Below are 57304 nucleotides of genomic sequence, written 5' to 3'. Positions count from 1 at the left end.
AGAAATGCATCTTTGCGCAATTTGTCCATTTGTTTTCGCGTGAGGTCAATTTTACTGGGGCGAAATAAATTACCATGTGTCTGAATCAACAGGTATGTGCAGTATGTTGATTTATTTTTCATTATTGCTTGTAGTAATTTGCTCTTGAATGTAAACGCATGAGTCCTGTGTATCAGTAGATCCCATAGCAGTGGGTGATTGCCGAATGTTACGCTGTAGCATTCGGCTTTTTTAAAATGAAGTGGATCGCTTTCGTTTGACCATTCGGGAGAAGGCTCATTGTAGATGTTTGTCGGGAGGAGTGATGAACGATAAGCCGGCATTAAATTCTGTTGGTGCTGCATTATATCGATATGCCTATTTTATGACTCAGAGCCAAGACTTGTCAGAAAGTATGGTTTTTCTGGTTCAGGATCGAGCCAGAATGATGTTGTCACATACTCGGCATCAGATGCCCCTTGTCTGGTTGGTAAAAATGCTGAGGGAATATTGCCTTCATCTTCAGCTTGATGAGGGGGTTAATGCAGAGAGAAGAGGGGATGGTTATTTCACGGAGAGTGATCTGAATACACCAGTCAATCATCTGATTGAAAAAGTGAGGGATGAGATCATTCAATTACCCCTTTACCTGAGAGAACCGCTGGTATTGCAAATTGTTTTTGGCATGAGTATTCGAGATATCGCATGGTTATTGGGGGTGACGGCCTTGAATATTGAGAAGCGAGTATTTGATGCTAAAAGCATAATTTTCTATAAAAGCGTGGCAACTCATTAATTTAGGCATGTCGTGGGTATAGTGGTGCCTTATTTATTTTTATCGGAAATACCGTGCTATATATGCAGTGGCCGTTACGCGGAATGTCATTAGTTGTGCGTGATTAATCAAGATGTAGACAGGAATATTTGTATCATATGTAGCGTTGCTACATATGAGTAAACAGAGGAAGAGAAATGAAGAAAAGAACAATTGTAATGTCATCTCTGCTGCTGGCTATGTCTGCCGGTGCCCACGCCGCACTGCCTGCGACTCAAGCTGCCGAGACCCTGACCTGGAAAGGGCTGGTTCCTTTTTCCGTAGCCAGCGATGATATCGTTATTACCGGAGATTTGGGTGGCCCCATCCGTGCCGGTTTTTTGAACGTTAAAACCGATGGTACTTTTACTTCAACAGCGATCAATGTTGAAGCCCATGACAATACTGGTGTTGCTGCGGCTCCTGTCATTGGTGATCCTATTTCCGGCAACGTGAAGTGGGGGCTGGCTTCCTACGCGGTTGATGCTTCTACTACCGATATGAGCGGTGCCAATATGAAGTTTGTTGCTGATGGTCAGCCATTGGAAATTGGCTCCACGCTGAAGGAAGACTATGCACTGGCTGTCAATGTCTCCAATGATCAAGTCATTACCGATATTGCCCCAGGTGAGCGTATTCAGGTCAGTGCGGTGATTACTGCTGAGTTGGGTGGCGTTTTTCCTTAAATCTCTATCAAGATATTGTTAATAAAAAGCCGGACAAGGTTTCATCCTGTCCGGCTTCTTTTTATCAGTCGCTGATTTTTTGTATTCACAACAAGATCTGTGATGGCCAGTGTTAGATGTTTTCCGATAGGGAAGTGTTGGTTTTTTTCTTGTTAAAAACTTTCTAAAAGGCAATTTTATATACCAGGAGAGTATTATTGAGATATATTTGCCGTCATTGGTGCTATAAATTGCCATTCTGTTTATGGCATGACGTTGGTTCACTACGAGGTTCATCTAATATCATTATTCGGGGGCAACATGTCCGACAGTACCTTTGGGGACGGGCTATATTTCAACGTAATGAATTTATTGTAAAACATGATGTGGCTGTCGAACTTATCGATAGCCACATCAAGTCCTCGTTACTTATCTTCTTTTTTCAGCATATCTTTTTTGTCTTTTGACAAAACATCCTCTTTTTTATCATTAACATTTTTTACCTTCTCATCTATTTTAGTACCGTCAGTGACGGTATCCTTGATAGCTTCAGATGTGGAGCATCGACCATTCACACCGATAGTCGCATTCATCGCAGCCCCTTTGACTACCTTTTCTGCGTTACAATCAGGGTTAATAACACCAGCATGGGCTGTCATTGCGAAAAAAATGGATGCAATCGTGATAGCTTTCATCATATACCTCATAAAGTTGATTTGTTTTAAATAGTTATAAAATGATTATAGTCATGTTTGTAGTGTAAGGGCAAGCAGGTGAAAGTATAAAGCTTATCGCTAAGTTAGTAGTGTGTTTTTTTAAAGTCATGATGATGCATTTTGAAAAATGCATGAACACGATTCTGATGGTGTCTGCTGGATTTACTCTCTAAATAAATTCATCATCTGGATAGTAAAAGAAGATAAATCTCTTGCTATTGGTCATATCATGACGAGTGAGTCACTTATGTATAGAGTGCCGATTTGCTATCCCATTGAAGCCTAAATAACAGCCACCTTTATGGTGATGGTCAAAATGGAAATAATTTTCATATAAAATAAAGTGCATTCATACAGCTTACATTCAGCTTGTCACATGTTTTTTAAAATAAAAAATCATGCTCAGTGTATAACCATTTGAAATAATTAGTAAATTAACTATTAAATCTAATTTATGCGGTTTTGTTATGGGGATCTCATTTATACGCGCGTAATACATCTGTCATCTTATATTCATAAATTGACGCTAGTGTTTGTTATTGCCATTAGGCTACATATTTTAATCGGGTTGTATGACATGAAATATATGACAAGAAAACCGTTAATTCCCCTGCGATCATTAGTGATTATAGCTTCGGTTATATTTTTTGGCGGATGCAATGAGAATGGCAGCACACAGCCAGAAACCATTGAACCACCAATTATTATTGAGCCAAATGAGATACATTGTCCACCACAATAATAATGCTCGTTAAATATTTGTAAGGGGAGGTAATTAAATGAAAGATGATACAAATAATGGGCGCCGTGCGTTTCTGAAGTTGTCCGGTGTTAGCGCTGCATTGGCGGCTACTGCTAGTTTTATTCATCCATCAATAGCCAAAGCATTGAGTATTTCAGCTAATAATGCAAGCGGGACTATTATGGATGTAGAGCATATTATTGTCCTGACGCAGGAAAATAGAAGCTTTGATCATTATTTTGGTACCATGGCTGGTGTTCGTGGGTTTGGCGATCGCCACCCGATACCTACCGTGAATGGTAATGTCTGGTGGCAACGCTTTGAGCATGAAGGAGAAACACGCCTGCTCGTGCCTTATCATCTGGACAGTCGTATTGGCAATGCTCAGCGTGTAGATGGCACACCTCACTTATTTAATGATGCTCAGCAAGCATGGCATGAGGGGAGAATAGATGCATGGCCAACATATAAAAAGCAACAATCTATGGGCTATTATAATGAGGCAGAGGTCCAGTTTCAGTTTGCATTGGCAAATGCATTTACAATATGTGATGCATATCATTGCTCTTTCCATGGTGGAACCAATCCTAATCGCCTTTTTTTATGGACAGGAATAAATCATCATGCTGATGATTCAAATCCACCGGCCATCGACAACAGCTTTGATTCTCTTGGAAGTCCGAATGAAGGGTATCAGTGGGATACTTATCCAGAGCGGCTTGAAGAGGCGGGAATTAGGTGGAAGGTGTATCAAAATTTACCTGATAACTTCACAGATAATTCTCTTGCTGGATTTGTTAATTATCGTCAGGCAAACAAGCAGAGAGGAAATTTGGCAAATGGCGCCCCTTATCCTCGCTGGACTTTGGATGATGAGGGGATAAACCCATTATTGAAAGGAGTCAGCAACACTATGCCTGATTTAGGTTTTCTGGCATCTCTGCGTGAAGATATTGCAGCAGGAACCTTGCCGCAAGTATCCTGGATTGTCGCTCCGGCAAAATATTCTGAACATCCAGGACCGTCGAGTCCGGTGCAAGGTGGTTGGTATATGCAAGAAGTGCTTGATGCACTGACCGAACGGCCCGACGTGTGGAGCAAGACAGTATTGATCATTAATTTTGATGAAAATGATGGATTTTTCGACCACCTGCCGCCGCCGTCACCACCAACCATCCTTGATGGCAATATACAGGGTATCTGCAATCTGGACGCAAAAGATGAATATCATGATGATGGCCGTCCTTATGGTCCGGGTCCTAGGGTGCCGGCACTCGTTGTGTCACCGTGGAGTCGTGGCGGATGGGTCAACTCTCAAGTATTTGATCATACCTCAGTGTTGCGTTTCATTGAGGCTCGTTTTGGTGTGGTAGAAAAGAATATAAGTCCATATCGTCGAGCTATTTGTGGTGATATGCAGTCGACGCTCAATTTCAATAATCCCAATGATGAAACCATTCCCACTCTACCAATGATTGAAAAATCACAAGCCATTGCGTTGGTAAAACAGCAAGAAGCGATGGATCAGGTTTTACCACCAGCGGTAGAAGATCAGCGGCTCCCTATACAGACCATTGGTGTTCGACCTTCCAGAGCATTGCCCTACGAGTTGCATGTCAATGCCGAGCAGTTGACGGTTGACAGAATGATGCTGAAGATGAGTAACACTGGGTCACAAGGGATGATTATTCATGTTTATAACAAGCTTGAGCTGGATGCAGTACCTCGGCGCTATGTCATCAATAGCCAGGAAACACTCGAGGATGAGTGGCTGATCGATCCGGACAAGGGTTATGATCTTTGGTTGTTAGGTCCCAATGGTTACCATCGTGCGTTTGCGGGAACCGCCAGCCTTGATCATTATATGGAAGTCAGTGTTTGTTACGATCTGACTGAGCCCGCATTGCTACTGACACTCACCAATCATTCAGATAATTCGCTTACATTGATGCTGGATAATCGCGTATATCTTGGTAATCAATCCGAATTGACATTGACGCCACGGCAGGAACGAAAAGAGCGAATTGCTTGTACCAAACAGGCGGGATGGTATGACTTTACCATTCATTCTGATGCAGGCCTTATGCGTCGTTATGCCGGGCGTATCGAGACAGGTAAGCATAGTGTGTCTGATCCCATGATGGGGAATGTAAAATGATCTGTGTAGGTGTCATCATCACCAATCTGTTGAAAGGAACAGCATGATGCCCATATTAAACAATCTCATAAACCCGTTGCTCGAGGACTATTCCCACCCTGAATTAATACTCGGCGAAAGTAATTTGCTCAAGTTGTTGACCAAGCGTATTGTCGAACGTGTTTTTTGCTCAAGACATGCCAGCAGATATAGCCCCTGGCTGAGTTGAATCTACCGTTAAACATGCAATTAATTACTCGCTTCTAATTACCTGTTTCGTTCTCTGCTCGCAATAACGCAACCCCAAGTTTCGTGAGACTTGGGGTTGCGTTATTGCATACTGTAACCAGTACGTCGTGGCAGCCTAATCAGTTACTGCGGGTGGACAGGTCTACTCTGGCTCGGTCTGGCCTTTTTGGCGATAGCAATGTCCATGCATAGGCAATGGCCACAGCCTGTGTTAGGGGGGGGCCGCGCTTTTTTGCTAAAGCAGCAGGTTAGGTGAAGGCTGGCAGCAGCGCATGGCGCTCTTTAGCGTTCGTGGGCGTGGAATCCCTTGCGATAACGCTTGATGATACATGAGTGAAAAATAATTCTACTCACGTAGAGAGCGTTTATTGTTTTTACAATTATCAGATCAACCTTGCGTTGCTTTATTGCACTAAATTATATCTCCAACTTAATGTTGACTAATCTCGATGTGGCGAAAAAAAGTTAAGTTTTTAAATTAAAGTTTAAATAAAACTGAGTAAATTTATATTTTGTGCGCTAGGTCACGTTCAGTGGTCATCATTTTGGCAACCATGTCATGAGCATACTATGGTTATGAATTGATAGGGCAAAGTTTTAGTTGGTTTTATCTCCTAGGCCAGAAATGGCTTGGTTTTATCGGTTGATGGTATTTAAGGGAGTAGTGTTATGAAAGGGATGAATTTACTGGCCATTTCTATTATGTTTGCCTTGGCTGCAGGTGGCAGCCACACTGCTTTTGCTTCAGGTGGTGGCGTTGTGTTGGCGGACCCTGGTGCGATGGAAGGAAAACATTTTGACCCGAAGGGAAAGATGCCCTCTACATTCACCATTGAATTGCAGAAAGGATTGAGAAATAGCTTGCCCTTTGATGATAAACGTGATTTTGACGAGGCAAAAAAAGGCTTTGTAGCCGCACCACCTTATAAAAGCATAATGGCAGAAGCAGGGAATGTCGCGTGGGATATGGGTAGCTATGACTATCTATTACAAGGAAATAATTTTGACAGCATTAATCCTTCGCTACAGCGTCAAGCAATATTGAATATGGCCTATGGTCTGTATGAAGTATTACCAGGAAAAATATATCAAGTCCGTGGGTTCGATTTGGCAAATATTAGCTTTATTAAAAGTGACACTGGCTGGATTATATTTGACCCATTGACGGCTAAAGAGACTGCCAAGGCTGCACTGGATTTTATCAATGAGAAGTTGGGTAAGCGCCCGGTGGTTGCGGTAGTGTATTCCCACTCTCATGCAGATCACTACGGTGGGGTCCGCGGTGTTGTTGATGAAGCTGATGTAAAAAGCGGTAAAATTCCGGTGATTGCACCAGTTGGTTTCATGGAGCATGCCGTATCAGAAAACGTTTATGCTGGTAATGCAATGAACCGCCGTATGTTTTTTGCTTACGGTGTGTTGCTACCACGGAGCCCATTCGGTCATGTTGATCAAGCCATTGGCAAGAATACTGCTGCGGGTAATTTGGGATTGATCCAACCAACTCGTTATATTGAAAAGCCGTTTGAGGACCTCACCATTGATGGCGTTAAAATGGTGTTCCAAAATACACCAGGCACTGAAGCTCCATCGGAAATGAATACCTATTTCCCGCAGATGAAGGCATTTTGGGCCGCAGAGAATATCACAGGAACTGTGCATAACATCTACACTCTGCGCGGCGCGTTGATCCGCGATCCACTGGCTTGGTCAGAAGGTGTCAACACGGCTCTTTATCGCTTCGGGCAAGAAGCAGAGGTCATGTTTGCGGCCCATACATGGCCACGTTGGGGAAATGAGCGTATACAGGAGGTGATGCGTACCCAGCGTGATATTTATGCAAACCTCAACAACGAGGTGCTGTTTTACGCCAATAAAGGTGTCACCATCAATGAAATTCAGAATGTCTACAAGCCTCCCAAGAGTCTCCAGAATCAATGGGCTGCACACAGCTATCATGGTTCTGAAGAACACAATAGTCGTGCTGTGATTAACCGCTATATCGGTTATTGGGATGGTAATCCTGCAACCTTGATGCCTTTGTCTCCCAAAGATTCAGCTCCTTTGTATGTGGAAATGATGGGGGGCGCGGATAAGATCATTGCCAAGGGAAAACAACTCTATGACGAGGGTAAATATCTGCTTGCAACAGAAATCTTGAATAAATTGGTGTATGCAGAACCAGCGAATCGTGCAGGCAAGGATCTATTGGCTGATGTTTATGAGCAAATCGGTTATCAGAAAGAGAGTGTCGCGCTTCGTAACAGTTTCTTGGCGGCAGCTTATGAGTTGCGTAATGGCATGCCGACCGGAGCATCACCAAAAAGCAGTGGCCCAGATACTATTCGGGCCATGTCGACAGATCTATGGCTAAATTTCCTCGGCATTCGCCTGGATAGTAAAAAAGCGGATGGCATGAAGTTTACTATCAACTTATTGACCCCAGATAATGGTGAAAAATATGTGGTGGAGATGAGTAACTCAACACTGACCAATATCAAGGGTGAACAGGCTAAACATCCAGACCTGACCATCACCATTAACCGAGCCGATCTGGAAGTGATTATGATGGGCAAAGCCACATTCGATGACATGCTTGCCAATGGAAAGGCAAAGTTTGATGGAAGCCGCAAGCCTTATGATCAACTCAAAGATATTTTGGTACAATTTTCCCCTGATTTTGAATTGATACCTGGTACCAAAATCGATACGTCAGCACCCCGGTGACAAAAGAACCCTTTGCCCAAGACATGCCAGCAGATACATCCGGTGGCTAAGTCGGGCATACAATTAATTACTCGCTTCGTTTTTTGATAGCAGAACACACAGCCCCAAGTTTCGTGAGACTTGGGGCTGTGTTATTGCATCATGTAACCAGTATGTCGTGGCAGCCTAATCAGTCACTGCGGGTGGACAGGTCTACTCTGGCTCGGTCTGACCTTTTTGACGATAGCAATGTCCATGCATAGGCAATGACCACAGCCTTGGCAAGGACTGTGCTAGGGGGAAGGCGCACTTCTGCACTTCTGCTAGAACCGCAGATTAGAGGAAGGCTGACAATAGAGCATGGCGCTCGTTAGAGTTCATGCCCATGGTAGCCTTTGCGATAGCGGGTTTCGCAGCGTGGGCAGCGTTGCAGGGTCGGGTCTTGCTCCAGCTGTTCGATGGCCAGTTGCTCTTCACAATCGGAGCAGAGGCCATAGAGGCCGAGATCCATCTGGCAGAGTGCCGCGTCGATCCGCTTGAGGCGGGCCACGCTCTGCTCCAACTTCGGCAGATCCAGCCGGCTGGTCAGTTCCACCAGTTGATCCTGCTCGCAGTGACCGACCTGCTCGGCCCACTCGTCACGGCGGCAGGCTTTGAGCTGACCGATCAGCGTTTCTCGTACTTGGGCCCAGTCTGACAGCAGGCGATTACGCCAGACAGCCAACTGTGCTTGCGTCATTTCACACACATTATCCCCCACAGGACAGACGACAGATTCGGGGCAGTATAGGGATCCGATAACTCTATCAAGATGATATGCGTCAAGTTAAACGTGGTTAGCCGTGGCTTTTGGCTGCTTGCAGCAGGGCATCACGGATGGGAGCCGTCTCTTTGAGTACCCGCAGATCCTGAAATAACAGATCCGCTTCGGGATATTCCCGTTTGAGATAGCTAAACCACTGCTTGATGCGGCTGGGGTAGTAGTCAGCCTTCTCACTGGCCAGATCCTGCTCGGTGTAGCTCACCATCAGCTGCAGCACTTCGGCCCAGCTCATGTGCGCGCAGCCGGTTTTCATCACGTTGGCCAAATTGGGCAGGGAGATAGCGCCACGCCCGACCATCAGGGCATCGCAACCCGAGACCCTGGCACAGGCGAGGGCATCTTTATGATCCCAAATCTCGCCGTTGGCGGTGACGGGAATGGGCAGGGCGCGGCGGATGGCGTCTACATACTCCCAGTGAGCAGGAGCCTTGTACCCTTCACGCTTGGTGCGGGCATGGACGGCCAGCTCGTTGGCGCCCCCCTGAAAGACCGCCTGGGCGTTCTCCAGATAGAGTTCCTTGTCATCGTAACCGAGGCGGATCTTGGCGCTCACCGGCAGGTGGGCGGGCACCGCCTCGCGCACCGCCTTGACGATGCGATAGATGGTCTCGGGCTCTTTGAGCAGCACGGCGCCGCCCTTGCTTTTATTGACCGTGGGGGCGGGGCAGCCGAAGTTGAGATCAACGCCGGGGGAGCCGAGCTCGATGGCGCGCACGGCGTTTTCGGCCAGCCACTCGGGGTGCTGACCCAGCAGTTGAACCCGTACCGGGGTGCCTGCACGGGTCTTGCCATCCTGCTTGAGCTCGGGGCAGAGGCGGTAGAACACCTTGGCAGGCAGCAGCTGATCGACCACCCGAATAAACTCGCTCACGCAGAGATCGTACTCATTGACGGAGGTGAGTACCTCCCGCATCAGGTGATCCAGCACCCCCTGCATAGGGGCCAAAATTACGCGCATAACTGCTTCCGAAGACAAGGGTAAAAAAGAGCGCAGATTGTAGTGGGATTGATGCCCGCTGTCAGCTATCACCCAAATGCTGTTACGCTATGTGAAGACCCATAAAGCGAGGTTCGGCAGTGAAGCGTTGGTTTTTGATGGCTCTCGGGTGGTTGGCATTTGCCACCGGTATCGTTGGTATTGTGTTGCCGCTACTGCCGACCACCCCCTTTATGTTGCTGGCTGCCGCCCTGTTTGCCCGCTCATCCCCGCGTTTTCATCGCTGGTTGCTGACCCACCGCTGGTTCGGCCCGCCCATTGTCGATTGGCAGCAATATCGCGGCATTCGTCGCCATGCCAGACGGCGCGCCATTATCTTCATTTTGCTCACATTTTCGGTATCGCTGGCGGTGGTGCCGCTGCTGTGGGTCAAGGGACTGCTGGTGGTCATAATGGTGATCCTGCTCACCTGGTTAATGCGTCTGCCGGTGCTGGAGCCGGTTGCAATGGAGAAGTGAAGTCCCTAAGCTATTGCAGCAATAATGCTATGGAGTCGGCCTGTCATTTTTGCGTGACAGGCTTTTTTATTTCCCGCAGAAGGGAATTGAGAAAAATGGCCACCCCTGGGTCAAAAAAATAAGCGGTCAACACATGAATCCGGAAACCCTGAAGTTTATTGAAGCGAGCATCAAGACCATTCCCGACTATCCGAAGCCGGGCATTTTGTTTCGCGACATCACCAGCCTGATCGAGAATGCAGAGGCCTTCAAAGCCACCATCGATCTGCTGGCAGAGCATTACCGTGGTCAAGGGATCACCAAAATTGTCGGCACCGAGGCCCGTGGCTTCATTTTCGGTGCACCCGTCGCCTTCGCCATGGGACTGGGCTTCGTGCCGGTACGCAAACCGGGCAAGCTGCCGCGCGCAGTGATCGAGGAGTCCTATGCCCTCGAGTACGGTACCGACACCCTGCAACTGCACACCGATGCCATCGTGCCCGGTGACAAGGTGCTGGTGGTTGACGATCTGCTGGCGACCGGCGGTACCGTCGATGCGACCGTCAAGCTGATCCGCCGTGCCGGTGGTGACGTGGCTGACGCTGCGTTCATTATCTCCCTGCCGTCTCTGGGTGGTGATGCTCGTTTGACCGCTGCAGGCATCAAGGTGCTCTCACTGGTCGAATTGGCTGGCGAGTAATGCCTCTTCGGCCCGATCCTCTGCATCGGGCCTGCGTTGAACCGGTGCCCTTGCGGGCATCGGTTTGAAAATCAAGCGATCCCTCCGACCCTGACCGATAGCCGATACAGCCCGCTCGCCATTTGTGTTAGCATCCGGCCTCAATGCCCTGTCTTCCCTGCATGATGGATTTATGAGCTATCAGGTTCTGGCGCGTAAATGGCGCCCCCATACGTTTGAACAAGTGGTAGGCCAGCACCATGTGCTGACCGCCTTGACCAACGCCCTGGATCAGGGACGGCTGCATCACGCCTATCTGCTGAGCGGTACCCGCGGGGTCGGCAAAACCACCATCGCCCGCATTCTGGCCAAGAGCCTCAACTGCGAGCAGGGGATCAGCAGCCACCCGTGCGGCGTCTGCGATACCTGCCGCGAGATCGATCAGGGCAACTTTGTCGACCTGCTGGAGATTGACGCGGCGTCCCGCACCAAGGTGGAAGATACCCGCGAGCTGCTCGACAACGTGCAGTATCGCCCGGCCCGTGGCCGCTTCAAGGTTTACCTCATCGATGAAGTGCACATGTTGTCGCGCCACAGCTTCAACGCACTGCTGAAAACCCTGGAAGAGCCGCCCCCCTATGTGAAGTTTCTGCTGGCCACCACGGATCCGCAGAAGCTGCCGATCACCATCCTCTCGCGCTGCCTGCAGTTTCATCTGAAGAGTCTGGATCAGACCCAGATCGCCAAGCAGCTCGAATGGGTGCTGGATCAGGAGGGTCAGCCCTTCGAGCCACGCGCTCTGCTGGCACTGGCCAAGGCCGCCGACGGCAGTATGCGCGATGCCCTGAGCCTGACCGATCAGGCGCTGGCCCACGGCAATGGCAGCGTGCGCCTCGAGAGCGTGCTGGCGATGCTGGGGACGCTCGATCACCGCCACCTGCACCAGCTGCTGGAAGCTATTTTGCGGCAAGATGCCCCCGCGACCATGGCCAAGATCACCGAGATTGCCACCCTGGGCCCCGATTTTGATCAGCTTCATGCCGAGCTGGAAGGCTTGCTCCATCGCATCGCCATGGCCCAGCTGCTGCCTGCCAGCGTGCAAGAGCAGGGGGCGGATGCCGATTCCCTGCTGCAACTGGCCAAGGCGATGAGCCCGGAAGAGGTGCAGCTCTGCTACCAGATTGTGCTGGGGGGTCGTAAAGATCTGCCCTGGGCCCCCGATGGCCGTACCGCGCTGGAGATGACCTGCCTGCGGATGCTTGCCTTCTCGCCAAGGCGTGATGCCCTGCATCCGGCCAGCCTCACCGCACTGCCCCCGTCCATGACGAGCAGTGCGGCGAGCAGCGCAGCTCCGGTAGCCTCTTTGCCGGGAAAGCGCCCGGCCGCTGAATCGGCCGCACTGGCACCGATCAGCGGCGCCGTGCCCGCACCGCTAGCCAGTCCTCCCGTTGCCAACAGTGCTGCGCCAGCGGCTGATGCCGCCCTGCCTGCGATGGCGTCCGCGATGATGGATGAGATCGGCAACACCGCCGACAGCGAGGAGGCGGTACAAGCCGCCGAGCTGTTCAGCCAGCAGGATGAGCTGTTGCGCGAAGCCGCAGGCATGGGTTATCAACCAGAGCCCGCTCTGCCAAATGCGCTGCCCGATGTGCCTGCGCACTCTGCCGCACAAGCCGCAGATGATGGCGCGCCTGCTGCAGCCGATACGGACTATTCCCGTGGCGAGCCGCTGACCGCCTCCTTCGAGCCAGCGCTCGAACCGATAGCCGAACCGACAGTTGAGCCGACAGTCGAGCCGGTTGCCGCTACTGAAGCCGTTTCTGCGGTATCGAGCATGCAGAGTCTGCTTGGCAAGCGAAACATGCTGCGTAGCCGTCAGCGTGGTCAGGATGCCCCGGTGGCTCCCGCGCCGCGCGCGGTGCCGGTTGCGCCAGCGCGCCCTGTAGCGCCCGCCGCCGCACCGGTCGTCGCTCCACAACCTGCGCCGTTCAGCCAACCGGTCGGGCAGGGGATGGCGGCGATGGGTCACTATGATGATCTGCCGCCGCTGGATCTCTATGGCGACGGTGATGAGCCGCAGGGTGACAACGGGGAATACGAAGAGTACCTCAATCAGGGCTTTACGGAGCAGGCTCTGGCGATGAGCCATGTCCCCGTCAAGGCACCGGCCCAGCCAACCGATCTGCCTCCCTGGGATCTGGAGGGGCAGCCGAGCTATCGGCCCGGTGAGCGCGCCGCCGTGGCTCCTGTTGTTGCGTCAGCGCCGCAGTCTGTTGCTGCTGTGCCGGTAGCCGCTATGGTGAGCGCCCCGGTGGTGGAGAGCCTCCCTTCTCAACCGGTGCTGGAGACCATCGACTGGGATGAGATTGAGAGCGACGAGGAACCGCAAGAGGGTGAAGTGAGCCGTCTGATGCCCTCATCCCTGCTCAACAACTGTGGTGATGCCTGGTCCGAACTGATTGCTCATACCCAGGTGGGGGGGCGACTGCGCCAGCTTGCCATCAATTCGGTGATGAAACAGCAAGGGGATAAGGTGCTGCTGACCCTCAAGCCGGAGCAACGCCATCTGGTGAGCGACAAGGCGCGCGCTGATCTGGCCGAGATCATCGGCCCGGCACTGGGGCAACCGGTGCAGGTGGAGGTGACCCTCGGTGTGGTGCCAGATCAGGAGACCCCCCTTGAGATCGAACACCGCCTCTATATTGGGGTGCGTGAACAGGTAGCGCGGGATCTGGATCAGGATCCTAACGTACAGTTTTTAGTTCAGCGGTTTGGTGCCGTGCTCCACCACGAGAGCATCGAGCCCCTCAACCGCTAAATTCCGTGGCCGGGAGTTCGCTCCCGGTTGAAAAGCAGTTTGGCTGTCCCCATCTAGGACAGACAAGCCCACAGCCCGGCGCTGGATGCCGGATTTCAAGACGAGAGACGACATATGTTTGGTAAAGGTGGAATGGGGAACCTGATGAAACAGGCCCAACAGATGCAAGAGCGCATGCAGAAGGCGCAAGAGCAACTGGCTCAGATGGAAGTGACCGGTGAAGCTGGCGCAGGTATGGTCAAGGTCACCATGACCGGTAGCCACAGCGTCCGTCGTATCGAGATCGATCCTTCGCTGATGGAAGATGACAAGGAGCTGCTGGAAGATCTGGTTGCCGCCGCTTGCAACGATGCCGTGCGTCGTGTGGAAGAGCAGAACAAGACCAAGATGGGTGAATTGACCGGCGGCATGCAGTTGCCACCTGGCTTCAAGATGCCGTTCTAAGGCGCCTCTCTTCGCGCATTCTTGATCCCTTTGTGCAGGCCGTTCGGGCCAACTTGAGAGGGATGGCAGAGAGACAAAAAACGCAGTTGCTATCGCCCAGGCGATGCAGCTGCGTTTTTATTTGTGCCCCGTTATCTGTCTGACTGGCCTGTTTTTCCTCACATACCAGCGACCTTGCCGGAAAAACCTGTCCACTTCATGTTCTCTTCACATCGGGGTGGAGAATGGGTGACTCGTTCAAGGTGAAACAAAGGTGTGCTCGATAATGATGACCATGATGATGCGTATCGGGGCCGTGCTGGCCGCCATGGGCTTGGCCTGTTTTGTGGCTTTTGAGCTGATTGGCTCGACGGTGGATGAGAACGGCCTGCTGCATGAACCCTTCGCCCTGATCCCCATTGGTTTTCTGTTTGTGGCCGTGGGGGGCTTGCTGACGTTGCCGGGATTGATCCGCACTCTTGTGGGTCGCTGTCGCCACCGGGCGAGCAAATAGCGCCATGGCCCGCTGCACCTTGGGGAAGGCCGCCGCTATTTGTCGATACCCGCTATCGGATATCCCGGTTTGGCGTGGAGGGGCGGGATCGGCATAATGGCGGCTTGCCGTATTGAGGAGATTGTATGAAATATATCGGAGCCCACGTCAGTGCGGCCGGCGGGGTGGAGAATACCATCGCCCGCGCCCAGGCCATCGGGGCCAACGCGTTTGCCCTCTTTACCAAGAATCAGCGTCAGTGGCAGGCAGCCCCTTTGTCGGATGCCACCATCCGCGCCTTCAAGGCGGCCTGTGACAAGGCCGGTTTTCTGCCAGAGCAGATCCTGCCCCACGACAGCTATCTCATCAATCTGGGCCACCCGGATCCCGATGCTCTTGCCAAATCCCGTGACGCGTTTCTAGATGAGATGAAACGCTGCGAGCAGTTGGGGCTTTGCTATCTGAACTTCCACCCCGGTAGCCATCTCAAGCAAATTCCCGAAGCGGCCAGCCTCAAGCTGGTGAGCGAGTCGATCAACTGGGCGCTGGAGCGCAGTGCAGGGGTGACGGCGGTGATTGAGAACACCGCCGGGCAGGGGACCAACCTCGGCTGGTCGTTCGAGCACCTCGCCACCATCATCGAGGGGGTGGAGGACAAGAGCCGGGTCGGGATCTGTTTCGATACCTGCCACGCCTTTGCCGCTGGCTACGATCTGCGCACCGCCGAGAGCTGCGCCGCCGTGTTTGCCGAGTTCGACCGCACGGTGGGTTTCCAGTATCTCAAGGGGATGCATATCAACGGCGCCAAGTGCACCTTCGGCAGCCGGGTCGATCGCCACCACAGCCTGCGGGAGGGGAATCTGGGGGAGGCGGTATTCCACCACATCATGAATGATGATCGCTTCGATCGCATTCCGCTGATCCTCGAGACCATCGACGAGGCAATCTGGGGCGAGGAGATCAACTGGTTGCGCAGTCTGGCGAAGTGATAGTCAGCGAGCGAACCAAAGAGAGGGAGCCGTGGCTCCCTCTTTGATTTTTGCTGTTCAGCCGTTGGCGTGCGGCTCTGCCATCGACGAGTTGGCTGGGCGTTACTCCGCGCTGATCACCTCGGCATCGTTCACCTGAGCCCGGCAGAAGTTAATAAAGTGGCGCAGGGAGGCGGAGTGATACTTCTGCTTGTGCCAGATGAGGGAGAGCTGGCGCGGGAAGCGGCGCGTGAGGGGCAGGGCGACCAGCCGGCCATCTGCCAGGCGATCCGAGGCTGCAAGGCGGGAGATAAAGGAGATCCCCAGCCCCTTTTCCACTGCCAGCATCACCGCCTCCAGGGTATTGAGCTCCAGCCCCGCCTGCCAGTTGGGCAGCTCGGGCTGCACCTGCTGGATAAACTGCTCACGGCTACCCGATTGTGGTTCACGCAGTACCCAGGTTTCGCCCCCCAGTCGGGAGAGAGGGATCGCCACCTGATTGGCGAGGGGATGGCCGGGCTGGGCCACCACCAGCATCTCGTCTTGCAGCCAGTTCTCGCTGATGAGGTCGGGGTGGTGGTTTTCCCCTTCGATCAGTGCCAAATCCAGTTCGAAGTTGGCCAACGCATGGCAAAGCAGGTGGGTGTTGGTAATGGTCACCTTGGGGGGCAGCCCCAGCTCCTGCTTGCTGCTGGCGAGCAGAGTCGGCAGCAGATAGTTGCCAATGGTCTGACTGGCTCCCAGGCGCAGTTGACCACTTGGCTCGGCATCGGGGCTAAACAGGTTCTCGATATCCTGGATCCGGGTCAGCAGCTCTTCGGCTGCAGGCTGTAGCAGCCGCCCTTCGTTGTTGAGCTGCAATCTGGGGTGAATGCGGTCAAACAGCGGGGTGGCGAGCTGGCGCTCCAGCTCCTGCAACGACTGGGAGACGGCCCCTTTGCTCAGGAATAGCTCGTTGGCAGCAAGGCCGAGGTTGCCGTAGCGGGCAATGGTGGCGAACACTTTTAACTGCTGCAGGGTCAGTTTCATGGTGTTTGGTATTCCTGAATGATTGATTTAATTCATTTAGATATCGTAAACGATAAGGGGCCATTATCCTATCGCCATAGTCATCAATAGAAAGGTGTCATCATGATCGCAAGAACCCGTAAATCACTGGCTGCCGCCCCGACTCCCATGGCGGGTCTGGCCCTTGGCATCGCCAGTCTCGGTTGGTGTTGGGAGAATGCCGGTCACTTCGATGGCCGCATGCAACTGCTGGGCGCCGCTGTTGCGGCCGTGCTGCTGGTGATCCTGACCTTCAAGTTTTTGCTGCACCCCCGCCTGCTGTTGCAGGATCTTGCTCACCCTGTGGTGGGCAGTGTAGTGCCGACCTATGCCATGGGCACCATGGTGGTCTCAAAAGCGCTGGGGATGATTGCACCGCAAGCGGGCGAGGCCCTCTGGCTGTTTGCCGTGGCGGTTCACCTGCTGTTTCTGGCCACCTTTATCTGGCATCGCGCCAAAGAGTTTGAAATCCACCACATGGTGCCGAGCTGGTTCGTACCGCCGGTGGGGATCATAGTGGCTGATGTTGCCTTCCCGGGCGGTCAGTTTGCCGCGCTGGCCAACGGTCTGCTCTGGTTCGGGATCATCTGCTACGGCCTGATGTTGCCGCTGATGCTCTATCGCCTGATCTTCAGCCATGAAGTGCCGGATGCCGCCAAACCGACCATCGCCATTCTGGCGGCCCCTGCCAGCCTCTCTCTGGCCGGTTACCTGACCGTCAGTCTGGACCCCTCCTTGCTGCTGGTGGCTGTGCTGCTGGGGATCGCTCTGCTGATGACCGGTATTATCTATCTGGCCTTCATCAAACTGCTGCGTCTGCCCTTTTCACCGGGTTATGCCGCCTTTACCTTCCCGCTGGTGATTGGTGCCACCGCCCTGTTCAAAGTGGCCCATCTGGTTGAAGGCTTCGAGCAAGCTGCCCACTATGTGGAGCAGATCAGACTGTTGGCCCACTTCGAGCTGGGGGTCGCTACCGTCATCGTCGGTTATGTGGCACTGCGTTACCTGATGTTTTTTCTGCCGCAGCGAGACAGCGCAATGAACAACGGCATGGCAGGCCAGGGTGCTCACCGGTAAATCTGAAATGGTGAAACCGGGAAATGGTTAAGCAGTGCGCTCAGAGAGCGACGGGATAAGCGACCAGTCATATGATGGATGGACAAAGAGCCACCACCCTGGTTGTGTAACGAGCAAAATGCCCCACAGTGTGGGGCATTTTTTATGGTTTCTTGATGTGGCGCCGGTGTTGGGTCGCTTGCCATGGAATTAACTGGTATTACCTGTCAGGACGACTACAATACAGCACCACTTTTTTCGCTCGATCCTGAATCATGTCTGCCCAAGACCCCGTATTTGACTCCTCCTTTGAAGCCCGCTTTTTACATCCCCGTTACTGGTTTAGCTGGCTGGCCCTCGGCGTGCTGATGTTGCTGGCGTTTGTGCCGGTCCGGTTGCGTGACCGTCTGGCAGATATGCTGGCACCGCTGGTGTTTCGCCTTTCGAAAAAGCAGGTCTACATCGCCAGAACCAATCTGGAGATCTGCTTCCCACAGAAGAGTCCGGAGGAGCGGGATGCCATTGCGTTGACCTCGATCCGCGTTGGCCTCAAGAGTCTGCTGGGGTTTGGCGAGTTCACCATGCGTAGCCAGCGTTATCTGATGAGCCGGATGCAGGTGAGCGGTTGGGAACACATCGAGGTGGAGCGGGCAGCTGGTCGTCCGGTGATCCTGGTGGTGCCCCACACCTGGCCGGTGGATGCCGCCGGTTACTGCTTCACCCAGCGCGGGGTACCCATGTGCACCATGATGAAGCGGGCACGCAATCCGGTATTTGACTGGCACCTCAACCGGGCTCGGGCCAAGAACGGCTGCCGCGTTTATGAGCGCAGCGCCGGGATCAAAGCGGTGATCAAGACCATCCGTCGAGGCCGTAGTTTCTTCTACTTGCCGGATCAGGACCATGGCCGCGAGAAGAGCATCTTTGCTCCCTTCTTTGATTGCCAAAAAGCAACTTTGCCCGCCTTGCCCCGTCTGGTGCAGGTCAGCGGTGTCAAGGCGGTGCCATTGCTCGCTTGCTACGATGAAGAGCATCACTGCTACCGACTGGAGATTGATCCCCCGTTTGACAACTATCCCACCGATGATGTGATGGCAGATACTTGCCGGATGAATGACATGGTGCAGCAACAGCTGACTCGCCATCCGGGTCAGTACATGTGGTTCCTCAAGATCTTTGATACCCGTGAAGATCAAGAGGGGTCGGATGGCCGTTACGAAGAGGGTATCCGGCGGATCCGCCAGGGGTTGCCACCACAGGGCTAATCCGTGCACTCTGCTATCTGACATGGCCCCCAGCGGGCCATTTCTTATGATAACTAGTCTGATCAGTGCCTTGCAGCTCGGCGGCCAGCCTCCTCAGGGTAGAAAAAAATGTCAGAATAATTACAATATCCGTTTGTTTTTTGATGACGTGATGGCCGTTATGTCTGCATTCGATCCGCTATTTGATACCTCATTTCATATCCGCCTGCTGCATCCCAAATGGTGGGGCAGCTGGTGTGCCTTGGGCCTCTTGTCCCTGTTAGCGTTCACTCCAGCCCGCTTAAGGGATCGCTTTGCTGATCTGGTCTCACCGACTGTGCTGCGATTTTCGAAAAAGCAGGCCTATATCATCGATACCAATCTCAAGATCTGTTTTCCCGAGCTGGATGCGGCTGATCGGCAGGTATTGCTGCTCAAATCGATCCGGGTCGGTCTCAAGACCTTTATGGGCTTTGGCGAGCTGAGTTGGCGCAGCAAGGCGCGCCTGATCCGCCGCATCAAGGTGAGCGGTTGGGAGCATATACAAGCAGAGCAGGAGGCGGGTCGTCCCCTGATTCTGGTGGTACCTCACACCTGGGCGGTTGATATGATAGGCCGCTATTTTTCCATGATGGGCATAGAGATGTGCACCATGATGAAGAGCCCCAAGGATCAGGTGTTTGACTGGTACATCAACCGCGAACGGGCCAAGGGCGGCAAGGTGTACGAGCGCAGTGTCGGCATCAAGCCGGCGATCAAGGCGATCCGCCGTGGCGCCAGTTTTTTCTACCTGCCGGATCAGGATCATGGTCGCGAGGCGAGCGTCTTTGTGCCATTTTTTACGCGTCCGAAAGCGACCCTGCCTGCTTTGCCCAAACTGGTGAAGCTGACCGGTGCCAAAGCCGTACCTATTTTTGCCAGTTATGACGAGGATAAGGGGTGCTACCTGCTGGAGATAGAGCCGCCGTTTGACCCGTATCCCACCACGGATCTGCTGGCTGATATCAATGAAATGAATCGCATGGTGGAGCGACAGGTTACTCGCCATCCAGAGCAGTACATGTGGTTTTTGAAAATTTTCGAAACGCTGGAGCATCCGCACGGGGATAACGGTCTCTATGAAGAGGGGATCCAGCGGATCCGCCAGGGGCTTCCCCCTGAGCCGTGAGCCAGTGGCTGCAAGCTGATCGTGACGTGATCGATCGCGGGATGATGGCGGGTTGCACAGGTAGCTCGATGTGATGTTTTTTTAGGCGTGCGGGTGGACAAAAATAGGGCAAACAGGGGATAAAAGGGTGTCATATGAAAGGGATAGGCAGGTGAGCGTGCGCGGAGCTATCTTCCGGAGCGGAAATAGGGTAAAAGGGCGGCCATGAAAATTCCAAATCGAATCCAACCTCTGGTTGATGACGGCCTGGTCGATGAGGTCGTCAGCCGGTTGATGAGCGGCAAAGAAGCCGACGTCTATGTGGTGCGCTGCGGCGATGCGATCCGCTGCGCCAAAGTTTATAAAGAGGCCTCCAAGCGCAGCTTCAAGCAGGCAGTGGTCTATCAGGAGGGGCGCAAGGTACGCAACAGCCGCAGCGCCCGAGCCATGGAGAAGGGCTCCAAGTACGGTCGCAAGCAGCATGAAGAGGTGTGGCAGAACACCGAGGTCGATGCCCTGTTCAAGCTGGCCGCGGCCGGTGTACGGGTGCCACAGCCTTATGTCTGCCTCGACGGCGTTCTGCTGATGGAGCTCATCACCGATGAGGATGGCAATGTTGCGCCGCGCCTCAACGATGTGGCGCTCTCCCCCGAGCAGGCGGTTATCGATCACCACAAGGTGATCCGCTACGTGGTACGGATGCTCTGCGCCGGTCTTATCCATGGGGACCTCTCGGAGTTTAACGTGCTGGTGGACGAGCATGGCCCCGTCATCATCGACCTGCCTCAGGTGGTGGATGCTGCCGCCAACAACCAGGCCAAGGCGATGCTGGAGCGGGATGTCAACAACATGCGCAACTACTACGGCATGTATGCCCCCGAGCTGCTGAAAACCCGTTACGCCAAGGAGATGTGGGCGCTGTTTGAAGATGGCAATCTCACCCCTGAAACCGAGTTGACCGGCCTGTTTGAAGAGAGCACCGAAGCGGTCGATATCGATGCCGTGCTGCACGAAATCGAGAGCGCCGAAGAAGAGGCCTATGCCCGTCAGGCCCGGATGAACGCCGAACAGGAAGACAGCTACTAACAGCTTCTCTTCCCCATAAAAAGAGCGCCTTCGAGGCGCTTTTTTTATTGCTATATCGGCTGTGGTGGCAGCGGTCGGGTGATAGCGTTATTCCTGCAGCTGATCGCTTGTTGCTGTTGCCAATAGATCTGCGGCTGTCGGGCGGGGCAGGGGATCTATCCGGTACATTTCCAGCCAGCGGCGATCCCCCGGATGGTAGCGCCGCCCCAGCCATTCCCCGCCGGCTGCTGCAATCACCTTGCGGGAGGCCAGATTCTCTTCGCCACAGCTGATCAGCACCGGCGCGCTCAGCGCTTGTTGTATCCAGCACAGCAAGGCGGAGGCGGCCCCTTCGCCACGGCGTGAGGGGCGGGTCTCGTAACCGATATGGCCCAACCATTGCCGGGTTGCCTCATTGTCACCGTGACGCAGGCGCAAGGTGGCGAGGATCTCCTCTCCATCAAGGGCAAAATAAGTGGTGGTAGGCAGGTATCCGCTGGGCAGGTTGTGGCCTTCGGCGTGATCCAGCAGGCTCTGTAACCAGCCGTCCGGGTCAAATTGCGCCACCTGATAGAGCGGCATCCCCGCCTCGGCACACTCGACCACATATCGGTGATAGGCCGGGGCATCCGCCAGTCTGGCCGGGCGGCATTCGAAACGGGTCGGCTCTGGCTGGTCTGGCGCCTTGATGGGTGAGTCGGTCATTTAATTTGCTGCTACGACCGGTAGTGCCATCACAGTGGCCTGCCGCCCGAGATGGGCTAATAGACGGCGCACGTCGTCGAGGTGGATGATCAGGGTAGCGGTGTTGACCAGCGGGTGGCACTGTACCTGCTCGGCCTGCCAGATAGTTTCATCAACCACCAGCTCCACCGCCTTCTCTGTATCGCGCACCATGGCGAGCAGGGTCACCGAGCCTGGGGTGAGACCGAGCACCGCATCGAGCCGTTCCGGGGAGCCAAAGCTCAGCCGCTTCACTCCGAGCCGTGCCGCCAGCGCCTTGAGATCGACCCTGCTCTCCTCCGGACTCACCACCAGAAACAGCCGTTCACTTTTCGGGTCGCGCAAAAAGAGGTTCTTGGTCTTGGCGGCGGGCAGGTCGGGCAGCAGGCTGCTCGCCTCCTCGCAGGTGAAAACGGGGGCGTGGTCGATCCGCTGGTAGGGGATGGCCAGCTGATCCAGCAGGGAATAGATTGCCACAGAGACTCCTTTGGTCGACGAAGCACGGTAATAGCGCGGTCATAACCGGGTGGATGGGAATGACGACGGCATCAAGCTTACCAGTTTGACACCCGTCCCGCAGCCTGCGTGATGATTGCGAGCGGGCACTGTATGAACGTACAATAGTCCCATTCTCGGACAGCCCCTTTACGTTTCATGACTGCAACCCAGCCCATCGTACCCGCTACCTCGCCGCTCGACGGTTTTATCCTGACCCGCCACGGTCGGGACGTGCGCGGCCGCAACGGGCACGCCGCTACGACCGAAATCGTGATGTGGCTCTGGAGCGCGCAGGGGCCGGTGCGGGTGGTGGTGCCGGGGCAGGAGCCGGTGTTTTTCCTGCCGCAGAGCCATATGGCAGAAGCCGCCGAGCTGTTCAAAGGGGCCGGGGTGAGCGGGCGGTTTCGCCGCCTGCCGATGCACACCTTCGACGGCCGTCCTGTGGTGGGTTGCTATTTCGCCACCCTGAGCGCCTTTCACCGCGCCATCGAGCTGCTGCTTATTCGCGGACTGGAGCACTTCGAGGCGGATATCCGGCTGCCGGAGCGTTTTCTGATGGAGCGTTTCATCACCGCTGGCGTGCGCTTCGATGGCCGGGCGGTGAAGAAGGGGGGCAAGCAGGGCTACTGGGAGGTGAACGAGGCACGCTGCGCGCCGCAGGCGGTGACGCCGACCCTCTCCTGGGTGTCGCTCGACGTGGAGTGCGCCATGGACGGGGCGCTCTTCTCGGTCGGTCTTTACAGCGAACAGGATGCGCGGGTCATCATGATCGGCACCCCGGAAGCGGATGCCGGGAGCTGGGGCACTCAGGTCCAGTGGGTAGAGGACGAGAGCGCCCTGCTGAGTGCGCTGGAGAGCTGGTTCAGCCTGCATGACCCCGACTTGGTGATTGGCTGGAACGTGGTCAATTTTGACTTTCGTCTGCTGCTGCGCCGCGCCGAACTTAACAAGCGGCGGCTGCGGCTCGGGCGAGGGCGCGAGCTCTGCTTCTGGCGCTCGTCACGGGGCGATCCCCAGACCGGCAACGTCATCATTCCCGGGCGTATGGTGCTCGATGGCATCGACACCCTCAAAAGCGCCACCTGGCAGTTTGCCAGCTACAGCCTGGATGCGGTGGCGAGTGAATTGCTTGGCCGTGGCAAGGACATCGAGGATGTGGCCAATCGGGGGGAGAAGATCACCGAGCTGTTCCACTCGGACAAGGAGGCGCTGGCCCGCTACAACCTGGAAGATTGCAAACTGGTGTGGGAGATCTTCGACTACTGCCACCTCATCCCCTTTGCCATCGAGCGTGCTTCCCTTACCGGTCTGGAGCTGGACCGGGTAGGGGGCTCGGTGGCGGCCTTTACCAACCTCTATCTGCCGCGGCTCCATCGCGGTGGCTACGTGGCCCCCAATCTGCCGGCTGACGGGGGGCTGACGAGCCCCGGCGGCTATGTGATGGACTCCAAGCCCGGTCTCTATCGCCATGTGCTGGTGCTCGATTTCAAGAGCCTCTATCCCAGCATCATCCGCACCTTCTGCATCGACCCCATGGGGCTGGTGGAGGGGTTGCAACATCCCGACCACGCCATTCCCGGCTTTCGCGGCGCTCTGTTCTCCCGCGAGCGGCACTTCTTGCCGGATCTCATCGCCACCCTGTGGGCGGCGCGGGATCGGGCCAAGGCGGCCAGCAACAAGGCGCTCTCCCAGGCCATCAAGATCATCATGAACTCTTTTTATGGGGTGCTGGGCTCGGGGGGCTGCCGCTTCTACGATCCCAGGCTTGCCTCATCGATCACCCTGCGCGGTCACAGCATCATGCAGCAGACCCGCGAGTGGATTGAGGCGAAGGGATTCGAGGTGATCTATGGCGATACCGACTCCACCTTTGTCCATCTGGGCAGGGAGACCAGTCCGCAGCAGGCCGAGCAGATTGGCCGCGAGCTGGCTGCCATGATCAACGACAACTGGACGGCGCTGATCAAGGACGAGTTCGACCTGCCGAGCTATCTGGAGATCGAGTACGAGACCCACTACCGCCGCTTTCTGATGCCCACCATCCGCGGCTTGGAGAAGGGCAGCAAGAAGCGTTATGCCGGGCTGGTAGGAGAGGGAGAAAGGGCACATTTGGTGTTCAAAGGGCTGGAGACGGTGCGCACTGACTGGACCATGCTGGCCAAGCAATTCCAGACCCGCCTCTATGAGCTGGTGTTTCACGATGAAGACCCCAGCGGCTATGTGCGCACCATGGTGGATGAGACCCGTACCGGTCGTCACGATGATCTGCTCATCTACCGCAAACGGCTGCGCCAGAAGCTGGAGGAGTATCAGAAGAATGTGCCACCCCATGTGCGAGCGGCGCGGCTGGCCGATGAGGAGAATCTGCGCCGTGGTCTGCCCCAGCGCTATCAGCATCGGGGTACCATCGCCTATCTGATGACGCTGGGCGGCCCGGAACCGCTGGAGTACCGGCGCAGCGCCATCGACTACGAGCACTACATCGACAAGCAGTTGCGGCCCATCGCCGACGCCATCCTGCCCTTTATCGGCGAGTCATTCGACCGGATCTGCGGTCAGCAGCTGGATCTTTTCTGATTGGATCATGATGCCCCTTTACTTCTCTTTAATACTGGATAAAAATACAGTTATAAATCATGGAGAAGTACCCTATGCGTCTTGAAATCATCATCGATAGAAAACACCAGATCCCGACCTTGACCATGGAGGCGCTGCGTCAGGAGCTGCTCAAGCAGCTTGGTGAGAAGTTTCCCGACATCCACGTGCGGGTTGCCCCCGGCAGCGCCATGGCCCTGACCGTCAGCCGTGCCAGTAAAGAAGACAAAGAGCTGGCTGAAGCCATGGTGCAGGAAGTGTGGGAGAACGCCGAGAGCTGGATGCCGGAAGAGAACGTCCCGTCCTGATGCGGGTGGCGCCTGAGCGCAGATGAGGGGGGTTGCTCCATCATGCGGCTTAGGCGCCATTTTTTGCTGCGAGATTTGCCAAGATACCTCCCGGTTGCCTATTTAGGGCAGAAGTTAAAAAGGCAGATACAAAAAAACCGGCGCAAGGCCGGTTTCAAATTGTGCAATCACTGCACCTTGTCAGTCAGGCTGACGGTCTGAACGAGGTTAGAAAAGAGATGGCTAACCGCGAAACAGAAAATAATGGGGTGGCTGATGGGGCTCGAACCCACGACAACCGGAATCACAATCCGGGACTCTACCAACTGAGCTACAGCCACCACTGAACTTTTTACCATTTGTGTTTGCCAAGAAGATGGTGGCGATAAATGACGAACGCGCGATAAATCACGGTATTCGTCTCTATGGCACTGATTTCAAACACATTTCAAATGGTGCGCCCTGCAGGATTCGAACCTGCGACCCACGGCTTAGAAGGCCGTTGCTCTATCCGACTGAGCTAAGGGCGCTCTGTATCGACGCGCTGCAGCAGCAAGTCGATGAACATGGTCGGTGATAAAGGATTCGAACCTTTGACCCTCTGGTCCCAAACCAGATGCGCTACCGGACTGCGCTAATCACCGAAAAACCCTGACCGGCATATCCACAAGAGATGTACTGGACAACGGGCGGGCATCATAGCCAAGCGTACCGGCTAGCGTCAATGACTTTTTCCCCTAGTAAATTCAAGTGCCTACTTATTGCCCGCTACAGGCCTGACGAGCGTCTGCCGCTAACATCCCGGCTAAAAAAATGCGACAATGCGCGGCAGTTGAACAGAGGGTGAGTGGAGAACGATGTCTGCCAAAATCATAGATGGAAAACAGGTTGCGCAAACGATTCGCAGCCAGGTCGCGGCGCAAGTGCAACAGCGGCTGGCGGCAGGGAAACGGGCTCCCGGGCTGGCAGTCATTCTGGTGGGGGCTGACCCCGCCTCTCAGGTCTATGTCGGCAGCAAACGCCGGGCGTGTGAAGAGGTTGGTTTTCTCTCCCGCTCTTATGATCTGAGTGCGGCCGCGAGTCAGGAAGATCTGCTGGCGTTGATCGATAAGCTGAATGCCGACAGCCAGGTAGACGGCATTCTGGTTCAGTTGCCGTTACCGGGTCACTTCGATACCACTCAAGTGCTGGAGCGGATCAATCCTGACAAGGATGTTGACGGTTTCCACCCTTATAATGTGGGTCGGCTGGCTCAGCGTATTCCAGCGCTGCGCCCCTGTACCCCGAAAGGGATCATGACGCTCATTGAGACGACTGGCGTGAAGACTCATGGCCTGCATGCGGTTGTGGTGGGCGCTTCCAATATCGTTGGGCGTCCCATGACCCTTGAGTTGTTGTTGGCGGGCTGTACCACCACGACTTGTCACCGCTTTACCCGGGATCTGGAAGATCAGGTGCGCCGTGCCGATCTGCTGGTTGTCGCGGTAGGCAAGCCCAACTTCATTCCCGGTGAGTGGGTAAAGCCGGGGGCGTTGGTGATCGATGTGGGTATCAACCGTCTGGCGGATGGTTCTTTGGTTGGCGATGTGGAGTTTGAGACGGCCCGCAGCCATGCCTCCTTCATCACACCGGTACCCGGTGGCGTGGGCCCCATGACAGTGGCTAGCCTGATGGAAAACACCCTGATTGCCTGCAGCGAATATCACGACTGATCATGGCTGGCGATAACCCTGTGATCCCGTGAGGATGCAGGATGCGCCAGAAATCTGACAATAAAAAACCGGTTGCTCAAAGAGGAACCGGTTTTTTATTTATCCAACGGGTGTTATTTACATATTTTGTGCTTCGTTTGGCACAATAAGAGAGGCGTGATTCCCTTTCGGCCCCTGTTGCAGCTCAAAATTGACGGCCTGACCTGCTTTCAAGGTCTTGTAGCCCTCCATCTTAATGGTGGAGTAGTGAGCGAAGATATCTTCACCGCCTCCTTCCGGACAGATAAACCCAAATCCTTTTGCGTTGTTAAACCACTTAACTGTGCCGGTTGCCATACTTCTACATCCTTTTATTGATTACCCAGAAGTCGTTGAGTAACCTGCGCCAGCCCCTTATAACTAAGGACATGAGCCCGTAGCAGACGGGCACAGATTAGCAAGTAATCAATTTAGTCTAAGTTTTGAGCGAGTCAAGGAGTTGTTAACAGCTGATGTGATCTGGTTAACAAGTCTATTGACAACCTTGTGTTAGACGGTAGTAATCTAGAGGTACCAAAGCGCGATTATGAGCAAGCAGAAAGAACTCTTTGCTAATGAAGAACTAGCAGAGGCAGAGAAAACCAAACTGCAGCCGCCATCCATGTATAAAGTTGTGTTAAACAACGATGACTATACGCCAATGGAATTTGTGGTAGAGGTGCTGCAAAAGTTCTTTGGTATGGATTTGGACAAGGCGACTCAGGTCATGCTGAGCGTGCATTATAGTGGTAAAGGGGTCTGTGGCATGTTTACTGCAGAAATAGCTGAAACCAAGGTAGTCCAAGTCAACACCTATTCACGTAACAACGAACATCCACTGCTATGTACTATGGAAAAGGCTTGAATTCGATGAGTTGATGGCGAGTGTGACACCACATTGCTGCTGTACTAGGGGAGGTGCCTATGTTGAATAAAGATCTAGAAAAGACGCTGAACGAGGCTTTCAAACTGGCCCGTGATGAGCGCCATGAATTCATGACTGTCGAGCACCTGTTGTTAGCCCTTCTGGATAACAGTTCAGCTCATGAAGCGCTGAGCTCCTGTGGTGCCGATATCGAGCTGATGCGCAAGGAGATCCGCGCATTCATCACCCAAACAACCCCGCTTATCCCTCGCGATGACGAAGATCGTGAAACTCAGCCAACTCTGGGCTTTCAGCGTGTGCTGCAACGCGCAGTGTTCCATGTGCAATCGTCTGGCAATACCGAAGTCAGCGGCGCCAACGTGTTGGTCGCCATCTTCAGTGAGCAAGAGTCTCAAGCTGCCTATTTTCTGAAAAAATCCGAGATAAGCCGCCTTGATGTGGTCAATTTCCTCTCCCATGGGGTGCGCAAGGATAGCAAACCGGATATCAGCAGTAACAATAATCCCGAGTCTGATGACGATGTCTCGGCTGCCCAGATAGAAAGCTTTGCCACCAACCTCAACCAGCTGGTGCTGGAGGGACGCATTGATCCGCTGATTGGTCGTGATCAGGAGCTCAGTCGGACTATCCAGGTGCTCTGCCGTCGCCGCAAGAACAACCCACTGCTGGTGGGTGAAGCTGGCGTGGGCAAGACTGCCATTGCCGAAGGGTTGGCCTACCGGATCGTCAAGGGCGATGTGCCCGAGGTGATAGCCGGTAGCACCATCTATTCGCTGGATATGGGTTCTCTGCTAGCTGGCACCAAGTATCGCGGCGACTTCGAGAAGCGCCTCAAGGTACTGCTCAAGCAGATTGAGCGTCAGGAAGGTGCCATTCTCTTCATTGACGAGATCCATACCATCATTGGTGCCGGAGCGGCATCCGGTGGGCAGTTGGATGCGGCTAACCTTATCAAGCCGTTACTTTCCAATGGTTTGCTGCGCTGTGTAGGGTCAACCACTTATCAGGAATATGCTCAGGTCTTTGAAAAAGATCGTGCATTAGCGCGTCGCTTCCAGAAGATCGATGTTGTCGAGCCGACGGTGGATGACACCACCCGCATTCTGATGGGCCTTAAAAGTCGCTATGAAGCACACCATGGGGTGCGTTACACCGCCAAGGCGATCCGTGCGGCTGCCGAGCTTTCCGCCAAGTACATTAACGATCGCCACCTGCCTGACAAAGCGATCGATGTGATCGATGAGGCTGGCGCTGGCCAACGGTTACTGCCAGCGAGCAAACGCAAGAAAGTGATCAATGTGCAGGAGATTGAGTCCATTGTGGCCAAGATTGCCCGCATTCCAGAGAAATCAGTCTCCTCCTCTGACAAAGAGGTGCTGAAACACCTGGAGCGTAACCTCAAAATGGTGGTCTTTGGTCAGGACAAGGCTATCGAAGTGCTGGCTGACGCGATCCGCTTGTCACGCTCGGGTCTTGGCAATGAACGTCGTCCGGTAGGTTGCTTCCTGTTTGCAGGCCCTACCGGTGTCGGTAAAACAGAGGTGACCCAACAGTTGGGCAAAGCATTGGGTGTCGAGATGCTGCGCTTTGATATGTCCGAGTACATGGAGCGTCATACTGTTTCGCGACTGATCGGTGCGCCACCCGGCTACGTCGGTTTTGAGCAGGGTGGTTTGCTGACCGATGCGGTGATCAAGCATCCCCATTCGGTGGTGTTGCTCGACGAAATTGAGAAAGCACACCCCGATGTATTTAACCTGCTGCTGCAGGTGATGGACAACGGCACCCTGACCGATAACAACGGGCGCAAGGCGGATTTCCGTAACGTCATTCTGGTGATGACCACTAACGCCGGTGTGCAGGAGACCCAGCGCAAATCGATAGGCTTCCAGCAACAGGATTTGAGCCACGATGCCATGGCGGTGATCAACAAGACATTCAGTCCGGAGTTTCGTAACCGGCTTGATCACACTATCTGGTTTAACCACCTGGATATGGCGGTGATCCACCAAGTGGTCGACAAGTTCATTGTTGAGTTGCAGGTGCAGCTGGATGCGAAGGGGGTATCTCTCGAGGTGTCTGAGCGAGCCCGTCATTGGTTGGCAGAGAAGGGATATGACAGAGCCATGGGCGCCAGACCGATGGGTCGGGTTATCCAAGAGCACCTCAAGAAACCCCTGGCCAACGAGATCCTGTTCGGTTCATTAGTTGACGGGGGGATTGTGAAGGTTGAGTTGGTAAATGACAGCCTCAGCTTTGATTTTCAGGTCAATGTTGAAGCTGTTTCCCACTAAGCGTCAGTGATCAGAAAACGACAAAAAACCCCAACCGATCAGGTTGGGGTTTTTTGCTGAATTCCTGGCTTAGCGAGAGCGGAAAACAATACGTCCCTTGGAGAGATCGTAGGGTGTCAGTGCTACCGTTACTTTGTCTCCAGTCAGGATACGAATGTAGTTTTTGCGCATCTTGCCTGAAATATGAGCGATAACCACGTGACCATTCTCCAGTTCCACACGGAACATGGTATTGGGCAGGGTTTCGAGAATAGTGCCCTGCATCTCAATACTGTCTTCTTTAGCCATTGAATCCTCTTGATAAGCCACAACAAAAAACCGCTGGATCATGCCGGATTTAAGGCTATGTGTAAAGTTTACTCGGGCTTGGTGTCGATATTTTTCCATTCCCCCTGAATTAACAGCTCGTGTGGTAGGTAATTACGCTTGTAATTCATCTTGCGGCACGCCTCCACCAGATAGCCGAGATAGAGCCAGCTCCGTCCGGTGCGCCTGGCCAGATCGAGCTGACAGAGGATGGCAAAGGTGCCCAAGGAGCGATCGGCGTAGTCCGGGTCGAAGAAGGTGTACATGGCGCTCATGGAGTGGGGCAGCAAATCTGTGGTGGCCACGCCGATAAGGCGGCCCTCCTTGCGCATCTCCAGATAGAGTGGTGGCATCCAGTCACAATGGAGAAAGCCGCGGTACTGGTTGCGGTTGGGGGGATACATGCTGCCATCATGGTGGCGTTCGCGAATATAGCGTTCGTAGAGCTGGTAATACTCGGGCTTGTCATCGTAACTAAGGACAAGTTCGATATCCCTGTTGAGCTGGCGGATCCGCTTCTGGCCCCGGCTCGGGCGAAATTGTTCGCTGTGAATACGCAGAGATTGGCAGGCGTGACATGCGGAACAGTGGGGACGATAGATGTCGTTGCCACTGCGGCGAAAACCGGCAGTCAACAAGCGCTCGTAGCCGTTGGCATTGAGCAGGTTGTGATCCATGAGCACTAGCAACTGCTCCTGCTCATGGTCCAGATAACTGCAGGGATGCTTGGGGGTTAGCCCTACTTTGAGGATCACTTCTTCAGTCATAAGCTGATCTCTCCCTCTTGCCAGCAGGAAGCCAATAGTGGTTGCTGGCCAAGGCGTGCCAGCTCGGCCAGAAAGCGCGACCTTGGCCACTCCTCGATACCTAGGGTGGCCAGAAACGGGTTCTGCATCTGGCAATCGATGAGGGCACCTCGATGGCGGGCAAAGTGGCGGCAGAGTGCCACCATCGCCAGCTTGGCGCCGTTATCAATCCGGCTGAACATGGATTCCCCGCAAAACAGTCGGCCGATAGAGAGGCCATACAGTCCCGCTTGCAGCTCTCCCTCCTGCCAGATTTCGATGGAGTGGGCATGACCCAGCCGGTGCAATTGTTGATACGCGTCGATCATGGGTTGGCTGATCCAGGTACCATCAGCGGTGCGACGAGGGGCGGCGCAGGCGGTGATTACCTCATTAAAGGCGCGATTGACGGAAATATCGAATGGGGTGCGGCGGATAATCTTCTGCAATGTCCGCCCCACATGGAGTTGATCGGGGCGGATCACCCCGCGGGGATCGGGCGACCACCACAGGGTCGGCTGGTGGGGTTCATTCCACGGGAAGATCCCCTTGTGGTAAGCTGCCAGCAATCTGGCCGGGGAGAGATCTCCGCCGATCGCCAGCAAGCCGTTGGGTTCTTCCAGCGCATGGCTGGGGTCGGGAAACCAGCAAAGCTCATCATCCAGTTGGGTAAGATAGCGAGACATAAGGCAACGAGGTTCATAGATGAAGGCCATTATCCTGATAGTATCCAGCTTGCTCTGCTTTGTCACGGCGCCCGCCGGGGCGGAAGTTTACCAGCGCAATACCGCGCGGCCGGTCAATCAGGTGGTGTTTGGTCAGGTCGAAACGGTGCGCAATATTACCCAGCGCCAGATCCTGGAGTCCGAGCACTCTGGCTGGAAGACGTTGGGCGGTGCTGTGCTGGGCGGCCTGCTTGGCAACCAGTTTGGCGGCGGCCATGGCCGTGAAATTGCCACTGCCGTCGGGGCGCTCGCGGGGGCTGCGGCCGCGCAGCAATACCAGTCAGGGGGAACCGTGGTGGAAAACAAGCTGGTGGAGCTGCTGATCCGCAACGAGCAAAATGCCCTTATCAACGTGATCCAGGATTATGATCCCGCCATGGTCTTTGCCAATGGAGACAAGGTGCGCATTCTCTATTTCGATGATGGGGTGCGGGTCGACAAGACTTACTGAGTTTCGACAGTCATTGCGAGTGGGGAGACTGTGGCAGGAAATGAACCCGCAGACTCTCCTGCAGGAAAGTCTGTCGGGCGGTAATACACGGGACTGATGCCCTGAGGATTCAGATAGCGGTCTCTTGAGAGACTATCTTGTCACGACCGGTGTTCTTTGCCTGATAAAGCAGCCGGTCCGCTTCGCTCAGCGCCTCGTCCATGGATACCCGCCCGACGTTGATCACACCGTAACTGGCGCGAACAAATAGCGGGATCTCCGGTGACAGGGGTTGCTGGCGCAACTGCTGACGCAGCCCTTCAAGACGTTTGATCAACACGGGCACGGTACAGTGCGGCACCATCAGGGCAAACTCCTCTCCACCAAACCGGGCGATCATGGCATCGGGGAAGAACTGGGTCAGTAGCCGGGTCAGGTGGCAGAGCAGTTGATCGCCAATGGCATGGCCCCAGTGATCGTTGACCTGCTTGAAGTGATCCACATCGAGCACACAGAGTGCAATAGGCGTCTGCTGACGCAGATGCTCTTCAAACCACTTCTGCCCTTCGTTGAACCAGTAGCGCCGGTTGTAGAGACCGGTCAGGTAGTCACGATTGGCTGACTCCTGAATGCTGTTGAACTGCTCGAGCGCTTCCAGATTGTGGCTGACCCGGCACTGCAGCTCTTCCGGTTCGAACGGCTGGTTGAGAAAGTCGTTGGCGCCCTGCTTGAGGTAGCGAGCAGAGAGACCGCGCTTGTCCGAGACCGAGATCCCGATAATCGCGAGCTGCTGCTTGCTGTAACGCTCTCTCAGCATCCGCACCAGACTGATGCCATCGATATCCGGCATGTAGTAGTCGACCAGTGCCAGCCGAATGCCCGGGTGCTGCTCCAGCATCGCCATCGCTTCACGGGCATGACTTGCCTCATGCACCTGCAACAGCTGTTTGCGCAACTGAGCCATGGTACGGTGACGGGAGGTGCGCGAATCATCGACTACCAGCACTTTGATGGACTGGTTGAGATAGAGGCGGTGCACCAGACTGACGGCATATTGCAGTGAGTGGCGCGAATCCTTCATCACATAGTCCAGCACGCCGGTTTCCAGCCAGGCTGCACGTTTATCCTCGCTGATGTCTGCAGTGAGGATCACCACCGACAAACCTCGAGCCAGCAGCTCGTTCACCGCCTCGCCACGGGGGGCATCCGGCAGGGTGAGATCGACCAGCGCGACCACATACTCCTCTCCCCGGCAGTGACGGGCTCCTTCGAGGGTATCGAAGGCGTCAATTTCGAGGCCAGTCTGCTGGGCAATGGCCTGAGTCAACATACGGCGAATGGTCAGGCTATCTTCGACAATCAATATCTTCTGTTTCATTAGACTCCTTAAATGAAAAAAGGCATACCGACTGGTATGCCTTATATCACATCTGCGCTGGTTTATTGCGCGTCGAGGTAGCGTTCGGCATCGAGGGCTGCCATGCAGCCAGTACCGGCAGAGGTGATGGCCTGACGGTAGTTGTGATCGGCCACGTCACCGGCGGCAAACACCCCTTCAATACTGGTCTGGGTAGCAAAACCATCCAGTCCGCCACGAACGATCAGATAGCCGTTTTTCATCTCCAGCTGACCGTCGAAGATCTGGGTGTTGGGCTGATGACCGATGGCGATGAAGACCCCCATCAATGGTAACTCGCTGGTGCTGTTGTCCTGAGTGCTGCGCAGACGCACCCCGGTGACGCCCATCTGGTCGCCCAGCACTTCATCCAGGGTCTGGTGGGTGTGCAACACGATGTTGCCGCTCTCGACCTTGTCGTGCAGACGCTTGATCAGGATCTTCTCGGCACGGAATTCATCGCGGCGGTGGATCAGGTGCACTTTCTTGGCGATGTTGGCCAGATACAGCGCCTCTTCGACAGCGGTGTTGCCGCCGCCGATCACTGCCACCTCCTGATTGCGGTAGAAGAAACCGTCACAGGTGGCACAGGCAGAAACACCGCGGCCCTTGAAGGCCTCTTCGGAGGGCAGGCCCAGATACTTGGCGGAGGCGCCGGTGGCGATGATCAGCGCATCGCAGGTGTATTCGGCGCTGTCGCCCTTGAGGCGGAACGGACGCTGGGTCAGCTCCACTTCATTGATGTGATCAAACAGGATGCGGGTGTCGAACTTTTCCGCATGCTCTTTCATGCGCTCCATCAGCGCCGGACCGGTCAGGCCTTCCGGATCGCCGGGCCAGTTTTCCACTTCGGTGGTGGTGGTCAGCTGACCACCTTGCTGCATGCCAGTGATGAGCAGCGGGTTGAGGTTGGCGCGGGCGGCGTAGACGGCTGCAGTGTAACCGGCCGGGCCGGAGCCCAGGATCAGCAATTTGCTGTGAGTGACTTGGCTCATGATGTAATTTCCGGGATGTGATGAGTTTGCGCGATTGTAGGTAATTCGTGATCCGGGGTCAAAGGCTGGCGAGTCGATTGCATTAATCGTGTACATGAAGGGAGGCGGGGCAAATTCAAGGGATAAAAAACCGCCCATCGCGGGCGGATTTTTACTCATCAATACTGGCGCAGGCCAGCAGAGATCAGTTCAACAGGGTCAGTGCATCCGTATAGGCAAGGCCATGTGCCACGGCAACCTCCTTGCAGGTCAGCTTGCCATCCATCACGTTGAGACCATGGCGCAAATGTTCGTCTGACAACAGCGCGTCGCGGTAGCCTTGCTGAGCCAGTTTAATGATGAAGGGGAGGGTGGCATTGTTGAGGGCCACGGTCGAGGTACGGGCAACCGCCCCTGGCATGTTGGCGACACAGTAGTGCACCACCTCATCGACGATATAAGTGGGATCCTGATGGGTGGTGGCGTGGGAGGTCTCCACACAGCCGCCCTGGTCGATGGCTACATCGACGATGGCAGAGCCCGGCTTCATGCGCGCAATGTGGTCACGGCTGACAAGTTTTGGCGCAGTGGCGCCTGGCACCAATACACCGCCGATGACCAGATCCGCTGCCAGCAGATGGCGCTCCAGGGTCTCGCTATTGGAGTAGACCACCTTGGCTGCTCCCTGAAACTCGTTGTCGAGACGACGCAGGGTATCGATGTTGTTGTCGAGGATGGTGACATCTGCGCGCAGGCCGATGGCCATGCGGGCCGCATTGGAGCCGACCACCCCGCCGCCGATGATCACCACCTTGGCCGGTTCGACACCGGGTACGCCGCCGAGTAACACGCCGCTTCCGCCGCGGGATTTTTCCAGTGCTTGGGCGCCAGCCTGAATAGACATGCGTCCAGCGACTTCTGACATCGGAGCCAGCAGGGGCAGGCCGCCACGGCTGTCGGTGACGGTTTCATAGGCGATACAGATAGCGCCGCTTTGCAGCAGGGCTTCGGTCTGGGGCAAGTCTGGCGCCAGATGCAGGTAGGTGAACAGGGTTTGACCCGGGCGCAGCATGGCACATTCGACCGGCTGAGGTTCCTTGACCTTGACGATCATCTCGGCTTTGGCGAAAACCTCTACCGCAGAGGCCAAAATTTCGGCACCAACAGCAATATAATCTGTATCGCTGAAGCCAATGCCGTTTCCAGCACCGCTTTGGACGAAAACAGTATGGTTTCGTGCTGTCAGTTCACGTACACTGGCCGGAACCATGCCTACGCGGTATTCATGGTTTTTTATCTCTTTAGGTACACCGATAATCATGCTATCCCTCGTCTATCGATTGGTGTTTCATGTTGCCAAAATGTTAACCAACATTTGCGCCTAGTATATTCAGGTATTGACAGGATTTGTGACCATAATTATAAAATGACTGGTGATTCTTACCAAAAAATAGCCAAAGGATGGAATAAAATGATGGAAGCTAAGAGTCGGCTAAAGGATTTGGACAGGATTGACCGCAACATTCTCAATGAACTGCAAAAGGATGGCAGGATTTCGAATGTTGAGTTGTCCAAACGAGTTGGCCTAAGTCCTACACCGTGTCTGGAACGGGTTCGTCGCCTTGAGCGACAAGGTTATATCGAAGGATATGCCGCTATTCTGAACCCTCATTATCTGGATGCATCTCTGCTGGTGTTTGTCGAGATAACCCTTAATCGCGGGGCGCCCGATGTATTTGAACAGTTTAACAAGGCTGTTCAGGTGCTCGAAGAGATCCAGGAGTGTCATCTGGTCTCCGGTGATTTCGACTATCTGCTCAAGACCCGAGTCAGCGACATGTCGGCCTACCGACGCCTGTTGGGTGAAACCCTGCTGCGTCTGCCCGGTGTCAACGACACCCGCACCTATGTGGTGATGGAAGAGGTCAAGCAGAGCTGTCGTCTGGTGATCAGCACCCGATAAAGCAGGTTATGCCGTGGTGTATTGTCCATATGAGGCACCATGACAGTCAGAAACGAGCGGCTGGTCCGCTCGTTTCTTCTTGTAAAGAGAAGTGCAAATATAGCCCCGTCCCATCAGGCATTGGCTGACAATCGGTGGGCTTTTCGGGGATACTAGGCCCCCTATTTCCTGCATTACATGTTTTCAGAAAGGAGCCGGAGTTTGGCCGATAAAAAGCTGTTTACTCCTTTATCAGGTACACAACGGATCTTCGAAGCCGTCTTGATCGCCATCACCCTGATGGCCGCGTATCTTCTGCTTGCCCTGTTGTCCTATCATCCTGCCGATCCCGGCTGGTCCCAGACCTCCTGGCAGGGGGAGGTGAAGAACCTCTCCGGCAGCGCCGGAGCCTGGCTCGCCGACATCACCATGTTCACCTTCGGTGCTTTTTCCTATCTGGTGCCGCCGCTGGTGGTATTGCTGGGCTGGAGCTTGTTCTGGCGCCCCAGCCGCTTGCTTGAGGTGGATTACCTCACCCTGGGGGTGCGGATCATCGGCTTTATCCTGACCGTGCTCGGCATGTCGGCCATTGCCAGCATGAACTTCAACGATATGCAGAATTTCTCCGCCGGTGGTCTGGTGGGGGATGTGATCGCCTCTGCGGTGGTGCCGCTGTTTGGCGGTGTCGGGGCCAACCTGATGCTGCTCTGCTTCGTGGCAACCGGCATTACCCTGTTTACCGGCTGGTCCTGGCTCACCATTGTCGAGCGGATCGGTGCGACCTGCACTGGTTCGGTCAGCGCGATTTACCACTTCCCGACCACCCTCGGCCGCTGGTTGACTGGCGGCTGGCGTCAACCCCGCAACGAGGGGCCGGATCCCTTGCTGGAAGGCGGGGTAGGGACCATCGAGTTTGATGACGAGGAAGATGAGCCCCACAGCAGCTGGACTCGTCGACCCAAGGCCAAGGATCAGAAGGCGGTCGCTGAAGAGTGGTTGCCGGAGCTGGACGACGATACCTTCGAGTTCGATCCGCAATTTGATGATGAAGATGACGAGCCAGCCCCTGCTGCCAGGCCCAAGCGCGCGGTGGCTGCCGCTAATGGTCGCCGTCAGCCGGTACTGGCTGTGGCCGATGATGACGATGAGGATGAGCTGGATCTGCCCTGGGCAGAGGGGAACGAAGATGTCCCTGCACCCGCCGCCGTCACACCGGGCAAACCCAAGCGCCGCCCTCAGCCTGCCATGGCTCCTTTGCCAAGCATTGAGCTGCTCGATCGCCCGCCTGCCAAGACCCAGATGATGAGCAAGGACGAGCTGGATCGTATGGCTCGTCTGGTTGAGGCCAAGCTGGCCGATTACAACGTGCAGGCCAAGGTGGTCGGCGTCTATCCAGGCCCGGTCATCACCCGTTTCGAGCTGGACTTGGCGCCGGGCATGAAGGCGAGCAAGATCACCAACCTGTCGCGGGATCTGGCCCGTTCCCTCTCGGCCAGCAGTGTGCGGGTGGTGGAAGTGATCCCGGGCAAGACCTTCGTCGGTATCGAACTGCCCAACCGGGTGCGCCAGACGGTTTACCTGCGCGAAACCCTCGATTGCGATGCATTTCGCGATAGCCATCACCCTCTTTCCATGGGTCTGGGTCAGGACATCGCAGGGGAGCCGGTGGTGGTGAACCTGGCCAAGATGCCCCACCTGTTGGTGGCCGGTACCACAGGTTCCGGTAAGTCGGTGGGGGTCAACACCATGATCATCTCGATGCTCTACAAGTCATCCCCCGATGATCTGCGCTTTATCATGATCGATCCCAAGATGCTGGAACTGTCGGTCTACGAAGGGATCCCGCATCTCCTGACCGAGGTGGTGACCGACATGAAGGACGCCGCCAACGCCCTGCGCTGGTGTGTGGGCGAGATGGAGCGTCGCTACAAGCTGATGTCGGCAGTCGGGGTGCGTAACCTCAAGGGCTACAACGACAAGGTGTTGGCAGCAGCGGCCGCAGGTGAGCCTTTGCGTGATCCGCTGTGGCGTCCGGGTGACTCCATGGATCAGATAGCGCCGGAGCTGGAGAAGCTGCCCCACATAGTGGTGGTGGTGGATGAATTTGCCGACATGATGATGATCGTCGGCAAGAAGGTGGAAGAGCTGATTGCCCGGATCGCCCAGAAGGCACGAGCGGCCGGTATTCACCTTATTCTGGCGACCCAGCGCCCGTCGGTGGATGTCATTACCGGTCTTATCAAGGCCAACATCCCGACCCGCATCTCGTTCCAGGTATCGAGCAAGATCGATTCCCGCACCATTATCGATCAGGGTGGTGCTGAATCCCTGCTCGGTATGGGCGACATGCTCTACATGCCGGCCGGTACCTCCAACCCGACCCGGGTGCACGGCGCCTTTGTCGATGATCACGAGGTGCACAAGGTAGTGGCAGACTGGAAACTGCGCGGCGAGCCAAATTATATCGAGGAGATCCTCGCCGGTGAAAGCAGTGAGGGTGGCAGCAGCGAGTTTGGCGGCGGTGGCGATGAAGAGCTCGACCCCTTGTTCGACGAAGCGGTCGCCTTTGTGGTGGAGTCACGCCGTGGCTCGACCTCCAGCGTCCAGCGCAAGTTCAAAATAGGTTACAACCGGGCGGCTCGTCTCATCGAGCAGATGGAGAATCAGGGCATCGTCAGCTCACCGGGTGGCAATGGTCAGCGCGACGTGCTGGCACCGCCACCGGTGCGGGACTAAGCCTCACCGTTTCATACAATCCCTGGCCATGCCCTCCACGGGCGTGGCCTTTTATCGAGAGCGTCTTTATGAAGAGCGTGATGAAAAAACAACTGTTGATGGGTACCGTGCTGCTGATGGCCAGTAGCCAGGTGTGGGCCGATGCGGCCAGCGACCTCAAGCAAAAGCTGGCAGATGTCAGCCTCTTCTCAGCCAAGTTTGCCCAGACCGTCTATGACAGCAAGGGCAAGGAGCTGCAAAAGGCCAGCGGCGATCTGCTGGTGCAGCGTCCCAATCGTTTCAACTGGCACACCACCTCGCCGGACGAAAGCCTGATCGTGGCCGATGGTCAGGATGTGTGGGTCTATGATCCCTTCGTCGAGCAGGTTACCGCCCTCAAGCTGAAGGATGCGGTACTCAATACCCCCTTCATTCTGATCGCCGGTAATGACGACAAGTTTTGGAAGAACTATGACGTGACCCAGCAAGGGGATGTCTATACCGTCACCAGCCGTAACAAGGACGAGCTGATCGCCTCCTTCCGCGTCACCTTCGATCGGGCCAACAACATCAGCCGCTTCGATGTGAAAGAGGCGCAAGGGCAGTGGAGCGAATTCACCCTGAGCAGTTTCAACCGCAAGCCGGTGCTCAAGGGCAACGAATTTGTGTTCAAGATCCCGAAGGGGGTTGAGCTGGACGACCAGCGCTAATGAGCTTGCGGTCGTTGGATTGCTCGCCACTGCGTCTGCCAAAGGCGGGTGGCGTGACGCTGGGTGGTCAATGCAGATGAGCAACCTCTTATTGGATTTCTCGTCGGACCGTTTTTCCATGGCGGTATCCGTGATACTGAACGGTCAATACAAATGAGCAACTTGTCGCTGGATTTCTCATCGGACTTTCGTCCGCTGGCGGCCCGGATGCGGCCGCAAAACCTCGACCAGTATATCGGTCAGCAACATATCCTGGGGGCTGACAAGCCCCTGCGCAAAGCGATCCTGGCGGGGCACTGCCACTCGATGATCCTGTGGGGGCCGCCCGGCACCGGCAAGACCACCCTGGCGGAGCTGATGGCCCATTACTGCCAAGCGGAAGTGGAGCGGCTCTCTGCGGTCACCTCCGGCATCAAGGAGATCCGCGCTGCCATCGACAAGGCGAAGGAGAACAGCTGGCGCGGGGTACGCACCATACTGTTCGTGGATGAAGTGCACCGCTTCAACAAGAGCCAGCAGGATGTGTTCCTGCCTCATATCGAAGATGGCACCATCACCTTTATCGGTGCCACCACTGAAAACCCCTCGTTCGAACTCAATAACGCACTGCTCTCCCGGGCTCGGGTCTATCTGCTCAAGCGGCTGGAAGAGCGCGACATCCTCGCCATGATCGATCAGGCGATGCAGGACCCCCGTGGTCTCAATGATCCGGCGCTTACCTTTGCCCCCGGCGTCAAAGAGGCGCTGGCCAAGGCGGTGGATGGGGACGGGCGCAAATCCCTCAACTATCTGGAGCTGTTGGCCGATATGGCCGAGCAAGATAGCAGCGGTCACAAGCAAATTGACAGTGCCCTGCTCGCCGCCGTGGTGGGGGAGCATGTGGCCCGCTTCGACAAGGGGGGGGATCACTTCTACGACCTCATCTCGGCGGTGCACAAGTCCATTCGTGGCTCGGCGCCGGATGCGGCGCTCTACTGGTATGCCCGCATGGTGAGCGCCGGTTGCGATCCGCTCTATATTGCCCGCCGCTTGCTGGCGATTGCCTCGGAAGATGTGGGCAATGCCGATCCGCGCGCCATGCAGGTGGCCCTGTCGGCCTGGGATTGCTTCCATCGGATCGGTCCGGCGGAAGGGGAGCGCGCCATCGCCCAGGCGATCGTCTATCTCGCCTGCGCGCCGAAGAGCAATGCGGTCTATACCGCCTGGAAGGCGGCACTTAATGATGCCAAAAACCTCCCTGACTTCGAGGTGCCGCCCCATCTTCGCAACGCACCCACCAAGCTGATGAGCGAGCTGGGCTACGGCGCCGAGTATCGCTATGCCCATGACGAACCGGGCGCCTATGCCGCGGGTGAGGACTATCTCCCACCAGAACTGGCTGGCAAGCAGTACTACCAGCCCACCGATCGCGGCCTTGAAAAGCAGATCGGCCAGAAGCTCGATTATCTTCATGAGCTGGATCGGCAGAGCCCGCAGCAACGGGGCAAATAGCCCCTTTGTTACCTCGCATGGCTGAAAATTGGTCAGGCGTTTGAATATGCAGGGCGGTGTGCGTGCCAACGTCGGTAAAAACGACACAAATAGTCCCTGTTCGGGCGGGGGGGCGGTCTGCTACACTGCCCATCCGACCCCGTTTGTCTTGGCCTTGCGCCATCTTCCTGATTTCGAAGGCCTGATTGTTAAGGCCCGATCCTGAAGACGATTGGGGTGCGCCAACCGATGTTAACTTCCGGATCTGTTTCCCAGCCCGTCATGATGACTCAGGCCCAGATCCCATTTTAAAAAAAGTAGGTAAACCATGCTGGATCCCAAATATCTGCGCAGCGATATCGAAGAGGCTGCCGCTCGTCTGGCGACACGTGGCTACGTTCTGGACGTAGTGGCTGTCAATGCTCTGGAAGAGAAACGCAAGGATCTGCAGTCCCGCACTCAGGAGCTGCAGGCCGAGCGCAACGCCCGCTCCAAATCCATCGGTGAAGCTGCCCGTCGTGGTGAAGATGTTGCCCCGCTCAAGGCTGAAGTGACCAAGATCAACGACGAGCTGGAGACCAGCAAGGTCGAGCTGGATGCCCTGCTGGCTCAACTGAAAGCCATTGCTGATGCGATCCCGAACCTGCCGAGCGAGACCACCCCGGTTGGCCGTGACGAGAATGACAACGTGGAAGCACGTCGCTGGGGTACCCCGCGCGAGTTCAGCTTCCCGGTACGCGACCATATCGATCTGGGCGAAGCGGCCAAGGGCGTTGACTTCAAGAATGGCGTCAAGCTCTCCGGTACCCGTTTCGTGGTGATGAAGGGTCAGATTGCCCGTCTGCACCGCGCCCTGGCCCAGTTCATGCTGGACTTGCACACCCTGCAGCACGGCTACACCGAGTGCTACGTGCCTTATCTGGTCAACCCGGACAGCCTCTATGGCACCGGTCAGTTGCCAAAATTTGCTCAAGACCTGTTTAACACCGGTATCGAGGGCGAAGGGGAAGAAGAGGGCAAGGTGCGCAAGTTCTCGCTGATCCCGACCTCTGAAGTACCGCTCACCAACATGGCCCGTGACGAGATTTTTGACGCGCAAGAGCTGCCGATCAAGATGACCGCTCACAGCCCCTGCTTCCGTTCTGAAGCCGGTTCCTACGGTCGTGATACCCGTGGCCTGATCCGTATGCACCAGTTCGACAAGGTCGAGATGGTTCAGCTGGTTCACCCGGAGCAATCCTGGGAAGCGCTGGAAGAGATGGTCGGCCACGCCGAGAAGGTACTGCAACTGCTGGAGCTGCCGTATCGCGTGATGGCGCTCTCCACTGGTGACATGGGCTTCTGCGCCTCCAAGACCTACGATCTGGAAGTGTGGCTGCCGGCCCAGAACACCTACCGCGAGATCTCCTCTGTCTCCAACTGCACCGACTTCCAGGCGCGCCGCATGCAGGCTCGCGTGCGCATCGACGGCAAGCCGCAGCTGCTGCACACCTTGAACGGTTCCGGTCTGGCGGTGGGTCGTACTCTGGTTGCCGTGATGGAGAACTACCAGCAGGAAGATGGCCGCATCGCCATCCCAGCTGCGCTGCAATCCTACATGGGTGGCCTGACCCACATCGGGTAAGCTCACGCTGCTGACCACAACGCCATGGCATTGCCATGGCGTTGTGCATTCTGGCGCCGGCCACCTGTTTTAGTGGTCAAAAAAATCGGCTGTTCGGCACCGCTTTGAACAGTTAACACAATTTTATCAAGCAATGCGCAATCGTTTTTGTTAGACTGCGCCGCAATTTCGCAGGACATCTTTTTCTATGGTCTGGATTGATTACACCATCATCGGCATCGTCGGTTTTTCTGCTCTCATCAGCCTGGTGCGCGGCTTCGTCAAGGAGGCCATGTCTCTTGTCACCTGGTTTATCGCCTTCTTTATTGCCAGCCATTTCTATCCCGATCTCGCCGTCTATTTCACTTCGTTCTCCGATGCCATGGTGCGCAATGGGCTGGCTATTGCGGCCTTGTTCGTCGCGACCCTGATCCTGGGGGGAGTGGTGAACTACGTAGTGGGGTTGCTGGTTGAAAAAACCGGGCTCTCTGGCACCGATCGGGTGCTGGGGGTCTGCTTCGGTGCAATTCGCGGGGTACTGATTGTCAGTGCCCTGTTGTTTTTTATGGATACCTTCACCAGCCTCTCCCAGAGCGACTGGTGGGTGGCGTCCAAACTGGTGCCGGAGTTCAAACCGGTGATCCAGTGGTTTTTCGGGTTCATGTTGAACTCATCAAGCTTTCTTCAACAGGTACAGTGACTTCGAGGTAGCAAAGACATGTGCGGTATTGTCGGTATAGTTGGCACCACCCCCGTCAATCAGGCCCTCTACGACGCCTTGACGGTGTTGCAGCACAGGGGACAGGATGCCGCCGGGATCGTGACCATTGATAGTGGAAACTTCCGGCAACGCAAGGCCAATGGCCTGGTGAAGGATGTGTTTGAAGTGCGTCATATGCAGCGTCTGCAGGGGAACATTGGCATAGGTCATGTCAGATACCCCACCGCAGGCAGTTCCAGTGCCGCGGAAGCCCAACCTTTTTATGTGAACTCTCCCTATGGCATGGTACTGGCCCATAACGGCAACCTCACCAACGCCAAGGATCTCAAAGAGCAGCAGTTCAAGGTTGCCCGCCGTCACATCAATACCACCTCTGATTCGGAAGTGTTGTTGAATGTGCTGGCCCACGAGCTGGATCTCTGCGACAAGATGGCTCTGCGTCCCGAAGATATCTTCGCTGCGGTGCGCAGAACCCATCAGCAGATCCGCGGCGCTTATGCGGTGGTCTCGCTGGTGATTGGTCATGGCCTGATTGGCTTTCGCGATCCCAACGGCATCCGCCCGCTGATCCTCGGTCGTCGTCAGGACGAGCAAGGGCATCTGGAGTACATGCTGGCCTCCGAGAGCGTGGCACTCGATGCCATCGGTTTCGAGACGGTGCGGGATATTGCACCGGGTGAAGCCATCTACATCACCGAGCAGGGCCAGCTCTTCTCCGAGCAGTGTGCGGAGAATCCGCAGATGAGTACCTGCATCTTCGAATATGTCTACTTTGCCCGTCCTGACTCGTGCATCGACAAGGTGTCAGTGTATGCCGCTCGTCTCAACATGGGTCGCAAGCTGGGTCAGAAGATTGCCCGCGAATGGGAAGATCTCGACGTCGATGTGGTTATCCCCATCCCCGAGACCTCCTGTGACGTGGCACTGGAAATAGCCCACACCCTCAACCTGCCATACCGTCAGGGCTTCGTGAAGAACCGCTACATCGGCCGTACCTTCATCATGCCGGGCCAGACCCAGCGCAAGAAGTCGGTACGTCGCAAGCTCAATGCCATTGGTTCCGAATTCAAGGGCAAGAAGGTATTGCTGGTGGATGACTCCATCGTCCGTGGTACCACCTCCGAGCAGATCATCCAGATGGCCCGTGAAGCGGGTGCCGCCAAGGTCTACTTCGCCTCGGCAGCGCCGGAGATCCGTTTCCCCAACGTCTACGGTATCGACATGCCCACCGCCAACGAGCTGATCGCCCATGGCCGTGAAGTGGAAGAGGTGTGCGCGCTGATTGGTGCCGACGGCCTGATTTTCCAGGATCTGGAAGATCTGGAAGAGGCGGTGCGAGAGCTCAACCCGGATCTGCGCCACTTTGAGACATCGGTGTTCAACGGCCATTACGTCACCTCCGACGTGGACCAATCCTATCTGGATCACCTCAATGCCCTGCGCAACGATGACACCAAAGCGGTGCGCGAATGGCAGGAAGGCACCAGCAATCTGGAAATTTTTAACGAAGGCAGTTAAACGTTTTCGCTGGCGGTGCTTGAGATGAGATGGGGGCGAAGGCCCCCATTGTTATGTCTGCTCGAGGGGGATGGCAAAAGTAGTGCGCATGAGATTGAAAAGTAAGCACTTATTTTGCTGGATATGGGCATGTCAGGCAGGATCCGTTAGCATAGGGGCCAACCTGTATGACCGATACGCTTTTAACCGACGAGAGTTGTGATGGACGATCTGCTAGCCCCTGTGCGCCAGTTTCTGCAGTGCGAGACCCCGGATGAGTGGGTCGAGATAGCGCGGGATCCGGCCCGTTTGCCGACCCTGCTCATCGATCACGCCAACTGCGAGACCAAGGCCGCGCTCACCGCCCACAGTCTGGTGCGCCGCTACTGCCTGCCCAAGGGCAAGCGTCATCTGCTGCCCAAACTGGAGTTCTATCGCGAGCTGGATGCCATCCCGGAGAAGGCCGAAATCCTGGGCAAACGCAGCATGGGGGAGTCTGATCGCACCGTCTTTGCCGAGCTGGAACGCAACCCGCTGCTGTTTCCCATGGTGCGGCTCATTCAGGAGGAGCTGCATCATTTCGAGCAGGTGCTGGAGATCATGCAGGCCCGCGGCATCGAATACGGGCCGGTGACGGCCTCCCGTTATGCCCGCCAATTGATGCAGCATGTGCGCACCCATGAACCGGCCACCATTGTCGACAAGATGATCATCGGCGCCTACATCGAGGCTCGCTCCTGCGAGCGGTTTGCCAAGCTGGCCCCCCATCTGGATGAAGAGCTGAGCCGCTTCTATATCTCTTTACTGCGCTCCGAGGCGCGCCACTATCAGGATTACCTGAACCTGGCCGAACAGTATGCGGGGGAGGATATCAGCGAGCGGGTGGCGTTCTTTGGCAAACTCGAAGCCGAGCTTATCTGCTCACCGGATCCGCAGTTCCGGTTCCATAGCGGCCTCCCTGTCATATCTGACAGTTGTTGACGCACAGTGGGCAAACTACGATTGCCCTGTTCCTACTACGAGCGACAAGTAGTTATTTTTGAGCGCAATTCCCGGCCCTGAGCCGGGATTTTTTTATCGCTAGCCTGCTGACAGGCAATTTGCTCACTCTGCGTAAACCCTCATTATTTTTGCGCATCTTCCTTACGGTGAAATCCTGTTCGGTCAGCGGGCAATAATGGTGAGAAACTGCTCACTCAGGCGGCTCGAGCTTGTAGAAACGGGCGAAACCGTGTACTTTTTTGCCTTCGCAATATTTGAATAACCAATCAATAGGAGCGTGTATGCGCATTGTTCTGTTGGGGGCTCCGGGCGCCGGCAAAGGTACTCAGGCTCAGTTCATCATGGAAAACCACGGTATTCCCCAGATCTCCACCGGCGACATGCTGCGTGCAGCAATCAAGGCGGGCACCGAGCTGGGTCTGAAAGCCAAAGCTGTGATGGACGCAGGTCAGCTGGTCTCTGACGACATTATCATTGGTCTGGTCAAAGAGCGTATTGCTCAAGCAGATTGCGTGAAAGGCTTCCTGTTGGACGGTTTCCCGCGCACCATTCCCCAGGCGCAAGCCATGAAGGATGCCGGTGTAGTGGTTGATTTCGTGCTGGAGTTTGCGGTGCCGGACGAAGAGATCGTCAAGCGCATGAGCGGCCGTCGCGTTCACTCCGGCTCCGGCCGTACCTACCACGTGGTGTTCAACCCGCCGAAAGTGGAAGGCAAGGATGACGTGACCGGCGAAGATCTGGTGATCCGCGCCGACGACGAAGAGACCACAGTGCGCAAGCGTCTGGATGTATACCATCAGCAGACCGCGCCGCTGATCGGTTTCTACGGCAAAGAGGCTGAAGCAGGCCACACCCGTTACGTCAAGATCGACGGCACCCAGCCGGTTGATCTGGTCAGCAAGCAGCTTGCCACCATTCTGGGCTGATCTTTGCTGTCGGTACAGCGTCTCTGTGCCATCAGGTAAATGAAGAAAAGGCCCCCTCGGGGCCTTTTTTGGTTCATGACAGATAGACAGGAAGCCAATGTGACCACGAAAACCGGAATATTGCTGGTCAATCTGGGTACCCCAGCCGCGCCGACCACTGCCGCCGTCAAAGCGTTCCTCAGCCAGTTCCTGCACGATCCCCGTGTGGTGGACTTGCCCCGTTACCTCTGGTGCCCGCTGCTGCACTTCATCATCTTGCCGACGCGCTCGCCCAAAGTGGCCAAGCTCTATCAGCAGGTGTGGACCGAGCAGGGCTCACCGCTGATGGTGATCAGCAAGCAGCAGCGCACCGCGCTGGAGCAGGAGCTCAAGCGGGAAGGGCTCGAGGTGCCGGTGGAGCTGGCCATGACCTATGGCTCCCCGTCAGTGAATGATGGCTGGCAAGCACTCAAGGCCAAGGGGGTCAACCGGGTGATCCTGTTGCCGCTCTATCCGCAATATTCGGTCAGCACCACGGCGTCGGTGTTTGATGCGTGGGGGCGGGCGATGAAGCAAGAGCGCAATCTGCCGGTGGTGCGGCTGATCCGTGATTATCACGCTCATCCCGAATACATTCAGGCGCTGGCCATGAGTGTGCGCCGTCACTGGGAACAGCACGGCCAGGGCGAGCACCTGCTGATGTCATTCCACGGTATTCCCGAGCGTTATGAGAACGAAGGCGACCCTTATGGCCACCAGTGCCGCAGTACTGCAGCCCTGCTGGCCGAGGCGCTCGGGCTGGCGGCGGGGCAATGGACAGCCAGCTTCCAGTCCCGCTTTGGCAAGGAGGAGTGGCTCAAGCCTTACACCGATGTGACCATCGAAGGGTTGCCAGCGAGCGGGATCAAGCGGCTCGATGTGATCTGCCCTGCGTTTTCTGCTGATTGCCTGGAAACCCTGGAAGAGATCCAGGTGCAGAACCGGGAGATTTTCATGGAAGCGGGTGGCGAACAATTTGAATATATTCCGGCACTCAACAGCGATCAGGCCCATATCAGGATGATGGTCTCTCTGATCTGCCGCGAGCTGGCCTGAGTGCACCTTGTAATAGCAGGAGTGACAAGATGATCCATATCACGCTGATTTATGCAGGCCTGCTGGGGTTGCTGTTTTTGGGGCTCTCTTTTTGGGTGGTCAGACGCCGCGCCCAGTTCGGGGTGATGATAGGGCAGGGGGAGGCTCCCGAGCTGCTGGCGGCGATCCGTGCTCATGGCAACTTCGCCGAGTATGTACCGCTGACCCTGCTGCTGATGGCGCTGTGTGAGCTTGCCGGTGCGGATGCGCTCTGGTTGCATGCCGGCGGTGCCATGTTGCTGGTCGGCCGCATCCTCCATGCCATCGGTATCCAGATCCCGAAAGCGCCCAATGTCCCCCGTTTTCTGGGGACCTTGCTGTTTTGGCTCGCCCTCGGGCTTTTCTCGGTGCTGGCCCTGTTGCAAGGCGTTGTGGCAGCCTGAAAACCGATGCTTTTTTGTGCGTGAGAACCACCCCGTGCGGGGTGGTTTTTTTATGGTGAAAAGACAAACGTTTTCTCTGATAGCCCTTGGCTATACTGACCCCATAATTTAATCAGGGCGACTTTTCGGGGCGGCGGATTGTGTTAAAATCCCGCCCCTCTTTCCCCCAGAGCACAGAACATTGCCATGAAATTTCCCGGTCAGCGCAAGTCCAAACACTATTTCCCTGTCGACAGACGTGATCCGCTGGTATCGCACAATCCGCTGTTGACCGAATTGGGCAAAGCCTATGTGGTCGGGATCGATCAGACCCTGGTAGATATCGAAGCCCATGTGGATGAAGACTTTCTGACCCGTTATGGTTTGAGCAAAGGTCATTCTGTGGTGATCAAGGATGACGTGGCTGAACGGATTTATGATGAGCTCAAAGCCAACAATATGGTGGTGAGCGAGTTTGCCGGTGGCACCATCGGCAACACGGTTCACAACTACTCGGTGCTGGCGGATTCTCACTCCATCCTGCTGGGTGTGATGAGTCAGGATATTCGCATCGGCTGCTACGCCTACCGCTATCTGTGCAACACCTCTTCCCGCGTCAATCTCGACTATTTGCAGCCGGTCGATGGCCCCATCGGTCGCTGTTTTACCTTCATCACCGAGTGCGGTGAGCGCAGCTTTGGTATCAACGCCGGCAAGATGAACCAGCTGGATGTCAATCATATCCCTGCAGAGGTGATCAAAGGTGCTTCGGCCCTGGTGATCACCGCCTATCTGGTGCGTGGTGATGATGGTGATCCGATGAAAGAGGCCGCGATGGCCGCCGTTCGCCATGCTCGCGAGGCCGGGGTGCCGGTCATCTTGACCTTGGGTACCCGCTTTGTCATCGACGAAAACCCCCAGTGGTGGCGTGACTTCATTGCCGAGAACGTGACCGTGCTGGCGATGAACGAAGATGAAGGTGAGGCCCTTACCGGGATCAAAGATCCACTCGGTGCTGCCGACAAGGCGCTCGACTGGGCCGACATGGTGCTCTGCACCGCGGGCCCCATTGGCCTCTATATGGCGAGCTACACCGACGAAGATTACAAGCGCGAAACCACCCATACCCTGTTGCCTGGCGTTATCCCCGAGTTCAACATGTATGAGTTCAGCCGCCCGATGGCCCGCGCTAAGTGCCGCAAGCCTGCCCGGATCTACTCCCACATCTCCCCGTACATGGGTGGCCCGGAGAAGATCAAGAACACCAACGGGGCAGGGGATGGCGCCCTATCTGCCGTGCTGCACGACATGGTGGCAAACTCCTATCACCGGATGAATGTGCCCAACTCCGCCAAGCATATCTCCGAGTTCCTGACCTACTCCTCTTTGGCTCAGGTGTGCAAGTACGCCAACCGAGTCAGCTATGAAGTGCTGGCCCAGAGCAGCCCTCGTCTTTCTCGCGGCTTGCCGGAGAAAGAGGACAGCCTGGAAGAGGTTTACTGGGAGCGTTGATCCCGGGTTGTTATAACGCGCCTCCCCCGGGAGGCGCTTTTGCAGGCAAATGGCGGTTATCCCGGCTTTTTTCCATCAATAACCCCAATATGCTTGAGTCCATGTCACTTTTACGACACCATTTGGCCATCGTATTGTCGCCCGACAATGCCGCAGCACCCGAAAGAAAGAGAGAGCCCCATGAGCATGCTTAACGACAACCTTGACGCCAATTTCCAACTGTTTATCGAACAAGTCCGCGAGTCGGGTCAGGTGTGGGGTTTGCGCTATGGGGAAGACTGGGTCGTCTGCCGTTCCGCCGAATTTGAAGATGCTGACGTGATGCCGCTCTGGTCTGCCGAAGAAGATGCCCGTCTGCACTGTGTGGACGAGTGGGCTGACTATGAGCCGGAAGTGATCGAGCTGGAAGAGTTCCTTGATATCTGGATCAACGATCTGGATGAAGACGATGTACTGGTCGGCCCGAACTGGAACGCCGATCTGGAAGGCCAGGAGCTTGAACCCATCGAGCTGGCCAAGGCACTGGTAGAACTGAACGCCTGAAAGCACCTCCATTGATGGTCTGACAAGATAGGCCCATCCTTGGTTAAAGACCGGTATCTGCGAGGATACCGGTCTTTTTTATGGTCGATTGGGCCCAATGATGGCTTTAACGACGATTTGCCTTTGCACCTGCCTGGGGTATGGTCCATCATCAACCTTTTGCCAAAGGGGGCGCGCCATGTTTGTATTCGACGTAACAGGAGTGGCGGGAGGACGAGCCGAGATCCGGCTGCAGGCGCTTGACTGGGCGCAAGCCGGGCCTGTGACCTTCCAGTGTGACGACGATGAATTGGCGGTGATACTCTTGAGCGGCTGCCGTTGCGATGCGGTGGGATTTTTCAGTCTGCTGGCGGGCTGCAAGCCGCTGTATCTCGAGCAGTGGCTGAGCTATCTGCAGGAGAGCGGTCGTATCGGCAAGTGGAGCCACCAGACCGAGAGTCCGGCCGATACCCAATATCTGGCCCGAGCCGGTCTGGCGCATGATGAGCTCAATACCCTGTTGGGGCAGGTCTATCAGGTGGCGGGGTTCAACCGGTTGCAGATCAACCGTTACCTCAAAAACCGCCATAACCCCACCACGCTGGCGACCCGCTACGATCAGAAGGAGCTGGAACGTTACCGCCAGCTCAACGACATCATTCTGACTCTGTTGAAGTTGAAACATCCTCAGTAAACAGTCCGATCTGGCTGATATCCGGTCGCAACGGTTGCGGCCGGGCGATCAGATAGCCCTGCAAGCCATCCACATACATCCCCTGCAGCAGCTGCTTCTGGCCAAGCTGCTCTACTCCTTCTGCAATCACCTGGCATCCCATCCGGTGTGACACATCAACAATCATCCGCACGAACTGCTGATTGGTCTGATCCTGCTCCAGTCCGGTGATCAGGGCCGGATCCAGCTTGATATAGTCGGGTTTGAGTTCGCGAAACAGGGTGAAGGAGCCGATCCCCTTGCCGAAGTTGGCGATGGCCGAGCGACTGCCGTTGCGGCGCAGTAGCTCAAACACCCGCTTGGCACCGGTCAGGTTGCGCTCAAGGTTTTCTTCATCCAGTTCGAATACCAGATTGGCACTGGTGTTGGGATCCTTGATCAACTGGCGGTCGAGCCAGATCAAAAAGGCACTGTTTTGCAGCAGATTGGGGGAGAGGTTGATCCCCCAACGGCTCTGATTCGCACCAAAAGCTCGGTACTGACGCATGATGTGGGTAATGACCAGTTGTTCCAGTCGCATCACCAGATCGAGTCGCTGTGCCATGGCAAACAGGGTGTCAGTGGGCAGGGCTGTACCATCGTTACCACTGAAGCGAGTGTAGATCTCGTTGTAGGCCAGCATGCTGCGATGCAGTGGCTGGATCGGTTGATAGGTAAAGCTGAGGCGCTCCTGTGCCAGTACCTCGGTCAGCACTTCGCGCCAGTGATGTTGTCCCTGCAGGTCAGAAACATTGTCATCTTGCTGAATAGCCCAACCATTGATGGTCTCGGTCTGGGCGCGTGCCAGCGCCAGATCGGCTCTGGCCAGTACCGCTTCGATTTTCTGGCCGCTGTTGAGTTTGGTCAGCCCCGAGTAGGCTGTGCTCTCCAGTTCATGTTGATCCTGATAGTGATCGAAGGCCATCTTCAAATCCTGCCCCAGCAAATGGGGTGGGATATTGGCGACCGGCTGGACCAGCACTGCAAAGTCGGCCCCCGAGATGCGATAGACCTGATTGCCCGGGAAGCGGCTCACGACTCGCTTGATCAGGGTTGCCATGTCCTTGATGTAGGCATCACCGGACTGGAAGCCACGCTGGGCATTGATCTTGCCAAGCTCGGTGGCACGGATCAGCACCAGGGTGGCGGTCTGGGTATCCTGATCCCGCTGCAGCAGCTCGGTCATGTCACGGCGAAACGCATGGCGGTTGAGTAGCTGGGTCAGTTCGTCGGTGGTAGCCAGATTGCTCAGTTCGGTCAGTTGGCGATGGGCACTCTGTTCGGCACTGTCAAACTGCTCCAGCAGCTGTTGCAGCACCTCTTGTGAGGCGGGGTCATCGAGTTGTGCGGGATCCCGGCCCCTGATCGCCTTGACCCAGGTGAGCTCCTGATGCTGGAGCATGCCATCCATGGTGCGAATGGCCAGCATCAGCAGCAAGATCATGCCGAGCAGTGTGGTGGCCAGAATAATGGCCATGGTGAGCGGTGTGCTCTGAAGGGCCAACCAAACTGCTTGCAGGAGTAGCAGGGGTATGGTCACTATGATGGCGATCAGAAATAGGGGGCGTCCGAGCTTGTGAACCATCTTGTCATCCTTGAAGTGGCTGCTTTTATGGGGGAATTTTAACCAAGCTTGCAGATCAAATCATGCTATTCCTCGCAACTCGGTTAAAAGGGTCAATTGAGATCGGTTAAATGTGAGTGAAACCACTTTCAGCATCATCTAAACCAGCGAAGATAGGTTGAAAATAGATCAAACAGGGCAGAGGTAAATCATGTTGCTAGAGCCAGAAAATAGTGCCAAAGCACGACAATTGTTAAATCAGAGTATGGCACTGGTGCTGGCGGGTGGACGTGGCAGTCGCTTGCAGCAGTTGACCGCTAACCGTGCTAAGCCTGCCGTCCATTTCGGTGGCCAATTCCGGATCATTGATTTTGTGCTATCCAACTGTATCAACTCGGGGATCCGCCGGGTGGGTGTAGTGACACAATACAAATCTCACAGCCTGCTGCGTCACCTGCAATCGGGCTGGTCCTTCTTGCGTTATCAGATGAACGAGTTCATCGATTTGCTGCCTGCCCAGCAAAGAGTGGACGAAGTGCACTGGTATCGCGGTACCGCCGATGCCATTTATCAGAACGTCGATATCATTCGTGACTACGGCCCCAAATACATAGTGGTGCTGGCGGGGGATCACATCTACAAGATGGACTACGCCGCCATGCTGCTCGACCATGTGCGCCTTGGCGCCAAGGTGACGGTGGCCTGTATCGAGGTGCCACGGGCCGAGGCGTCAGCCTTCGGGGTCATGGACATTGATGAGCAGCGCAAGATCCGCGCCTTTGTAGAGAAACCGGCCAATCCGCCCGCCATGCCGGGTCGGGATGATCGCTCCCTCGCCTCCATGGGGATCTATATCTTCGAGGCCGAGTATCTCTATCAACTGCTGGAAGAAGACATTCTCAATCAGGACTCCAAACACGACTTCGGGATGGACTTGATCCCCCGTATCGTTGAGGAAGGCAAGGCCTATGCCCATCCCTTCAATATGTCTTGTGTGGGTGCCCGTGAGGGGCAAGCGCCTTACTGGCGTGATGTAGGGACCCTGGATTCATTCTGGGAGGCGAACATGGATCTCGCCTCTGTGGTGCCCGAACTCGATATCTATGATGAAAACTGGCCTATCTGGACCAGCCAGACCCTGACGCCACCGGCCAAGTTTGTGCAGGACCGCAACGGTCAGCACGGCATGACCATCAACTCGATGTTTGCTGGCGGCGCCATCGTCAGTGGCTCCTTCGTGCTCAATTCGGTGATCTTTACCAATGTGCGGGTCCACTCTTTTTGTACCCTGGATCAGGCGATCATTTTCCCGGGGGTTGAAGTGGGGGCTGGTTGCCGTCTGCGTCGGGTGGTGGTGGATAAGGGATGTGTGTTGCCCGATGGGTTGGTTGTGGGCGAGAATGCCGATGAGGATATCCGCCGCTTCTACCGCTCCGAGCAGGGGATCGTGCTGGTGACCAAGGAGATGCTGGACAAGCTGGTTTAGCCGGGTTGTGAAAAAAGTACCTTGAAACTGTGTCAGACGCTGTAATGCAAAGGGAGCCAAATTGGCTCCCTTTTACATGTGGGTGAATGGCGATGATTATTCGCTGACCACCGCTTTGGCGGCCATCACCATGGCGGTGCCGTGTTTGCCACCAGCGGCAGTCACTTGCGGTACCCCATCTTCATCGGTGTCGCTGCCGGCACCTTCGATGATGTTCTCGCCGGAGTCACCGATCCACTCGGCCATCTGCATGCCACCGTTGACGGTGCCACGGAACCAGCTGACATACTGGCCGGTCAGCTTGGCCAGCTCCAGCTCGGGCGCCAGCTCGGCCCCTTCGTTGCGCAGGTTCAGCATGGCAGAGCGCAGGGCGCCGGAGATGGCAGCCTGGGTCCAGGGGGTGTATGCATCCTGTTTACCAGCCAGCCAGGTACCTGCTTTGGCATTGAAGTAGGCCTTGTCGGCGGCGATGAACAACTCGCGGGCGGCGGTGCGGTATTTGGCATCGGAGGTGGCGAGGAACGCGGCGGTCAGGCCACGGATGGCCGCGAACTGCGCATCGATGGAGTGGCCTGCATCGAGCTTGCCACCCAGCGTGATGCCGTCATGCACCAGACCATTTTTGCCCTTGAGATTGGCAAGGATGAAATCGGCCTGTTTACGGATCAGCTCGAGCGCCTGCTGACCCTGCTTGGTCTTGAGGTTCAGCTCGCCATTGTCACCGGCGGCGTAACCGACCGGCAGCGCATCCTGAGCGCGCTGGAAGATCTGCAGGGCGACCAGGGCGTAAGCGGCGTCAAAGGTGGTGACGTGCTTGCCCTGTTTGCCCGCTTGCCAGCTATCGACCAGGGTGCCGGTCTTGGCATCAAAGTGCAGGGCGGCCAGGTTCTTGAAGGTGAGGTTGGAGAGATTGATCGCCAGCGAGAAGGCATCGCTGCCCGCGACGGCCTTGCCCAAGTCATTGGCCTGGTTGGCAGCCGGTGCGGCGGCAAACGGTGCGCCGTCAAACACGGCGTGGAAGGCCGGGTTCTGGTTGGTATTGGCGCTGCGCTGATCGCTGAAGGCATAGAACTCGGAGAGCGGCCACAGCATCATCCAGGCATCGCGCAGCTGGGCGGAGCCATCCACCACCTCCAGCTTGCCGATGGCACCGGCATCGTTGTTGCTGGTTTCGGTCACTTTCACCTGATGGGGGAAGTAGACAACGCCCTTGGCCGGATCGTACTGCGGGGTGATCTTGGTCCCCAGTTGTTTGCCATCGAAGCCGAGCTGGTTCTGCATGATGGCCAGCTTGTCGATGGATTGTTCAGTCAGCATCATGCCGTTGAAGCCGTCAGCGGCAGAGACGCCCAGCTTGTGCTTGCCATCCTGATCCATGGTGGTGGAGGCCGCTTCTACCTCTTCATCAGTTTCGGCCACGTGCATGCCACCGAGGAAGTCTTGCGACCACATCACCTCTTTGAGCAGGATGCCGCCCACGGCTGCGGGCACCAGCAGGTTGTCACTGCCGCTCCAGCGCAGGGTGCTGTAGTCACGGAAGTAGGCGGGCACCTGGGTCTTGACGGTTTTTTCGGTACCTTTGGCGGTCTTGATGGTGATCTGGTCGCCATTGACCGGGGTGGCGTTGACCGCCTGGGCCAACTCCGGATTGGCGGAGGCGTAAGGCAGGGAGAGGGGATACATGCCCTGCGGCACTTCATCAGCCGGGAAGCCAACTGCGTCAGCCATGGCCATCACCCGTTTGCCGAGATCGGCCATGGTGCCGCCACGGGCCAGGTTTTGCGGCCCGTTCACCAGATGCGGGCCCATGCCGGATTGGTAGTTGAGGGCGTACATCGCCTCTTCGGAGTATTCGTAGGATTCGATGCCAGCGGCGAAGTCGAACAGGGTCGGCTCATCGGCACGGTTGGCATCCAGCACATCCAGATCCAGCCCCAGCGCTTCGGCCAGCGGCTCACCGGAGAGCTCGAATTCGGTATAGGCCAGCATGTTGGCGGCGGTATTGAATGTTTTGTCTTCGACCTTGACGGCAGCGTGTGCGGCGCCGCTGATCAGTGCGCAGGCGATCGCCTGAACCAGTACGGTTTTTCTCATGTCCCTTCTCACCATTGGTTTTATTATTGACGCTTCTCATGACGAATCTAAATGAGAATGGTCTGCATTATGCTGTGTTGGAGGGGACTTGAGAAGTAAAAAACCGCCCTGATCGGCAGCACGTTAAACCGGATGTGCGCTGTCGAAGAGGACGGTTATCTGTTTATTGCGATGAAAGTGCCAGTGCGGCGGGGATCAGAGCACCTTGAACGGGATCACCAGACGGCCCGGCTCTACCTTGAGGGCTTCGACCTTATCCTTGATCCTGGCTTCGTTCTTGCGGCTGCTGTCGAGGCGGTAGACCGGGGTCTGCGACAGGAACAGGGAGAGCGACTGATTGAAGGTGGGCAGCAGCGGGGTGAGGGCGGCCCCGATATCGGCAGGCTCGGTCTTGACCGAGACCAGCTCAAGGTCGCGCAAGTAGATGGCGCCCTGATCGGCCACATAGTCCGGGCGGGCACTCAGGATAAAGCGGATCTTCATCTGCTGGCTGCCAAGGGGGCTGCTCACCTGCAGGTC

At 55.7% G+C, this 57304-nt stretch carries 52 protein-coding genes and 3 tRNA genes (1 of these 55 only partly in view); 35 read left to right on the top strand and 20 right to left on the bottom strand.

Going from position 1 to position 57304, the window contains the following annotated elements; translation table 11 throughout:
* Nucleotides 1-304: 304 nt before the first annotated feature.
* Both BN1135_RS19505 and BN1135_RS21250 read left to right on the top strand, forming a co-directional pair.
* Entirely contained in the window at nt 305-775 is a 471-nt protein-coding gene (locus BN1135_RS19505) for a hypothetical protein (protein ID WP_042024048.1), read from the top strand.
* 176 nt (nt 776-951) lie between these two features.
* Nucleotides 952-1479: a hypothetical protein gene (locus BN1135_RS21250; protein WP_139244995.1), complete on the top strand. Its 528-nt coding sequence runs from the start codon at nt 952-954 to the stop codon at nt 1477-1479.
* Nucleotides 1480-1883: 404 nt separating this feature from the next.
* On the opposite strand, the gene BN1135_RS19495 is transcribed toward BN1135_RS21250, so the two are convergent.
* Complete coding sequence (locus tag BN1135_RS19495) at nt 1884-2156, bottom strand: hypothetical protein (protein ID WP_139244994.1); 273 nt, start codon at nt 2154-2156, stop codon at nt 1884-1886.
* A 797-nt stretch (nt 2157-2953) separates the two neighbouring features.
* Between BN1135_RS19495 and BN1135_RS19490 the strand changes: the two genes are divergently transcribed.
* Both BN1135_RS19490 and BN1135_RS19485 read left to right on the top strand, forming a co-directional pair.
* The gene (locus BN1135_RS19490; protein ID WP_042024044.1) at nt 2954-5074 is read left to right on the top strand and encodes a phosphocholine-specific phospholipase C; all 2121 of its coding nucleotides are present in this window, start codon (nt 2954-2956) and stop codon (nt 5072-5074) included.
* A gap of 897 nt (nt 5075-5971) precedes the next feature.
* Nucleotides 5972-8029 carry an alkyl/aryl-sulfatase gene (locus BN1135_RS19485; protein ID WP_213391054.1) on the top strand — a complete coding sequence of 686 codons (2058 nt, stop codon included), beginning with the start codon at nt 5972-5974 and terminating at the stop codon, nt 8027-8029.
* A gap of 349 nt (nt 8030-8378) precedes the next feature.
* On the opposite strand, the gene BN1135_RS19480 is transcribed toward BN1135_RS19485, so the two are convergent.
* Nucleotides 8379-8747, bottom strand: coding sequence for a TraR/DksA family transcriptional regulator (locus BN1135_RS19480; protein WP_042024042.1), 369 nt, complete (start codon nt 8745-8747; stop codon nt 8379-8381).
* 97 nt (nt 8748-8844) lie between these two features.
* Nucleotides 8845-9789, bottom strand: coding sequence for a tRNA dihydrouridine(16) synthase DusC (gene dusC, locus BN1135_RS19475; RefSeq protein WP_042024038.1), 945 nt, complete (start codon nt 9787-9789; stop codon nt 8845-8847).
* Between the two features lie 119 nt (nt 9790-9908).
* On the opposite strand from dusC, the gene BN1135_RS19470 reads away from it, so the two are divergent.
* The 6 genes from BN1135_RS19470 (at nt 9909) to nfo (ending at nt 15667) form a co-directional block, all read left to right on the top strand.
* Nucleotides 9909-10286 carry a YbaN family protein gene (locus BN1135_RS19470; protein ID WP_042024036.1) on the top strand — a complete coding sequence of 126 codons (378 nt, stop codon included), beginning with the start codon at nt 9909-9911 and terminating at the stop codon, nt 10284-10286.
* Nucleotides 10287-10419: 133 nt separating this feature from the next.
* Nucleotides 10420-10965 carry an adenine phosphoribosyltransferase gene (gene apt / locus BN1135_RS19465; protein ID WP_042024033.1) on the top strand — a complete coding sequence of 182 codons (546 nt, stop codon included), beginning with the start codon at nt 10420-10422 and terminating at the stop codon, nt 10963-10965.
* Between the two features lie 172 nt (nt 10966-11137).
* A complete protein-coding gene (gene dnaX / locus BN1135_RS19460; protein ID WP_042024031.1) occupies nt 11138-13762 on the top strand; it encodes a DNA polymerase III subunit gamma/tau in 2625 nt (874 codons plus the stop codon).
* Between the two features lie 114 nt (nt 13763-13876).
* Nucleotides 13877-14206 carry a YbaB/EbfC family nucleoid-associated protein gene (locus BN1135_RS19455; protein WP_033113565.1) on the top strand — a complete coding sequence of 110 codons (330 nt, stop codon included), beginning with the start codon at nt 13877-13879 and terminating at the stop codon, nt 14204-14206.
* Nucleotides 14207-14471: 265 nt separating this feature from the next.
* Entirely contained in the window at nt 14472-14699 is a 228-nt protein-coding gene (locus tag BN1135_RS19450; RefSeq protein WP_223290166.1) for a DUF3955 domain-containing protein, read from the top strand.
* Between the two features lie 125 nt (nt 14700-14824).
* Nucleotides 14825-15667: a deoxyribonuclease IV gene (nfo, locus tag BN1135_RS19445; protein WP_042024029.1), complete on the top strand. Its 843-nt coding sequence runs from the start codon at nt 14825-14827 to the stop codon at nt 15665-15667.
* A 102-nt stretch (nt 15668-15769) separates the two neighbouring features.
* Here the strand turns inward: nfo and BN1135_RS19440 are convergent, their stop codons facing one another.
* Nucleotides 15770-16675, bottom strand: a complete 906-nt coding sequence (locus BN1135_RS19440; RefSeq protein ID WP_042024027.1) for a LysR substrate-binding domain-containing protein — start codon at nt 16673-16675, stop codon at nt 15770-15772.
* 102 nt (nt 16676-16777) lie between these two features.
* Here BN1135_RS19440 and BN1135_RS19435 point away from each other — a divergent pair, with 102 nt between their 5' ends.
* From BN1135_RS19435 to BN1135_RS19420, 4 genes are all read left to right on the top strand, one after another.
* Nucleotides 16778-17770 carry a TDT family transporter gene (locus BN1135_RS19435; protein WP_042024024.1) on the top strand — a complete coding sequence of 331 codons (993 nt, stop codon included), beginning with the start codon at nt 16778-16780 and terminating at the stop codon, nt 17768-17770.
* A 254-nt stretch (nt 17771-18024) separates the two neighbouring features.
* Nucleotides 18025-19014: a lauroyl-Kdo(2)-lipid IV(A) myristoyltransferase gene (lpxM, locus tag BN1135_RS19430; RefSeq protein WP_042024020.1), complete on the top strand. Its 990-nt coding sequence runs from the start codon at nt 18025-18027 to the stop codon at nt 19012-19014.
* A gap of 151 nt (nt 19015-19165) precedes the next feature.
* Nucleotides 19166-20161 carry an LpxL/LpxP family acyltransferase gene (locus BN1135_RS19425; RefSeq protein ID WP_042024016.1) on the top strand — a complete coding sequence of 332 codons (996 nt, stop codon included), beginning with the start codon at nt 19166-19168 and terminating at the stop codon, nt 20159-20161.
* 204 nt (nt 20162-20365) lie between these two features.
* Nucleotides 20366-21226, top strand: a complete 861-nt coding sequence (locus BN1135_RS19420; RefSeq protein WP_042024013.1) for a PA4780 family RIO1-like protein kinase — start codon at nt 20366-20368, stop codon at nt 21224-21226.
* An 87-nt stretch (nt 21227-21313) separates the two neighbouring features.
* On the opposite strand, the gene BN1135_RS19415 is transcribed toward BN1135_RS19420, so the two are convergent.
* The gene (locus BN1135_RS19415) at nt 21314-21910 is read right to left on the bottom strand and encodes a GNAT family N-acetyltransferase (RefSeq protein ID WP_042024010.1); all 597 of its coding nucleotides are present in this window, start codon (nt 21908-21910) and stop codon (nt 21314-21316) included.
* Nucleotides 21911-22405: a prolyl-tRNA synthetase associated domain-containing protein gene (locus BN1135_RS19410; protein ID WP_042024007.1), complete on the bottom strand. Its 495-nt coding sequence runs from the start codon at nt 22403-22405 to the stop codon at nt 21911-21913. It lies immediately after the preceding gene.
* 177 nt (nt 22406-22582) lie between these two features.
* On the opposite strand from BN1135_RS19410, the gene BN1135_RS19405 reads away from it, so the two are divergent.
* Together BN1135_RS19405 and BN1135_RS19400 are read left to right on the top strand one after the other, a co-directional pair.
* On the top strand, nt 22583-25003 hold the full coding sequence (locus BN1135_RS19405) for a DNA polymerase II (RefSeq protein ID WP_042024006.1): 2421 nt from the start codon (nt 22583-22585) through the stop codon (nt 25001-25003).
* Nucleotides 25004-25077: 74 nt separating this feature from the next.
* Nucleotides 25078-25329 carry a DinI family protein gene (locus BN1135_RS19400; RefSeq protein ID WP_042024004.1) on the top strand — a complete coding sequence of 84 codons (252 nt, stop codon included), beginning with the start codon at nt 25078-25080 and terminating at the stop codon, nt 25327-25329.
* Nucleotides 25330-25573: 244 nt separating this feature from the next.
* On the opposite strand, the gene BN1135_RS19395 is transcribed toward BN1135_RS19400, so the two are convergent.
* The 3 genes from BN1135_RS19395 to BN1135_RS19385 form a co-directional block, all read right to left on the bottom strand.
* A tRNA-His gene (locus BN1135_RS19395) sits at nt 25574-25649 on the bottom strand.
* Nucleotides 25650-25761: 112 nt separating this feature from the next.
* Nucleotides 25762-25838 (bottom strand) — tRNA-Arg (locus tag BN1135_RS19390).
* A 37-nt stretch (nt 25839-25875) separates the two neighbouring features.
* Nucleotides 25876-25952: transfer RNA gene (locus tag BN1135_RS19385), tRNA-Pro, on the bottom strand.
* Between the two features lie 213 nt (nt 25953-26165).
* On the opposite strand from BN1135_RS19385, the gene folD reads away from it, so the two are divergent.
* Nucleotides 26166-27020, top strand: coding sequence for a bifunctional methylenetetrahydrofolate dehydrogenase/methenyltetrahydrofolate cyclohydrolase FolD (gene folD / locus BN1135_RS19380; protein ID WP_042024001.1), 855 nt, complete (start codon nt 26166-26168; stop codon nt 27018-27020).
* 117 nt (nt 27021-27137) lie between these two features.
* Here the strand turns inward: folD and cspD are convergent, their stop codons facing one another.
* Nucleotides 27138-27356, bottom strand: coding sequence for a cold shock-like protein CspD (gene cspD / locus BN1135_RS19375; RefSeq protein WP_042023999.1), 219 nt, complete (start codon nt 27354-27356; stop codon nt 27138-27140).
* A 229-nt stretch (nt 27357-27585) separates the two neighbouring features.
* Between cspD and clpS the strand changes: the two genes are divergently transcribed.
* Nucleotides 27586-27903, top strand: coding sequence for an ATP-dependent Clp protease adapter ClpS (gene clpS / locus BN1135_RS19370; protein ID WP_042023997.1), 318 nt, complete (start codon nt 27586-27588; stop codon nt 27901-27903).
* 59 nt (nt 27904-27962) lie between these two features.
* A complete protein-coding gene (gene clpA, locus BN1135_RS19365) occupies nt 27963-30218 on the top strand; it encodes an ATP-dependent Clp protease ATP-binding subunit ClpA (protein WP_042023996.1) in 2256 nt (751 codons plus the stop codon).
* 69 nt (nt 30219-30287) lie between these two features.
* On the opposite strand, the gene infA is transcribed toward clpA, so the two are convergent.
* The 3 genes from infA to aat form a co-directional block, all read right to left on the bottom strand.
* Nucleotides 30288-30506, bottom strand: coding sequence for a translation initiation factor IF-1 (gene infA / locus BN1135_RS19360; protein WP_005300033.1), 219 nt, complete (start codon nt 30504-30506; stop codon nt 30288-30290).
* A 68-nt stretch (nt 30507-30574) separates the two neighbouring features.
* Complete coding sequence (locus BN1135_RS19355) at nt 30575-31291, bottom strand: arginyltransferase (protein WP_042023995.1); 717 nt, start codon at nt 31289-31291, stop codon at nt 30575-30577.
* The gene (gene aat / locus BN1135_RS19350) at nt 31288-31995 is read right to left on the bottom strand and encodes a leucyl/phenylalanyl-tRNA--protein transferase (protein WP_042023994.1); all 708 of its coding nucleotides are present in this window, start codon (nt 31993-31995) and stop codon (nt 31288-31290) included. The genes BN1135_RS19355 and aat overlap by 4 nt, the downstream gene beginning before the upstream one ends.
* 19 nt (nt 31996-32014) lie before the next feature.
* Here aat and BN1135_RS19345 point away from each other — a divergent pair, with 19 nt between their 5' ends.
* On the top strand, nt 32015-32485 hold the full coding sequence (locus tag BN1135_RS19345) for an outer membrane lipoprotein (RefSeq protein WP_005337104.1): 471 nt from the start codon (nt 32015-32017) through the stop codon (nt 32483-32485).
* Nucleotides 32486-32594: 109 nt separating this feature from the next.
* Here BN1135_RS19345 and BN1135_RS19340 read toward each other — a convergent pair whose 3' ends face one another.
* From BN1135_RS19340 to ald, 3 genes are all read right to left on the bottom strand, one after another.
* Nucleotides 32595-33842: a diguanylate cyclase gene (locus tag BN1135_RS19340; RefSeq protein ID WP_042023993.1), complete on the bottom strand. Its 1248-nt coding sequence runs from the start codon at nt 33840-33842 to the stop codon at nt 32595-32597.
* 62 nt (nt 33843-33904) lie between these two features.
* Nucleotides 33905-34855 carry a thioredoxin-disulfide reductase gene (gene trxB, locus BN1135_RS19335; protein WP_042023991.1) on the bottom strand — a complete coding sequence of 317 codons (951 nt, stop codon included), beginning with the start codon at nt 34853-34855 and terminating at the stop codon, nt 33905-33907.
* 184 nt (nt 34856-35039) lie between these two features.
* Nucleotides 35040-36155 carry an alanine dehydrogenase gene (gene ald, locus BN1135_RS19330; RefSeq protein WP_042023990.1) on the bottom strand — a complete coding sequence of 372 codons (1116 nt, stop codon included), beginning with the start codon at nt 36153-36155 and terminating at the stop codon, nt 35040-35042.
* 150 nt (nt 36156-36305) lie between these two features.
* Between ald and lrp the strand changes: the two genes are divergently transcribed.
* The 5 genes from lrp to serS all read left to right on the top strand — a co-directional run bounded on the left by lrp (nt 36306) and on the right by serS (nt 43295).
* Entirely contained in the window at nt 36306-36797 is a 492-nt protein-coding gene (gene lrp, locus BN1135_RS19325) for a leucine-responsive transcriptional regulator Lrp (RefSeq protein WP_042023989.1), read from the top strand.
* Nucleotides 36798-36998: 201 nt separating this feature from the next.
* A complete protein-coding gene (locus tag BN1135_RS19320; protein WP_042023987.1) occupies nt 36999-39512 on the top strand; it encodes a DNA translocase FtsK in 2514 nt (837 codons plus the stop codon).
* 80 nt (nt 39513-39592) lie between these two features.
* On the top strand, nt 39593-40201 hold the full coding sequence (lolA, locus tag BN1135_RS19315; protein ID WP_042024083.1) for an outer membrane lipoprotein periplasmic chaperone LolA: 609 nt from the start codon (nt 39593-39595) through the stop codon (nt 40199-40201).
* Between the two features lie 153 nt (nt 40202-40354).
* A complete protein-coding gene (locus BN1135_RS19310) occupies nt 40355-41692 on the top strand; it encodes a replication-associated recombination protein A (RefSeq protein ID WP_139244992.1) in 1338 nt (445 codons plus the stop codon).
* A 307-nt stretch (nt 41693-41999) separates the two neighbouring features.
* Nucleotides 42000-43295 carry a serine--tRNA ligase gene (gene serS, locus BN1135_RS19305; protein ID WP_042023985.1) on the top strand — a complete coding sequence of 432 codons (1296 nt, stop codon included), beginning with the start codon at nt 42000-42002 and terminating at the stop codon, nt 43293-43295.
* Between the two features lie 2 nt (nt 43296-43297).
* Here the strand turns inward: serS and BN1135_RS22275 are convergent, their stop codons facing one another.
* Complete coding sequence (locus BN1135_RS22275) at nt 43298-43474, bottom strand: hypothetical protein (RefSeq protein WP_157774535.1); 177 nt, start codon at nt 43472-43474, stop codon at nt 43298-43300.
* A gap of 8 nt (nt 43475-43482) precedes the next feature.
* Between BN1135_RS22275 and BN1135_RS19300 the strand changes: the two genes are divergently transcribed.
* From BN1135_RS19300 to BN1135_RS19260, 9 genes are all read left to right on the top strand, one after another.
* On the top strand, nt 43483-43974 hold the full coding sequence (locus BN1135_RS19300; RefSeq protein WP_042023984.1) for a CvpA family protein: 492 nt from the start codon (nt 43483-43485) through the stop codon (nt 43972-43974).
* An 18-nt stretch (nt 43975-43992) separates the two neighbouring features.
* Nucleotides 43993-45513 carry an amidophosphoribosyltransferase gene (gene purF, locus BN1135_RS19295; protein WP_042023983.1) on the top strand — a complete coding sequence of 507 codons (1521 nt, stop codon included), beginning with the start codon at nt 43993-43995 and terminating at the stop codon, nt 45511-45513.
* A gap of 201 nt (nt 45514-45714) precedes the next feature.
* A complete protein-coding gene (gene miaE / locus BN1135_RS19290) occupies nt 45715-46473 on the top strand; it encodes a tRNA isopentenyl-2-thiomethyl-A-37 hydroxylase MiaE (RefSeq protein ID WP_042023981.1) in 759 nt (252 codons plus the stop codon).
* Between the two features lie 302 nt (nt 46474-46775).
* Nucleotides 46776-47420: an adenylate kinase gene (adk, locus tag BN1135_RS19285; protein ID WP_042023979.1), complete on the top strand. Its 645-nt coding sequence runs from the start codon at nt 46776-46778 to the stop codon at nt 47418-47420.
* 99 nt (nt 47421-47519) lie between these two features.
* Complete coding sequence (gene hemH / locus BN1135_RS19280) at nt 47520-48494, top strand: ferrochelatase (RefSeq protein WP_042023975.1); 975 nt, start codon at nt 47520-47522, stop codon at nt 48492-48494.
* A gap of 29 nt (nt 48495-48523) precedes the next feature.
* Nucleotides 48524-48916, top strand: coding sequence for an MAPEG family protein (locus BN1135_RS19275; RefSeq protein WP_042023966.1), 393 nt, complete (start codon nt 48524-48526; stop codon nt 48914-48916).
* Between the two features lie 186 nt (nt 48917-49102).
* Nucleotides 49103-50407, top strand: a complete 1305-nt coding sequence (locus BN1135_RS19270) for an inosine/guanosine kinase (protein ID WP_042023960.1) — start codon at nt 49103-49105, stop codon at nt 50405-50407.
* A 180-nt stretch (nt 50408-50587) separates the two neighbouring features.
* Nucleotides 50588-50950: a DUF2750 domain-containing protein gene (locus BN1135_RS19265; RefSeq protein ID WP_042023959.1), complete on the top strand. Its 363-nt coding sequence runs from the start codon at nt 50588-50590 to the stop codon at nt 50948-50950.
* 178 nt (nt 50951-51128) lie between these two features.
* Nucleotides 51129-51623: a hypothetical protein gene (locus BN1135_RS19260; RefSeq protein ID WP_042023958.1), complete on the top strand. Its 495-nt coding sequence runs from the start codon at nt 51129-51131 to the stop codon at nt 51621-51623.
* Here BN1135_RS19260 and BN1135_RS19255 read toward each other — a convergent pair.
* Nucleotides 51586-53226 (bottom strand): EAL domain-containing protein, encoded by a 1641-nt coding sequence (locus tag BN1135_RS19255; protein ID WP_042023957.1) that lies wholly within the window; start codon nt 53224-53226, stop codon nt 51586-51588. The two genes, BN1135_RS19260 and BN1135_RS19255, sit on opposite strands and share 38 nt — an antisense overlap.
* A 190-nt stretch (nt 53227-53416) precedes the next feature.
* Between BN1135_RS19255 and glgC the strand changes: the two genes are divergently transcribed.
* Complete coding sequence (gene glgC, locus BN1135_RS19250) at nt 53417-54691, top strand: glucose-1-phosphate adenylyltransferase (RefSeq protein ID WP_042023956.1); 1275 nt, start codon at nt 53417-53419, stop codon at nt 54689-54691.
* Nucleotides 54692-54787: 96 nt separating this feature from the next.
* Here glgC and BN1135_RS19245 read toward each other — a convergent pair whose 3' ends face one another.
* Nucleotides 54788-56785 carry a hypothetical protein gene (locus BN1135_RS19245; RefSeq protein WP_042023955.1) on the bottom strand — a complete coding sequence of 666 codons (1998 nt, stop codon included), beginning with the start codon at nt 56783-56785 and terminating at the stop codon, nt 54788-54790.
* 195 nt (nt 56786-56980) lie between these two features.
* On the bottom strand, nt 56981-57304 hold the 3' portion of the coding sequence (locus tag BN1135_RS19240) for a lipoprotein (protein WP_042023952.1). Its footprint extends 228 nt past the window's final position; the window shows 324 of its 552 coding nt (coding positions 229-552); its start codon lies off the right edge, out of view; the stop codon is at nt 56981-56983.

The organism is Aeromonas sobria (assembly GCF_000820145.1).
Lineage (GTDB): Bacteria > Pseudomonadota > Gammaproteobacteria > Enterobacterales > Aeromonadaceae > Aeromonas > Aeromonas sobria.
The sequence above is the reverse complement of the archived record's forward strand: the minus strand, read 5'-3'. Positions and strand labels throughout refer to the sequence as shown.

Coding starts and splice junctions, on each gene's coding strand:
- clpS (WP_042023997.1), top strand. CDS start 27,586: ATGAGCAAGCAGAAAGAACTCTTTGCTAATGAAGAACTAGCAGAGGCA.
- serS (WP_042023985.1), top strand. CDS start 42,000: ATGCTGGATCCCAAATATCTGCGCAGCGATATCGAAGAGGCTGCCGCT.
- BN1135_RS19495 (WP_139244994.1), bottom strand. CDS start 2,156: ATGATGAAAGCTATCACGATTGCATCCATTTTTTTCGCAATGACAGCC.
- adk (WP_042023979.1), top strand. CDS start 46,776: ATGCGCATTGTTCTGTTGGGGGCTCCGGGCGCCGGCAAAGGTACTCAG.
- lpxM (WP_042024020.1), top strand. CDS start 18,025: ATGTCTGCCCAAGACCCCGTATTTGACTCCTCCTTTGAAGCCCGCTTT.
- cspD (WP_042023999.1), bottom strand. CDS start 27,356: ATGGCAACCGGCACAGTTAAGTGGTTTAACAACGCAAAAGGATTTGGG.
- glgC (WP_042023956.1), top strand. CDS start 53,417: ATGTTGCTAGAGCCAGAAAATAGTGCCAAAGCACGACAATTGTTAAAT.
- miaE (WP_042023981.1), top strand. CDS start 45,715: ATGGACGATCTGCTAGCCCCTGTGCGCCAGTTTCTGCAGTGCGAGACC.
- BN1135_RS19275 (WP_042023966.1), top strand. CDS start 48,524: ATGATCCATATCACGCTGATTTATGCAGGCCTGCTGGGGTTGCTGTTT.
- BN1135_RS19425 (WP_042024016.1), top strand. CDS start 19,166: ATGGCCGTTATGTCTGCATTCGATCCGCTATTTGATACCTCATTTCAT.
- BN1135_RS19255 (WP_042023957.1), bottom strand. CDS start 53,226: ATGGTTCACAAGCTCGGACGCCCCCTATTTCTGATCGCCATCATAGTG.
- clpA (WP_042023996.1), top strand. CDS start 27,963: ATGTTGAATAAAGATCTAGAAAAGACGCTGAACGAGGCTTTCAAACTG.
- BN1135_RS19340 (WP_042023993.1), bottom strand. CDS start 33,842: ATGAAACAGAAGATATTGATTGTCGAAGATAGCCTGACCATTCGCCGT.
- BN1135_RS19300 (WP_042023984.1), top strand. CDS start 43,483: ATGGTCTGGATTGATTACACCATCATCGGCATCGTCGGTTTTTCTGCT.
- BN1135_RS19485 (WP_213391054.1), top strand. CDS start 5,972: ATGAAAGGGATGAATTTACTGGCCATTTCTATTATGTTTGCCTTGGCT.
- infA (WP_005300033.1), bottom strand. CDS start 30,506: ATGGCTAAAGAAGACAGTATTGAGATGCAGGGCACTATTCTCGAAACC.
- BN1135_RS19435 (WP_042024024.1), top strand. CDS start 16,778: ATGATCGCAAGAACCCGTAAATCACTGGCTGCCGCCCCGACTCCCATG.
- trxB (WP_042023991.1), bottom strand. CDS start 34,855: ATGAGCCAAGTCACTCACAGCAAATTGCTGATCCTGGGCTCCGGCCCG.
- BN1135_RS19355 (WP_042023995.1), bottom strand. CDS start 31,291: ATGACTGAAGAAGTGATCCTCAAAGTAGGGCTAACCCCCAAGCATCCC.
- BN1135_RS19310 (WP_139244992.1), top strand. CDS start 40,355: ATGAGCAACTTGTCGCTGGATTTCTCATCGGACTTTCGTCCGCTGGCG.
- BN1135_RS21250 (WP_139244995.1), top strand. CDS start 952: ATGAAGAAAAGAACAATTGTAATGTCATCTCTGCTGCTGGCTATGTCT.
- lrp (WP_042023989.1), top strand. CDS start 36,306: ATGATGGAAGCTAAGAGTCGGCTAAAGGATTTGGACAGGATTGACCGC.
- BN1135_RS22275 (WP_157774535.1), bottom strand. CDS start 43,474: ATGTCCTGCGAAATTGCGGCGCAGTCTAACAAAAACGATTGCGCATTG.
- BN1135_RS19480 (WP_042024042.1), bottom strand. CDS start 8,747: ATGACGCAAGCACAGTTGGCTGTCTGGCGTAATCGCCTGCTGTCAGAC.
- nfo (WP_042024029.1), top strand. CDS start 14,825: ATGAAATATATCGGAGCCCACGTCAGTGCGGCCGGCGGGGTGGAGAAT.
- apt (WP_042024033.1), top strand. CDS start 10,420: ATGAATCCGGAAACCCTGAAGTTTATTGAAGCGAGCATCAAGACCATT.
- ald (WP_042023990.1), bottom strand. CDS start 36,155: ATGATTATCGGTGTACCTAAAGAGATAAAAAACCATGAATACCGCGTA.
- BN1135_RS19440 (WP_042024027.1), bottom strand. CDS start 16,675: ATGAAACTGACCCTGCAGCAGTTAAAAGTGTTCGCCACCATTGCCCGC.
- BN1135_RS19490 (WP_042024044.1), top strand. CDS start 2,954: ATGAAAGATGATACAAATAATGGGCGCCGTGCGTTTCTGAAGTTGTCC.
- folD (WP_042024001.1), top strand. CDS start 26,166: ATGTCTGCCAAAATCATAGATGGAAAACAGGTTGCGCAAACGATTCGC.
- BN1135_RS19270 (WP_042023960.1), top strand. CDS start 49,103: ATGAAATTTCCCGGTCAGCGCAAGTCCAAACACTATTTCCCTGTCGAC.
- BN1135_RS19450 (WP_223290166.1), top strand. CDS start 14,472: ATGATGACCATGATGATGCGTATCGGGGCCGTGCTGGCCGCCATGGGC.
- BN1135_RS19455 (WP_033113565.1), top strand. CDS start 13,877: ATGTTTGGTAAAGGTGGAATGGGGAACCTGATGAAACAGGCCCAACAG.
- BN1135_RS19505 (WP_042024048.1), top strand. CDS start 305: ATGAACGATAAGCCGGCATTAAATTCTGTTGGTGCTGCATTATATCGA.
- BN1135_RS19405 (WP_042024006.1), top strand. CDS start 22,583: ATGACTGCAACCCAGCCCATCGTACCCGCTACCTCGCCGCTCGACGGT.
- BN1135_RS19345 (WP_005337104.1), top strand. CDS start 32,015: ATGAAGGCCATTATCCTGATAGTATCCAGCTTGCTCTGCTTTGTCACG.
- lolA (WP_042024083.1), top strand. CDS start 39,593: ATGAAAAAACAACTGTTGATGGGTACCGTGCTGCTGATGGCCAGTAGC.
- BN1135_RS19260 (WP_042023958.1), top strand. CDS start 51,129: ATGTTTGTATTCGACGTAACAGGAGTGGCGGGAGGACGAGCCGAGATC.
- aat (WP_042023994.1), bottom strand. CDS start 31,995: ATGTCTCGCTATCTTACCCAACTGGATGATGAGCTTTGCTGGTTTCCC.
- dusC (WP_042024038.1), bottom strand. CDS start 9,789: ATGCGCGTAATTTTGGCCCCTATGCAGGGGGTGCTGGATCACCTGATG.
- BN1135_RS19265 (WP_042023959.1), top strand. CDS start 50,588: ATGAGCATGCTTAACGACAACCTTGACGCCAATTTCCAACTGTTTATC.
- BN1135_RS19415 (WP_042024010.1), bottom strand. CDS start 21,910: ATGACCGACTCACCCATCAAGGCGCCAGACCAGCCAGAGCCGACCCGT.
- purF (WP_042023983.1), top strand. CDS start 43,993: ATGTGCGGTATTGTCGGTATAGTTGGCACCACCCCCGTCAATCAGGCC.
- dnaX (WP_042024031.1), top strand. CDS start 11,138: ATGAGCTATCAGGTTCTGGCGCGTAAATGGCGCCCCCATACGTTTGAA.
- BN1135_RS19245 (WP_042023955.1), bottom strand. CDS start 56,785: ATGAGAAAAACCGTACTGGTTCAGGCGATCGCCTGCGCACTGATCAGC.
- BN1135_RS19400 (WP_042024004.1), top strand. CDS start 25,078: ATGCGTCTTGAAATCATCATCGATAGAAAACACCAGATCCCGACCTTG.
- BN1135_RS19420 (WP_042024013.1), top strand. CDS start 20,366: ATGAAAATTCCAAATCGAATCCAACCTCTGGTTGATGACGGCCTGGTC.